Below are 57,671 nucleotides of genomic sequence, written 5' to 3' on the forward strand. Positions count from 1 at the left end.
GCAACTAATTTACTTACATATATAGATGCAGTTTACACTAAGGTTAATTATGAAGAACTCTATGAAGGTTGTGCTTTGGCAGAAAAAATTGATGAGTTTTTAGCAGATAATGGTTTTGGTAAAATAGCGGAGGCAACACCTTTTCACCCTTCTTGGGGAGATGCTTTTTATGTGAGAAAACAAGTAATTAGTATGTCTACTCTTGGCAAAAATGGTGGATTTGGTAATCAAATTTTTCAGTATAGTTTCTTGAAAATATATGCTCAAGAAAATTCCTTATTAGTAGAGACTCCAAAATGGATAGGGCAAGAATTATTTGGGCATCAAGACCTAGAGATTTCTGAAGATTTACCTGAAGTTTCAGAGAATAATAATGAATTTATTCTCGGTAATACAGAAATTTTGAAAAATGTAGATATTCATGGAGAATTTTTATATCACACTCGCTATTATGCGCCCTTTAAAGAATATTTTTGTTCTTTGTTTCAACCTGCACTAGAGATAGAGGAAAAAGTAAAAGTTGCTTGGGAAAAATTACACTCTCGTGGCAAAACTATTATTGGTTTACATTTACAATCACATTCAGAGGAAAATAGTAATTTTGCTGTTGCTCCGAGTGAGTGGTATAAAATTTGGTTAGATGGTTTATGGGAAACTTTAGAGGAACCAGTTTTATTTATTGCCAGCGATAATATAGAGGAATTACCTCTGGTTTATTTTGCTGAATATCATCCTATAACTGCTCAAGACTTGGAGATTGAAGTTAATCGAGAATATCTGAATTTCTTTTTATTGAGTAAGTGTGATTTTGTTGCTATTTCTAATACTCCCTTTGCTTTTGCTGCTTGTCTATTAAATGAAATAGGAAAATATTTCTTTCGACCTCATTTTTCCACCTCAAAACTTATACCTTTTGAACCTTGGAATAGTAAGCCAGTTTTTCGAGATGTGGATATTTCAGAAATAGCGAGTAGTGTTTCATTGGAGATGAAATTTCAGGAAAATCAAGCCGAGTTAGAAAATATTCAGTCTCAGAAAGATGAACTTTCCGCCAAATTAGTATCTACCCAGTCTCAACTTCAACAAAATCGTGAAGAATTAGAAAATATCCAATCTCAAAAAGACCAAATATTAGAGGAATTAGGAAAATCTCAGTCTCAACTTCAGCAAGAACAAGAAAAAGCTGAAAATACCGCAGCACAACTACAGCAAATTCACACAGAATTAGAAAATACTAAATCTCAGCGAGATGAATTTTCCGCCAAATTAGTATCTGCTCAGTCTCAACTTCAGCAAAATCAAGAAAAAGCTGAAAATGCCGAAGCACAGCTACAACAAATTCACACAGAATTAGAAAATATCCAATCTCAAAGAGACCAAATATTAGAGGAGTTAGAACAATCTCATTCTCAACTTCAGCAAAATCAAGAAAAAGCTGAAAATACCGAAGCACAATTACAGCAAATTCACACAGAATTAGAAAATACCAAATTTCAGCGAGATGAATTTTCTGCAAAATTAGTATCTGCTCAGTCTCAACTTCAGCAAAACCAAGAAAAAACTGAAAATACCGAAGCACAGCTACAACAAATTCACACAGAATTAGAAAATACCAAATCTCAGCGAGATGAATTTTCTGCAAAATTAGTATCTGCTCAGTCTCAACTTCAGCAAAATCAAGAAAAAGCTCAAAATACCGAAGCAAAACTACAGCAAATTCAAACAGAATTAGAAAATACCAAATCTCAGCGAGATGAATTTTCTGCAAAATTAGTATCTGCTCAGTCTCAACTTCAGCAAAACCAAGAAAAAACTGAAAATACCGAAGCACAGCTACAACAAATTCACACAGAATTAGAAAATACCAAATCTCAGCGAGATGAATTTTCCGCCAAATTAGTATCTGCTCAGTCTCAACTTCAGCAAAGCCAAGAAAAAGCCAAAAATACCGAAGCACAACTACAACAAATTCAAACAGAATTAGATAAATATTGCTCAGAACTACATGATGCGCGAGAAGAATTAGAAATTACCCAATTCCAACTCGATGAAGTACAAGCAGAATTAGAACAATCTCAATCTAACTATTTCAAGTATCAAGAAGAATTGAATATCAGTAAATCTCAACTTCAAGAAACTCAAACAGAACTGGAAAAAACCAAACTAAAACTAGAAAATCAGGAAAAAATACCAGTCGATCAAAATCAAAAAAACTATGCAGCACATCTCAAAAATCTAGCAAAAATTCTAGCAGAAACAATTCCAGATTGATATTTAAACAATTAATAATTAATAATTAATAATTAATAATTACCTCTCCTTGAAAACGGATAGGATTGACTAAAAGGAAAATTTTTTCTTCTCTTGGTCGATATAATTGAAGTGTTGTCTAAGTTAAGCATTCTTTTTTCAAAATGGTATTATAGAATAATGGTAAGCATTTCCTGCGGAATTCTGCGCAAACAGCCGTCAGCTATTAGCTAGCCTCCTATGGTCGGAACTGCGGACTTCAGCTATTAATTTTGGGGAAGGTAAAAGCAACCTTTGAAATTGAAAAAGAGTAAAAAGTTACTGCCAAAGTCCTTGGAAAAAACCTGAGAAGTAATTATTCATTACTAATTGCTGATAGCTGAATACTTATGAATAATGAGGTATTTAACCCAATTAAGTAAGGATAGAATCAGGAAAAGTGAAAAAATTATTATTAATTATTACTCCTGACTTATTACCTGAAAAAGGCAATAAAGTCAGCATTTTAATATAGGGTATCGTGAAAAAAGTAGATGAGGAAAGGCAAGACTTTATTGAAGTTTAACAGTAGAAAAATTTTCACTGCTTCAGTTCAAAAAAATGTCTTATTTTTGACAGATAGTTCGACTTATTTGTTTTTATTGTGCTATATAGCATTTCCCAACCTAGTGAGGTAAAGTTATCTTTTTTCTTCGTATTTCCCTGTTGCCTGTTGCCTCAAACCCAGAATTTTGTACCTCACGCTTCTTGGGAAATGCTACATGAATATCTCAATAACCCTTAAAATTTTGATTAATTAAAATTTCAGACTTATTCAGCAAATCCTAAATATTTATCTATTTTTCTACTTCCTTAAAAATTATGAAAACAGCATTAATTTCCGGAATTTCTGGTCAAGACGGCTCCTACTTAGCCAAACTATTACTAGAAAAAGGTTACAATGTTTGTGGCACTTCCAGAGATGCCCAAATGTCTACTTTTAATAACTTACATCGTTTAGATATTCGTGACAAAGTAAAATTAGACTCTATGTCTTTAAATGACTTTAGAAGTGTCTTACAAATATTAACAAAATATCAACCAGATGAAGTTTATAATCTAGCAGGTCAAAGTTCAGTAGGTCTATCTTTTCAACAACCTGTAGAAACATTAGAAAGTATCGCTACTGGCACATTAAATTTATTAGAAGCAATTAGATTTACCGGAGCAAAAATTAAATTATATAATGCTAGCTCCAGCGAATGTTTTGGCGATACAGGCGGTCAACCTGCTACAGAAATTACTCCTTTTCGCCCAAGAAGTCCTTATGCTGTTGCTAAATCTACAGCTTTTTGGGAAGTAGCAAATTATCGAGAAGCTTACAATTTATTTGCTTGTTCTGGCATACTATTTAATCACGAATCTCCCCTCAGACCTCAACGTTTTGTAACTCAAAAAATTATTTCAGTTGTTTGCAAAATTGCTAATGGAAGTAATGAAAAATTACATTTAGGAAATATTTCAGTGCAGAGAGATTGGGGTTGGGCCCCCGAATATGTAGAAGCAATGTATTTGATGTTGCAGCAAGAAGAACCAGATGATTATGTAATTGCTACTGGAGAAACTTATCCTTTGCAAGATTTTGTCATAGAAGCTTTTGCTGCTGTAGGATTAAATTGGCAAAATTATGTAGAGGTAGACCGAAGTTTATATCGTCCTACAGATATTTCTTTAGGTAGGGCAAATCCAATTAAAGCTAAAGAAAAATTAGGATGGAAAGCACAGTATAAAATGCCAGATGTTGTGCGAATGATGGTTAAGGATAGAATGGCTAATTTTTAAAGAATAAGGAAATTAAACAATTAATAATTAATAATTAATAATTAATAATTAGAATTTGGTGAAAAAGTCTTTTAGTAGGGGTAGGACGTAGGATACAGGAGAAATGGGAATGAGCTAGGAGGTAAGAGTCAGGATTGTGCCTTAATTTTTATTCCCAACCTATGCGCCTAAAATACTAACTTTTTGAGTGTTTTAGACTGAAATAGGCGCACTGCAATTCGACCCCAAAAAGGCACTTTATCTTTATATGTCAATGCTTTTAGATTAGATCGATCACGCCCTAATTAATAATTACCTCTCCTTGAAAACGGATAGGATTGACTAATCATGAAAATTTTTTCTTGTTTCTCCTTTCTCCTTTAAAGGAGAGGCTTTAAACCTTAATTATTCGGTAAATAAATCTATAGATTAATACAGTTCAATTAAGGATTTTTTTTGCAGTTATGTAATCTGAATATCTACTCTAATTCTTCCATACCTTATGAGTTTTAGTATTCTCTATTTGCGCAGCATTCTGTAGGAAACAGTGTTGCGTTATTAATAACAAAATAAATAAAAGTAATCTACCAAATTTTAGAAATTTTATAATCTTTTTTCGGTAATTTTTATTTCTCGTTAAAACTATGAACAAAACTACAATAATACCTTTAGAAAGTGGCGATACGGCTGACGCCACGCTCTGCGAACGCTTAACTAGAGATGAGTTTGAAAAGCGCTACTTTTCCATGCCAAAACATAAAAAAGCTGAACTTATTGAAGGAATTGTTTATATAGCTTCACCATTAAGATTTTCTGCCCATGGAGAACCTCATCTTCAAATTAATACTTGGTTAGGAGTGTATACTGCTGCTACTCCTGGAGTTAGGAGTGCTGATAATGCTACTACCCGTTTAGATAAAAATAATTAACCTCAACCAGATGCCATATTATTTATTGAACCAAATTTAGGAGGACAAGCAAAAATTAGTGAGGATGATTATATAGAAAGTGCGCCAGAATTAATTGTTGAAGTTGCTGCTAGTAGTGCTGCTTATTATTTACATGATAAATTAAAAGTCTATCAACGTAATGGAGTCAAAAAATATTTAGTTTGGCGAGTTTATGAACAATAATTAAGCTATTTTTTGTTGTCTGAAGGTGAGTATATTTCTGCGAAAATAGATGAAAATGGAGTTATAAAAAGTAAAGTTTTTCCTGGATTATGGTTAGCAGTTAAATCCTTAATAGAAGGAAATTTAGCTGAAGTTTTAAATGTACTTCAACAAGGATTATCTAGTTCCGAACATCAAGATTTTGTCAATCAACTTCACAGTTAATTAGCATTTTTAGTTAAAGCTGATTTATAGAGTAAATATTTAAGAGGCTGAATTTATTACAGAACAAAGGTTTTGCCGATTGTAGACCAGTAAGCCATAAATTTATTTATGAGACCTATATAAAATAAGAGTTTTCCTGCGGAATGCTGCGCAAACAGCTCAGTTTATAAATTAGCTCTTAGAGTGAGTATCTTTCTGTTGCCATGGATAAAACGGAGTTATAAAAAGTAGAATTTTTCCTGGATTATAGTTAGCAGTTAAATCCCGAATAGAAATAAATTTCCCTGAAGTATTAAATCTACTTCACCAGGAATTATCTAGTTCCGAACACCAAGAATCTATTAGTCAACTTCACAGTTAATTAGCATTTTTAACTATAGTGAATATATTTCTATTGCCATCAATAAACACCCAGGGATAAAAAGTCAAAAATCTCTGAATTATAGTTAGCAGTTAAATCCTGAATAGAAATAAATTTCCCTGAAGTATTAAATCTACTTCACCAGGAATTATCTAGTTCCGAACACCAAGAATTTATTAGTCAACTTCACAGTTAATTAGCATTTTTAACTATAGTGAATATATTTCTATTGCCATCAATAAACACCCAGGGATAAAAAGTCAAAAATCTCTGAATTATAGTTAGCAGTTAAATCCTGAATAGAAATAAATTTCCCTGAAGTATTAAATCTACTTCACCAGGAATTATCTAGTTCCGAACACCAAGAATTTATTAGTCAACTTCACAGTTAATTAGCATTTTTAACTATAGTGAATATATTTCTATTGCCATCAATAAACACCCAGGGATAAAAAGTCAAAAAATCTCTGAATTATAGTTAGCAGTTAAATCCTGAATAGAAATAAATTTCCCTGAAGTATTAAATCTACTTCACCAGGAATTATCTAGTTCCGAACACCAAGAATTTATTAGTCAACTTCACAGTTAATTAGCATTTTTAACTATAGTGAATATATTTCTATTGCCATCAATAAACACCCAGGGATAAAAAGTCAAAAAATCTCTGAATTATAGTTAGCAGTTAAATCCTGAATAGAAATAAATTTCCCTGAAGTATTAAATCTACTTCACCAGGAATTATCTAGTTCCGAACACCAAGAATTTATTAGTCAACTTCACAGTTAATTAGCATTTTTAACTATAGTGAATATATTTCTATTGCCATCAATAAAAACCCAGGGATAAAAAGTCAAAATTTCCCTGAATTATAGTTAGCAGTTAAATCCCGAATAGAAATAAATTTCCCTGAATTATAGTTAGCAGTTAAATCCCGAATAGAAATAAATTTCCCTGAAGTATTAAATCTACTTCACCAGGAATTATCTAGTTCCGAACACCAAGAATTTCTTAGTCAACTTCACAGTTAATTAGCATTTTTAACTATAGTGAATATATTTCTATTGCCATCAATAAACACCCAGGGATAAAAAGTCAAAATTTCCCTGAATTATAGTTAGCAGTTAAATCCTGAATAGACAGAAATTTCCCTGAAGTATTAAATCTACTTCACCAGGAATTATCTAGTTCCGAACACCAAGAATTTCTTAGTCAACTTCACAGTTAATTAGCATTTTTAACTATAGTGAATATATTTCTATTGCCATCAATAAACACCCAGGGATAAAAAGTCAAAATTTCCCTGGATTATAGTTAGCAGTTAAATCCCGAATAGAAGGAAATTTGCCTGAAGTATTAAATCTACTCCCGCAGGAATTATCTAGTTCCGAACACCAAGAATTTATTAGTCAACTTCACAGTTAATTAGCATTTTTAACTATAGTGAATATATTTCTATTGCCATCAATAAACACCCAGGGATAAAAAGTCAAAATTTCCCTGAATTATAGTGAGCAGTTAAATCCTGAATAGAAATAAATTTCCCTGAAGTATTAAATCTACTTCACCAGGAATTATCTAGTTCCGAACACCAAGAATCTATTAATCAACTTCACAGTTAATTAGCATTTTTAACTATAGTGAATATATTTCTATTGCCATCAATAAACACCCAGGGATAAAAAGTCAAAATTTCCCTGAATTATAGTTAGCAGTTAAATCCCGAATAGACAGAAATTTCCCTGAAGTATTAAATCTACTTCACCAGGAATTATCTAGTTCCGAACACCAAGAATCTATTAATCAACTTCACAGTTAATTAGCATATTTATTCGCAAGGTACTTTAGCGATCGCCTCTGTAATAACCCTAGACTCTTCCATTCTAAATCAACCTAAATTTTGCCAAAATTTCTATTATGATAAATATGTAACTTTACAAAACTTTATAAAATGAACCCCGTTATAGCACCACCAGCAAATCAACTAGACCTACATACCTGGACTTGGAAAAACCACCAAATCCAATATACAGTCATGGGAACTGGACAACCCCTAGTATTAATTCATGGTTTTGGTGCATCCATAGGTCATTGGCGTAACAATATCCCTACCCTCGCTGCTGGAGGCCATCAAGTATTTGCCCTCGACTTACTAGGATTTGGTGCATCTTCTAAGCCTTCCCTAGATTACTCATTAGAACTTTGGCAAGAACTACTATACGACTTCTGGAACCAACATATTCAAAAACCCACCGTCTTTATAGGCAACTCCATTGGTGGATTACTTAGCCTAATGATACTAGCAGACTACCCAGAAATCTGCACAGGAGGAATTCTCATTAACTGTGCAGGAGGCTTAAACCATCGACCTCAAGAATTAAATCCTCCTCTAAGATTCATTATGGGAATGTTTAGCAAATTAGTTAGTTCCCCAGCTCTAGGACCATTTATTTTCAATCAAGTCCGTCAAAAATATCGTATTCGTGGCACTCTCAAACAAGTTTATAGTAATCAAGAAGCCATTACAGATGAGTTAATCGAACTACTTCATCGTCCTTCTTGCGACCCTGGAGCGCAGAAAGTTTTTGCTTCAATTCTCACAGCACCTGCTGGACCTCATCCCTCAGAATTGTTACCAAAAATCAAAGCACCATTGTTAGTAATTTGGGGAGAAAACGACCCTTGGACACCAATTTCAGGTGGAAAAATTTATCAAGACTTAGCAGAGAAAGGTACATCTATCCAATTTGTTCCCATACCCAACACTGGTCATTGCCCCCACGATGAAAGGCCAACAATAGTTAACTCTTTGATTTTAGATTGGTTATCTCAAAGCTGAAGCTCTTGATAGATAGTGCTTTCAAGATTTATCAAAAAAATTACTGAAATATAGTGACAAAATTAGCTTAATAAGTTAGACTATGTACGGTGTGAGGAGCGAATCAGCAAGAGCATCGAGACGAAACACGGCCAGTCGTCGATGCTCTTTCTCAAAAAATTCTGCTTATGTTAAGGCACAACATTTGTGCTAACTACTTTTTGAATTTATTTTAAGTGGTGTTGAGGATTAATAAAAGGCGGTCACTAAAAATGACCGCCTTTTCAAATTAATTTGATATACAGCAGATTCGGCGATTAATGCGATCCCCCTGGTGGGGTAAATTTTTTTTTGATTTTTTGCTTTCCCTATCCTCTGACCCATCTTCCCTATTCTGTAGGGATGTTGCATACAACGTCCCTACTCAAACCATCAATAATATATACTTAATCAAGTAGGAAACTGCTGTATCTACTTGTTATTATACGTTTCTAACTCTATTCTTCTGTTGGCATCCAGTCAGTAGTAACATATATATGACCTAACTCTTGACCCTGATAAGTTCTTTTAGCAAAGCGCCAACCAGGTTCAAGAATAATTTTAGTAAATCCGTCAGCTAAACCATAAGTTCTACCGATAAGTAGTCGTGGTGCATTAGAATCATAACGAGAAATACCCATTAGTCGTATATCCCCTCCGCTCATTTGCAAAGAGAGAGCATATTCAAGAGCCAGATCAGTATTTGCTATTCGGATAGAATAACCATTACTGTCAGTGGCACGTCCACAAATACCTGTAAAGTCAAAATTTAGTAATAGAGGATCGACCAAGACTGGGCGATCGCCACTTTCATCCCAACATTGTCTGGTATCGGTTTTTTGCTCTAAAATCAGCAATTGTGGCCCAAAAGCACGAGGAACTGCAATTGCAATGTATCTAGACTGCTCGACTTCTTTTTGGTCAAAGAAATTTGCCCTAACTGGTACTGGACGAAAAGAAAAGAAAGTTAATAGTCCTAAAGTTGTCAGTGCAGCTATAGACTGCTTAAAAAAAGTTTTCATGCCTCTTGTTTCACCTAATTTATATGTATATAGCTTGAGAATATAGATTTTAGGAAATTTTAGGACTTATTTTCGTACTTATGCTGGTATTTGTCAAATTATGATTGATTAAAAACAGAAAAATCAGATTATGTTATTGAATTTATGATTTTCGGGGGTTAACCATTATCCCGTAAGTTCATCGTATAGCGTTTTTATCTGGGATGTATATACAAAATGCCATAAAAAATAGAATAGGGAATAGTCATTTCAGTTATCAGTTATCAGTTATCAGTTATCAGTTATCAGTTATCAGTACCTCTGCAATAAGGAGGCTTGAAATACGGAATATGCTCTTTTTTTTATCCCCTTAAAAGGGGAGCCTTTAGACCAGAATTTTTCGGGAAAGGAGATAAAATATAATGAAATAGTAGCATAAACAAGTATAACGGGGAATAGAACAGCACACATTTTTTATAATAAAAAACCTCAATCTATAATTTACATATCAAAGACAAACAAGATATTTCCTATAGATAAAAAATACGGTAATTAAATTTATTATTGCTTTTAATTCCCTATTGATTTTTTCTATTTTTATACTAATTTACCGAAAAATTGTGGTTGACAGCCTCCTCTTTTAAGGGGATAAAAGCGGTCGATATTCGGAGCTTCCCGTAGGGTGTAATAGCCAGGAAACCCGCTCTTGCAGAGCCGCTCCGCTAACGCCATATCCAATGAACCAAGAGAAGAAAGACTTTCCTTTGAGTCAATCCTATCCGTTTTAAAGGAGAGGTAATAATTAATAATTAATTATTAATTATTAATTGTTGAAGGGCGTGAATACCCATACTTATAACAAAAATAGTATGAACTATCTCTGCTTGACCACAAACACTGAGCAATTTGCATCAACAACAACCTCACTACTAATAGACCTCTTCAAAATCCTATTCATACCTTTTAATCCCCGACTACCAATTACAATTAAATCTGCATTATAAATATTAGATAAGCGAACAATTTCTTCAGTTGGATCTCCGGTCGTAACCTCTACCTCAGTAGTACAAGGAAGTTTTTCTCGGTAAACTTTGAGTTGCTTTTCAAACTCCCCGACAGAAATGTTTTTCCCTTCAGGTTGAGGTCGATCAGCTTTCAGATCCAAATCTGATTTTTCCGTAGCAACCACATGAGATAAAATTACTCTCGTTTCTGATGTTAAGTGAAATTCTGTCAATGCTTGAATTACTAAATCTAGATCTGAGTTTGAATTGCTGAGAGCTACAATAATTGTTTTGAAGGCCATAGACAAGAGTATTAGTAGAGATAAGAAATAGGTAGTCCTGTACTGAAAATATATCTCTGGTACATTACTAGCTGGAAGCCTACCATAATCAGCCCCATCTAGGTTAAACAGACTTTCTACCGTAGAAGCTAATAGCCAAATTCTGGGAAATTAAGAATTACTTTTAAATTCCCATGCTTGACAGTATTACAAACTCTATAGCTCCTGAAGGAAGGAAAGGGCGCGGACCAAAAGCTGAAAACTCAGACAACACAATATTTTTCCTTATTCCTTCTTCCTTCTGCTATACATTTGAAAGTTTTTATATTAACTTGTATGTTCTCCCGCGATCTAAAGATTCGGCGTTGCATATTTGAGAGATGAATTGTAGTTTCGGAGAAAGGGGAAGTATTAAAGATGGGATTTACCTTTCCCTCAAAAGACATATCCAAGAATAAAAAATCAAATCAATTATCCGACTCTTATTTATCAATTCTTTCCCCCTACTCCCTACTCCCTACTCCCTACTCCCTCTTTTGGTCGAGATGTCTAAAGATTCATCCCTTGATTGAGCAATGCCAAGATTCTAACGGGAGTCATCTGGTATTACTTATAAATTTTTACCATCATTTTCCTGATTAATTGTTTCTTTTTTCACCCATTCTTGTTGCTCCTGCTCCTGAGTTTTTGTCCTAACTCGTACCGAGTTAGCATGAGAGGGCAACCCCTCAGCCGTGGCCAATAGATCGATTGTTGTAGCCACCTTATGCAAAGCAGTAGAAGAATATTGAACCAAGCTAGAATGCTTCATAAATGTTTCTACTCCCAATGCTGAAGCATAACGAGCAGCACCAGAAGTCGGCAAAGTATGATTTGGCCCTGCCAAATAATCTCCCACAGCTTCTGGAGTGGAATAACCAAGGAAAATAGCACCAGCATGACGAATATTTTCCACTAAAGCCCAAGGATCTGAAACTTCCAACTCCAAGTGTTCTGGAGCAAATAGATTAGAAAGTTCAGCAGCAGCTTCGAGAGACTCAACAACAACAACTAAACCGTAATGGGCGATCGCCTTTTCTGTCATTGTGCGACGTGGATGATCCTCAAGTTGTCGCTCTACCTCAGTTACCACCTGACGTGCTATTGCTGAATCTGTAGTTAACAAGATAGCTGCCGCCAATGAATCATGTTCTGCTTGAGCCAACATATCTGCGGCTAAATGAACTGGGTTAGCTTCAGAATCTGCAATAATCATCACCTCTGAAGGCCCGGCCAGAGAATCAATACCTACCGTACCATAAACAATTTTCTTTGCCAAAGTTACATAGATATTACCCGGCCCAGAGATGACATCCACTTTTGGTATAGTTTTTGTCCCATAAGCGAGAGCGGCTATTGCCTGGGCCCCTCCGATCCGATAAATTTCTTGAATGCCTGCCTCCTGGGCAGCCACAAGTACAGCAGGATTAATTTTGTTACCCTGACCAGGTGGTGTAACCATGACAATTTTCGGTACTTTGGCCACTTGAGCAGGTATAGCATTCATCAGAACTGTACTAGGATAAGCTGCCTTACCCCCAGGAACATATAGACCAGCTCGATCTACTGGTGTGTAGCGTTTGCCCAAAACCACATCATCATCACCGAACTGAACCCAAGATTTAGGAACTCGCTGTCGGTGAAAAGCTTCTATCTGTTTAGCAGCAAAACGAATTGAATTTAATAAGTCCTTATTTACTTGTTGATAGGCCGCATCTAACTCTGAACCAGTTACTTTTAACTCTTCAGGAGTTAAGGTAATATGGTCAAACTCAGATGTATAGTGTAATAGAGCCTCATCGCCTTTTTCTTTAACGGAGCGCAAGATTTCTCGCACCGTTGTTTCTTTATGAATAGCCGTATCATCATGGGTACGTTCTGTGATACGTTTTAATTCAGCTTGTGCCTCAAGCCACTGAGTAATTATTCGCAGCATGGAGATTAGGAATGCCAACTAATAAAGTTCGCTAGTAGAGGGTACTTTCAGAACTCAGAGAGTTGGAGCAACATTAAAACTATGTAGAATGCTCAACACTTGACAATCAAGAAATAAAAATTCTTATTGGTCGCCAACTGTCTTGATAACTTAACCCTGATTTAACTTAGGGATAAAAGTAAAACCATTCTCTAAGTTTCCGAATCACCCATTACTCTTTGTTATAGCGTGAAGTACCAACACTGGCATCTTTAATACTGTACTCAGTTTTCTGCATTATCTGCCAATACCTCTAGTAGCATAACTTTAGCAGAAGGAAGAAGGAAGAAGGAAGAAGGAAGAAGGAAGAAGGAAGAAGGAAGAAGGAAAAATTTTGTGTTATCAAAAATTAAAAATTAAATTCATAGATTTTACTAAGGCCAGTTAACGAAGTCAGAAGTCAGAAGTCAGAAGCGAGTGTGTAATTCTGAGGGGACCTCAGAATGCAAGACACACATCTGACAGTCAGAAGTTGTTTTTGTAGCGGGGATTTCAGCCCCCAAAACATTTCGCCTTAAAAGGCGGGGTTGCGCGACCTAGTTATTTTGATAATTTGAGATTTGAGAAAGTCCTTATAGCACAAGGAAGAAGGAAGAAGGAAAAATCGGGCGTTGTCTGAGTTTTAAGCTTTCGAGCTGTCCTCGCCCTTTGCCTCGACTCCTATACCAAACCTTCAATTGCAATATTTTTCAACAAATATTAGTATTTTCTGAGAATTAATGCTATATTTATATATCTGGTACTTTATATTTTTATATATTTTAGCTGCTGGGCTAGCAGTGTCAGTCTGTGGAGTGACTGTAAGGCCGGAAAGAGGGAAAAGCCTCGGAGGCAGGTGCTATGTTAGCGCAGCTCCTCTGTCAAGAGGAAGCAGAAACAAAAGTCGTGAGTCTTAAGAATTCCGCAGTGTCTCTTAAAGGAACCGTCGGGATAAAATAAATTTCTACAATTGCTGGATCTTAAAGAAAAGTTAACTATGGCCAATATTAAGTCTGCTATCAAGCGAATCCAGATTGCTGAACGCAATCGTTTGCGCAATAAAAGCTACAAATCAGCAGTAAGAACTCTGATGAAAAAATACTTCATTGCTGTGGAAAACTACGCGGCTAATCCTACAGAGGAATTGAAGCAAGAAGTTAATCTGCGAATGTCAAAAGCTTACAGTAAAATTGATAAAGCTGTAAAATGTGGTGTTTTACACAAAAATAATGGTTCTCGCAAAAAGTCCAGGTTAGTGAGATTTTATAAAAGACACCTACAGATCGACAATAAACAGCCAGAGTCCTCAGAAACTAATGATTCTCTAGCTTCTTAAAAAAGACCGGATTGCTTAGTCTTATTGCGGAGCTAGGTGCGCAGTTTTTCGCTCTACAAAAAGGGCGGAGGGGCATCCAGTCCTTAAAGCTCATGGAGTCCGATGCAATGGCAGGACTGCGAAGTGAGAAGCCCACACTATACCGAATAGTTAGTGTGGGAGTATGTCACAAGTCGGTATAGTTGCTATAATTAGTTGAAATTTAGTACCCGACTTCATTTTTTTAAATACCTGCCTTAATTGACATACTCTCCGGCCTAAAGGCGCGGAGATTCTCCTGAAACCAGGATTCTTGGTTTGCTGACGCAAGGCTACGCCAACAATGAGTCCACTTAAAGTAAACACCTTGCGGCATCTAGTCCAGAGATGGTTCTCTCCCCAAGCGTTTGCTCTATTGCCTCTTTCAGAGGAGCTTCGCTATCAAGAGCCCGTTCCCGTATGCCCTACGGTACAGTTCAAACCTTAAAAAAAACTTTGGTTCTCTGATACTTGTTGCTTAGAGTTTTTCTATGTACAAGCATTACTGTACAAAACTCCATAACTCTACTTTTCAAGGTGCAAACGCTACAGTTAAGTAGCTATAGGTTTTTAGAGCGGTTGAATACCTTTCCGCTGTTTCCACTATAACACAAAGTCCCCTTCCAGGGGAGGCTTTCAACCCAATTTTCCGGTAAAAAAGTTTAAAATAGTTAAAGTGATATACTAACTACTTTGTGTATTGTGGCCAATATACCTATATCAACTTACAATATAGCACTACAAATCGACTAAGAGAATATTCGCCAAGGTCAAGCCTCCTGATTGCAGGAGGTACTGATAACCGATAAGTGATAACTGGAAAACCCGGAGAGCCACAAATGCAGCTAATTGATACTCACGTTCATATAAACTTTGACGTATTCAATTCTGACCTGGAAGACATACGCCAACGTTGGCAACAAGCAGGAGTTGTCCACCTTGTCCACTCTTGTGTTGAACCACAGGAATTCAATGCTATTAAATCAATAGCAGATCGTTTTCCAGAACTGTCTTATGCAGTTGGCCTACACCCTTTAGATGCTCATAAGTGGACATCTACGACGGCTACTCAAATTGAAGAGTTAGCTGCATCGGACTATCAAGTAGTGGCCATCGGTGAAACAGGATTAGATTTTTACAAAGCAGATAATAAAGAACAACAAGAATTTGTTTTTAGACAACAGTTAAACATCGCCAAAAAACTCAACAAACCATTAATTATCCATTGTCGTGATGCTGCTGCTGCAATGGCCGAGATTATTGATGATTTCCAAAAAAATCAAGGACTTGTCAGAGGAGTAATGCATTGTTGGGGAGGTAATCCAGAAGAAACTAAGATGTTTATAGACTTAGGATTTTATATTAGCTTTAGTGGAACTGTCACCTTTAAAAGGCTACCCAAATTCAAGAATCAGCTAAAATAGTTGATGATGATCGACTTTTAGTAGAAACAGATTGTCCATTCCTAGCACCAGTTCCAAAGCGGGGCAAACGAAACGAACCTGCTTATGTTAAATACGTTGCTGAAAAAGTAGCTGAACTTAGAGGTGTGACGCTAGAAAGTTTAGCATTACAAACTAGCGAAAATGCTTGTCGGCTATTTGGATTGTCTATTGACACCAAAAATATCTAAAGACTATTATATCTAGATTTCATCATTAAAAGTCAAACAAGTAAATTAATAGTTCGCTCTTTAATGGCCTAAAGTAATGCTGAAAGTAAGTTTGAGATTGACTACTCCTCGGATTCAAGTCACGGGGATTCTAAGTAGATACTACGCAACAGGATAAATCCTTGTTGCTTCGTCTATTCGAGCGCTGACCAAAGATATATTCTTTGGGGAAAAGTCAAAGTGCCCCTACACAGTCTGCTTAGGGCAATGCCTAACATTCTGCTTACTTTTTATTGATAAAACTAGCACAGGACAACTAAAGTTGTCTAGTCTCAACGACAGAAATAGCGTATATTGAGTTGGGAGACGGCCGGAATAAAAAAACTTATTAGAGTATAATTGTCTGGCAACTGCACCCAATAATTATGATATCTTCAATAAAATTATCGTGTAACTTGCTTTTCTTGAAAAATTAATATGTATTTTTATTAGATTACTAATTACTAAAAACCAACTTTTTGTATTAGGCTTTCTGCTCTAAATGTACAACTATACTTATACTACTTAGGCGAAACTTCATCATCCTAACCAAATTATAAAAATGATATTATCTACAGCTTTGTTGTTTTATTCAAAAATAGTAGTTAGTGAGTAAACTTAACAGCAAAAAATTAAAATAACACTCAATAAAAATCATGAAATTTACTTATGAAACAAATAATTTACCACATAAGCTTTGCTTTACTAATGTATATAAACTGTCAAGATATTACACTAACTAATTTACAAGTGTATTACAAAATCAAGTTTTAAATAAAATTTGTGGGAGATAAAATCACCCATAAAAACTATAAATAAACAACCAGGATACTCAAGAATGATTCATCAAAAATTAAATATCAACACCCAAAGCAACCTGCCAATTTTCAATATGCCCGATCTGATTGAAATTCAGAGGGCAAGCTTTCGATGGTTTCTAGAATATGGCCTAATAGAAGAACTAGAAAGCTATTCTCCAATTACAGATTATACAGGAAAACTAGAACTTCACTTTATTGCCAAAAACTACAAACTAAAACAACCAAAATACGTTGTAGAAGAAGCAAAACGTAGAGACAGCACCTACGCAGTGCAAATGTATGTTCCCACCCGCTTAATCAACAAAGAAACTGGAGAAATTAAAGAACAAGAAGTATTTATTGGCGATTTGCCTCTAATGACAGACAGAGGCACATTTATCATCAACGGAGCTGAAAGGGTAATCGTTAATCAGATAGTTCGTTCTCCTGGAGTTTATTACAAATCAGAAACAGATAAAAGTGGACGACGCACATATAATGCCAGTTTAATTCCTAACCGAGGTGCATGGCTGAAATTTGAAACAGATAAAAATGACTTAGTTTGGGTCAGAATAGATAAAACCCGGAAACTTTCAGCTCAAGTATTACTAAAAGCTTTAGGGTTAGGGGACAGTGAAATTTTTGACTCTTTGAGACACCCTGATTATTTCCAAAAAACAATCGAAAAAGAAGGACAATTTGGAGAAGAAGAGGCACTACTAGAACTGTATCGGAAATTACGCCCTGGAGAACCACCAACTATTGCAGGTGGGGAACAACTACTCCATAGTCGATTCTTTGACCAAAAAAGGTATGACCTAGGAAAGGTAGGAAGATATAAACTCAATAAAAAGCTCAGGTTAAACTTACCAGACACAGTACGAGTATTAACCAAAGAAGACATATTAGCTGTAGTTGACTATCTAATTAATTTAGAATATGACATTGGTCAAACAGATGATATTGACCATTTAGGAAACCGACGGGTGAGAAGTGTAGGGGAACTCCTACAAAACCAAGTAAGAGTAGGTTTAAACCGTTTAGAGCGAATTATCCGAGAGCGGATGACCGTATCCGAGGCAGACTCATTAACACCAGCATCACTGGTTAACCCAAAACCATTGGTAGCAGCTATCAAAGAATTCTTCGGCTCCTCTCAGTTGTCCCAATTTATGGACCAAACAAACCCATTGGCAGAGCTGACTCACAAACGACGAATATCAGCTTTAGGACCAGGAGGACTAACTAGAGAAAGAGCAGGATTTGCAGTACGAGATATCCATCCTTCCCATTATGGGCGAATTTGTCCGATTGAGACACCAGAAGGCCCAAATGCTGGTTTAATTGGTTCCCTCGCAAACCATGCTAAAGTCAATGGCTACGGATTCATCGAAACACCATATTATCCTGTAGAAAATGGTCGAGTATTGCGCGAGGGCAAGCCAATATACATGACAGCAGACGCAGAAGATGATTCCCGGGTAGCACCAGGGGACATTATGACCGATGCAGAAGGTAATATTTTGGGGGAAGTTGTACCAGTACGTTATCGACAAGACTTTACTACTACCACTCCCCAACAAGTAGACTATGTAGCAGTTTCCCCGGTACAAGTAGTTTCAGTTGCTACGTCATTAATTCCATTTTTGGAACATGATGATGCTAACCGGGCATTGATGGGTTCCAATATGCAACGACAAGCAGTTCCATTGTTGCGTCCAGAAAGACCTTTAGTTGGAACAGGTTTAGAAGCCCAAGCGGCCAGGGACTCTGGTATGGTAGTTATTACCCGCACAGATGGAGAAGTTAGCTTTATAGACTCAACTAAAATATCTGTGGTCGATCCACAAGGTAATGAAATAGATTACCCATTGTGTAAATATCAAAGATCGAACCAAGATACTTGCTTAAATCAAAGACCTTTGGTGTATGAGGGAGACCAAGTAGTAGCTGGTCAAGTATTAGCTGATGGTTCCTCTACTGAAGGTGCTGAGTTGGCTTTAGGGCAGAATATTTTGGTAGCTTATATGCCTTGGGAAGGTTATAACTACGAAGATGCAATTCTGATTAGCCAACGTTTAGTATATGACGATGTTTATACATCTATTCATATTGAAAAGTTTGAGATTGAGGCCCGACAGACAAAATTAGGACCTGAAGAAATTACTAGGGAAATTCCTAATGTAGGGGAAGATGGTCTGCGGAACTTAGACGAACAAGGAATAATTCGAGTTGGTGCCTGGGTAGAATCTGGAGATATTCTTGTAGGTAAAGTAACGCCCAAGGGAGAGTCTGACCAACCACCTGAAGAAAAGTTGTTGCGGGCAATTTTTGGAGAAAAAGCACGGGATGTACGAGATAATTCTCTCCGAGTACCGAATGGTGAAAAAGGTCGTATTGTTGATGTGCGAGTATTTACTAGGGAAAAAGGAGATGAATTGCCACCTGGAGCAAATATGGTGGTCAGGGTTTATGTGGCCCAAAAGCGGAAGATTCAGGTAGGAGATAAAGTAGCAGGGCGACATGGAAATAAAGGTATTGTTTCACGAATTTTACCGATCGAAGATATGCCTTATTTGCCCGATGGTACTCCGATAGATGTAGTGTTAAATCCTTTGGGTGTACCTTCGAGGATGAATGTGGGACAGATTTTTGAGTGCTTGCTAGGGTGGGCAGGTGAAGTTTTGAGTGTGCGATTTAAGTGTGTACCATTTGATGAGATGCACGGTCCGGAAAAATCACGAGAAACAGTACATCGAATGTTGGAATTGGCCAGGGAGCGTTCTGGTAAAGATTGGGTATTTAATGAAAATTATGCCGGGAAAATTCCTGTTTATGATGGACGAACTGGAGAAAAGTTTGACCGTCCGGTGACTGTAGGAATTGCTTATATGTTGAAACTGGTTCACTTAGTTGATGATAAGATTCATGCTCGTTCCACAGGACCTTATTCTCTGGTGACCCAGCAGCCTTTGGGTGGTAAGGCACAACAAGGTGGTCAGCGTTTTGGAGAAATGGAAGTATGGGCCTTGGAAGCTTTTGGTGCTGCTTATACTTTACAAGAGTTGCTGACTGTGAAATCTGATGATATGCAAGGTCGGAATGAGGCTTTGAATGCAATTGTTAAAGGAAAAGCTATTCCACGACCTGGTACTCCTGAGTCTTTCAAGGTATTGATGCGAGAGTTACAGTCTCTATGTTTAGATATTGCAGCTCACAAGGTAGAAACTATGGATGATGGTACTACTCAGGATGTGGAAGTTGATTTGATGGCAGATGTATTAGGAAAGCGAGCACCTTCTCGTCCAGTATATGAGTCGTTGTCTCATGAGGAAAACCCGCAGTAAGTGTAGCAGAAGGCAGAGGGCATCCTGCCTGCCTGGGCTATCCCCTTGTGGGGAGCAGGGGAGCAGGGGAGTAGGGGAGTAGGGAGTAGGGGAGTAGGGGAGTAGGGAGCAGGGGAGAAGGGAGAAAGAGTATAGATAGGTAAGCGATCGCTACTTAAGTTCTCAAAAAAATGTATTTTTCAATGCACTTTTTCTCCGCAAAAAGCCTCTCAAATGCCAATACATAACTTGTCTGTTTTGTCAAGTTTTATGTGAAGAAAGATGTTTATAAAAAACAGCTTTGAAAGGGGGGAGGTAGAGAGAGGGTAGAAGAGAAAATCTTACCTGTTCTCAGTTTGAGATTCTTGAGCTGTCCGCGCCCTTTGCTTCAACTGCGATAAATTAGGTGATAGGTGGTAGGTTAATTGTGATGATATTTGTTCTCTTGAAGAAGGCAGAAGGGAAAATTGCTTATGGATAGTCTTCGACCGGCCACTCCGTGTCTTATAACCCCAAGCAATTTTAAGCACCACCCGTTGACGGTGGGGTATTAAACCCGCAAAAGAAAAGATAACCTGACACCTACTGCAATTTACGGCGTTGCTGATTCTGGGTATGATGCAGAGCTAGCCGAGCAAGCCAAAATTGGGGGGAATAAAACTCTAAAAGTCCCCCTGTATGATCCCCCTCCCGTCCCCCTGTATGATCCCCTCCCGTCCCCCTGTATGATCCCCCTCCCGTCCCCCTTAGAAAGGGGGAAGCCAGATGTTGCTGTGCTTTGTGTTGAATGGGGGAAGCCAGATGTTGCTGCGCTTTGTGTTGAATGGGGGAAGCCAGATGTTGCTGCGCTTTGTGTTGAATGGGGAAGCCAGATGTTGCTGCGCTTTGTGTTGAATGGGGGAAGCCATATGTTGCTTCGCTTTTTGTTGAATGGGGGACCAGCGGGGGCTTTACCAGAACCAAACAATCGCACATTCATACTTCAATTCAGCAACGCCCAATTTACTAACCTTAGTTAAGATGATACTGCCCAAAATGGGTTGGGAGTGTGACTCAAAAAAACCGAATTTCATCATTACTGGACTGACACAGCTAATTTTATGCAGAGCGATTATTGGTGCGGGGGCGGGTTTACCAGGTCCTGGGTAAAACCGGGGCGGGTTCACCAGGTCCTGGGTAAAACCATTCAGTTAACGCGGAACCCGCCCCTACCGCGGAACCCGCCCCTACCCGATGCACCATTTTAGATGTGCCACTCCACTACTAACAATTCCTCAATTCCCTCATCCAAAATAATTCGCTTAATGTGCAATGCCTCTTAATTTTGTAGTCTTAACTCTATTATTGTAAAAATGCCAAAACTTGAACAAAGATTTGATTATGTCAAAATTGGTCTAGCTTCTCCAGAAAGAATTCGTGCCTGGGGAGAGAGAACTTTACCAAATGGTACAGTAGTAGGAGAAGTTACTAAACCAGAAACTATTAATTACCGGACTCTAAAACCAGAGATGGATGGTTTGTTTTGCGAACGCATCTTTGGTCCAGCAAAAGATTGGGAATGTCATTGTGGAAAGTATAAGCGAGTCCGACATCGAGGTATTGTTTGTGAAAGATGTGGAGTAGAAGTAACTGAGTCACGGGTGCGCCGTCACCGTATGGGATATATCAAATTAGCAGCACCAGTTACTCATGTTTGGTATCTCAAGGGTATTCCGAGTTATATGGCAATTTTGTTAGATATGCCATTGCGAGATGTAGAACAAATTGTTTACTTCAATGCTTATGTGGTATTAGATCCAGGTAACCACGAAAGTTTAAGTTATCAGCAACTGTTAACAGAGGATGTTTGGCTAGAAATTGAAGATCAAATTTATAGCGAAGATTCAACAATAGTTGGGGTTGAAGTTGGCATTGGTGCTGAAGCTCTACAAGTCTTATTACAAAATCTTAATCTAGAAGAGGTAGCAGAAAAACTAAGGGAAGAAATTGCTAATTCTAAAGGGCAAAAACGCGCCAAATTAATTAAACGTTTGCGAGTAATTGATAATTTTGTCGCTACGGGTTCAAGACCGGAATGGATGGTTTTAGATGCAATTCCAGTCATTCCACCAGACCTACGTCCAATGGTACAGTTGGATGGTGGTCGCTTTGCAACTAGCGATTTGAATGACTTATATCGACGAGTGATTAACCGAAATAATCGCTTGGCAAGACTGCAAGAAATCTTAGCACCAGAGATTATTATCCGTAATGAAAAACGAATGTTGCAAGAAGCAGTTGATGCTTTGATTGATAATGGTCGTCGTGGTCGTACTGTGGTAGGTGCAAACAACAGACCTCTGAAATCTTTGAGTGATATTATTGAAGGAAAACAAGGTCGTTTCCGGCAAAACTTGTTAGGTAAACGGGTTGATTATTCAGGACGTTCGGTAATTGTTGTCGGACCAAAATTGGCAATTAATCAGTGTGGTTTACCACGAGAAATGGCAATAGAATTGTTTCAACCATTTGTCATTCATCGGTTAATTCGTCAGGGGTTAGTTAATAATATTAAGGCTGCTAAAAAACTGATTCAAAGAGGAGACCCTAATGTTTGGGATGTGTTGGAGGAAGTAATAGAAGGTCATCCAGTGATGTTGAACCGGGCACCAACTTTACACAGATTAGGTATTCAAGCTTTTGAACCTATTTTAGTAGATGGTCGTGCAATTCAGTTACATCCTTTAGTTTGTCCGGCATTTAATGCTGACTTTGATGGCGACCAAATGGCGGTTCATGTGCCACTTTCTTTAGAGTCGCAAGCAGAGGCAAGGTTATTGATGTTGGCATCGAATAATATTTTGTCTCCTGCAACTGGTCGCCCAATTATTACACCTTCTCAAGATATGGTATTAGGTTGTTATTATCTGACAGCAGAAAACCATAGGGAGCAAGGTGGAAAAGAACTATATTTTGCTAACTTTAATGATGTAATTTTAGCTTATGAACAGTCTAAGCTAGGGTTACATACTTATGTGTATTTGAGGTTGCCTGGTGATGTGGCAGTAGAAACAGATAAACCAGAAGAAATGCCTCCCGATATCCAACAGATATCAGAAGAAGTTGCGGTTAAAAGTTATTGGATGCCATTGGATAGCAAGATATTACCCGATAATTTGGGAGAGCTGAAGTCAGAGAAAACTCTAGAAAATGGAGATGTAGTTAGGGGTTATCACTTGTATCGGGTTCATTACACTCCACAGGGAAAAATTAAACAGGTTCATATTAAATCTCGCCAGGTGCGGGAGATAAATGGAGAAGCAGCGACACAGTTTGTGGTGACAACGCCTGGTCGCATAATTCTCAATCAGACAATTGAAAGTGTTTTGTAAGGAGTCAGGAGTCAACCCACCCCTAACCCCTCCCAGGAGGGGAAAGACCGAGTCAGGAGGGAAGAAAGAAAAAGAAACAGGAGTAGAAGGAGAAAGTCTTTTGCTTGCCTTCTTATCCGGAAAGATATCGTACCTCAAATCAGCAACGCCATAGTTGGCAACTGATGATGTGAAAGAATAAGCTGAAATTAGTGTATAACCATTACTTTCAGTCTATAAACTTTCACTTTTGACTTCTGAATTTTGACTTGTGACTTCCGTGAAACGGTATGAGTTGCTCCACTCAGGGAGACCTGAAAGACCGCACTAACTCACCACGTCAGCGACAGAGGTGGAAAGTGCCACAAACCAGGTCGCAAATTAGCAAACTGAGCTGACACCGCTGTTGATCGCTAACAGAAGGAAAAGTTCATTAATTGATAATGGATAATTGATAATTGATAATTACCTCGGGTTTTAACCGTTACGGAATTGAATATAAGTAAATATTATTTCTTTTCTCTTGGTCTCATGGATATGGTTAGGAAACCCATCCATCCCACCCAACGGGTGCGCTGCGCTTTTTCCGTTTGTCATGCTGCGCAAACATGTCGGCGACAGCCGTTAACGTAGTTATGCGAAGCAAAACGACCGCTTTTTCCCCTTAAAAGGGTCGGCTTTAAACCAGAATTATTTAATTATTAATTATTAATTATTAATTATTTTGTACCTCATCAACTCGAAAACTGCTGTAAATAGAATTAGTAAACTAACAAACAAAGGTAGAGAATAACATGATTTTTCGGAATAGAGTTATTAATAAGGGTCAACTGAAAAAGCTAATTTCTTGGTCTTTTAATAATTATGGTACAGCCAGAACTGCAGATATGGCAGATAAGCTGAAAGATTTAGGATTTCGTTATGCGACAAAGGCAGGAGTTTCTATTAGTGTTGATGACTTACGAATACCTGCTTCTAAACGACAACTTTTAGATGCCGCAGAGGAAGAAATTCGCGATACAACTGACCGCTATACTAAAGGAAAAATTACTGAAGTAGAACGCTTTCAAAAAGTAATTGATACCTGGAATGTTACCAGTGAAAATCTTAAAGATGAGGTGGTCCGTAACTTTAAGGCAAGTGACCCTCTAAATTCAGTTTATATGATGGCATTTTCTGGAGCGCGGGGTAATATTTCTCAGGTGCGTCAGTTAGTGGGAATGCGTGGTCTGATGGCAGATCCACAAGGGGAAATTATTGACTTGCCAATTAAAACTAATTTCCGGGAAGGTTTAACTGTAACGGAGTATATTATCTCCTCCTATGGTGCGCGGAAAGGCTTGGTTGATACAGCATTGAGGACTGCTGACTCCGGTTATTTGACTCGTCGTTTAGTTGATGTTTCTCAGGATGTAATAGTTCGGGAAGCAGACTGTGGCACAAAGCGGGGAGTAACAGTGACAAGCATGAAAGATGGCGAACGCGTGTTAATTCCCGTACAAGACAGGTTATTGGGTAGAGTAGCAGGAGAAGATGTTAAACATCCAGAAACAGGAGAAATTATTAGTAGTGGTGGCGTTCAAGCAGTCAGAAATCAAGTATTTACAGAAGACTTAGCTAAAGCAATAGGTAAAGCAGGTGTAGAAAAAGTATTTGTGCGATCGCCGTTGACTTGCGAGTCACCCCGGTCTGTCTGTCAACAGTGCTATGGGTGGAGTTTAGCTCATGGTGAGATAGTAGATATGGGAGAAGCTATTGGGATTATTGCTGCTCAGTCTATCGGTGAACCAGGTACTCAATTAACAATGCGGACATTCCATACTGGTGGTGTATTTACAGGGGAAGTAGCACGTCAGTTCACATCTCCTTTTGCAGGTGTAGTCAAGTATCCATCAAATGTGCGTACCAGGTCATTCCGGACTCGTCATGGGGACGAAGCAATGATTGCAGAAAATAATTTTGACCTGACAATAGTAGGAGCTGGTGGTAGTAAAGAAAGTATATTCATTGCTCAAGGTTCTATTTTGATGGTGGAAAATGACCAACAAGTGTTAGCAGGAGAAATTTTAGCAGAAGTACCAAAGGCAGGCCAGGTAAGAAAAACAACTGAGAAAGTTACAAAAGAAGTAGCCTCAGATTTAGCAGGGGAAGTTCTATTTGCTAAGTTGGTGCAGGAAGAAAAAGTAGATAGACAAGGAACAACGACGCGCATTGCTCAAAGAGGAGGTCTCATCTGGATCTTATCAGGAGAAGTTTATAATCTGCCACCAGGTGCAGAAGCAGTAGTCAAAAATGCTACCCAAATTAGTCTGAATAGTGTAATTGCTGAGACTAAGTTGGTAACAGAGCATGGCGGTGTGGTACGAATTCCTTCTACGGAAAAAAATCAAAATATCTTGAGTGCAGGAACTCCACAGCAAACAACAGATGAGTCTGAAGATTCAATGACTATGGCTAACGTTCCTACCCAACTACCAGTGCATACGAAAGCACAAAGTCATCTACCTCGTGAGATTGAAGTTATTACTGCAAGTGTGCGACTAGACCAGGCAAAAGTTAGGATGGAAACCATTGCTAACCGAGACCAGTATATCATTGAAGCCCAAAATCATCAACGATTTGCTTTGAAAGTTTCTCCTGGCAGTAAGGTTGGTAACCACGAAGTTATTGCTGAACTTTTAGAAGAGAATTATAAAACTACTACAGGTGGCATCATTAAATATGCTGGAGTAGAGGTTCTCAAACGTGGTAAAGCTAAACAAGGCTACGAAGTGACAAAAGGTGGTACATTGCTATGGATTCCTGAAGAATGCCACGAAATCAATAAAGATATATCTTTGTTATTGGTAGAAGATGGTCAATATGTAGAAGCAGGCACAGAAATAGTTAAGGATATTTTCTGTCTGTCTAATGGAGTTGTAGAAGTACACCAAAAAAATGACATTCTCAGGGAAGTGGTAATTAAACCAGGTGAACTGCATAGTGGAGATTATGAAGCAGAATTAGGGGATTTAAGTCTAATCAATGGTCAGATTGCCATGCCAGGAAAGGAAGTGGTACCAGGATTAGCAGTCTCTGAGTTAAAGTATATTGAATATGTAGAAACTCCAGAAAACCCTGGATTATTATTACGGCCTGTGACGGAATTTCATGTGCCTGACGATCCTGGTGTTCCTTCTCAGAAATCAATTAATTCTTCTATTGAGTTAAGGGCAGTCCAACGTATTCCTTTTAAGGATGGAGAACGAGTTAAATCTGTAGAAGGTGTGGAATTACTACGAACCCAGTTAGTATTAGAGATTGGAGAAGAAGCTCCTCAATTAGCTGCTGATATTGAGTTATCACCAGATCCAAAGGAAGAGGGAGTAATGCGTTTGCAGTTGGTGATTCTAGAATCTTTGGTAATTCGTCGCGATGTAACGGCAGATACAACTCATGGTAGTACAAGTACCGAACTTTTGGTGAAAGACCGGGATGTAATAGAAGCTGGTGCAGTGGTTGCTCGCACGGAAATTTTATCCAAAGAAGCTGGCGAGGTACGCGGTATTAAAGAAGGTTCGGAAGCTATTCGTCGTATTTTGATAGTCAGAGATGCTGACTTAATTAAAATACCAGTTAATACTTTGCCATCTGTAGCTCAAGGGGATTTATTAGTTGCTGGTGCGGAAATTGCCCCTGGAGTAACTCTCCAACAGTCAGGTATGGTTTCTAAGATTCAGAAAATAGTTGCTGATAATGGTGAAGAAAGTTATCAAGTTATGTTACGTCAAGGCCGACCTTATCGTGTTTCAGCAGGAGCGATACTGCTGACCATGGATGGGGACTTGGTACAACGAGGGGATAATTTAGTACTGTTGGTATTTGAGCGTGCTAAGACTGGGGATATTATTCAGGGTTTACCTCGAATTGAAGAATTGTTGGAGGCGCGTAAACCAAAAGAGTCTTGTCTTTTAGTGAAGTATCCTGGTCAAGCTCAGGTTAAGGTTAATGAGGATAATGTAGAGGCTAGCGTGGTTTCGCCTGACGGAACAATTACAGATTATCCCATAGGTCCTGGGCAGAATGTGATTGTTTCTGATGGACAAAATGTAAATGTGGGCGAATCACTCACAGATGGGCCTCAAAACCCCCATGAAATTCTGGAGATTTTCTTCAACTATTACCGCGACCATGAGAGTATTTATGAGGCTTGTTTGAGGAGTTTTGAGGCTTGTCAGCAGTTTTTGGTAGACCAGGTGCAGGCGGTTTATCAATCTCAGGGTATAGATATTTCTGATAAACATATTGAGGTAATTGTGCGTCAGATGACTGCTAAGGTCAAGATTGATGATGGTGGTGATACTACTATGTTGCCTGGAGAGTTGATAGAGTTACGACAAGTGGAACAGGTGAATGAGGCTATGTCTATTACTGGTGGAGCAACAGCTCAGTATACGCCAGTTTTGTTGGGGATTACAAAAGCTTCCTTGAATACAGATAGCTTTATTTCTGCAGCTAGTTTCCAAGAGACTACAAGGGTATTAACGGAGGCGGCAATTGAAGGTAAGTCAGATTGGTTAAGGGGATTGAAGGAAAATGTGATTATTGGGCGTTTGATTCCTGCTGGTACTGGTTTTAATGCTTATGAAGATGCCTTGAGTGCAGAGATTAGTCGTTTGGAACAAAATTGGGATGAGGATATGGATATTATTGAGGAGGAGAATTTACAAGGTGTGGTCTTAGACGATCAAACAGCACGGTCGTTAGAATTGGAAAGTAATCTGAATTTATCACCTATGAATTCACCTATGAATAATAATTTTGAAGATTCTCAAGGCATATCTCAAGAGCAAAATCAATTGATAGATGATACTATGCCTGATTTTCCTGCGATTCTAAGTAATAGTGAATCAGTTTTAGATGACTCTGATTTTGTGCCAGATCCTTTTGATTCCGATTTTCCTAGCGACCTAGAAGATGACTTAATTGATGATGATGATGATGGTGATGATGGTTTTGATGATTTTGATGAGAATACGCCAGATTTAATTTAGAATTTAGAATTTAGAATTTAGAATTTAGGAGGGAAGAAAGAAGAAGTATGATTTTGCCCCCCTAGCCCCCCAATTTTGGGGGGAATAAGACTCTAAAAGTCCCTCAATTTTTGGGAGGAATAAAACTCTAAAAGTCCCCCAGAATTGGGGGATTTAGGGGGCTTTACCAGAAGCAAACAATCGCGCATTCATGCTTCAATTCAGCAATGCCTCCTTCTGCCCCCCTAGCCCCCCAATTTTGGGGGGAATAAGACTCTAAAAGCCCTTCAAAATTGGAGGGAATAAAACTCTAAAAGTCCCCCAGAATTGGAGGATTTAGGGGGCTTTACCAGAAGCAAACAATCGCGCATTCATGCTTCAATTCAGCAATGCCTCCTTCTGCCCCCCTAGCCCCCCAATTTTGGGGGGAATAAGACTCTAAAAGTCCCTCAATTTTTGGGAGGAATAAAACTCTAAAAGTCCCCCAGAATTGGAGGATTTAGGGGGCTTAAGCATAACCAAACAATATATGATATTATTTCTCCTATGTATAAGTAATTTTATTCCTGAAAACTAACAATTAAATATTATGTCATTAGAAAATATTCAACTAACAATTACTCTATCTGACTCAAAATTAGAAGAGGATAAACTTGAAGAAGATACCCGGTATATTTTGTCGGAAATTGAAGGATTTGATGGCGTTCAAAAAGCAGATTTAATATCAATAGAAACTGCCGAACCTGGTGCTAAAAATATCGGCGGTTTTTTAGTAGGAATTCTCACTGCAGAAATTAATGCTAAAAATCTCAAAGCTTTGGTTGGATATTTGGGCGATCGCCTCTCTGGTAAGACTGTTAAAATTAAGGCTGAAGGTAATGGTCGAAAGATAGATATTGAAGTTGGTAATATGGAAGATTTGAAAAAAGCTTTGGCAGAAGTGGATGATTTTTTGAAGGCTTAAGGAGATTTTTTCATGGCCAAAATAGCTCTATTAATTGGAGTTAGTGAATACCTCCCAGAATTTCCTGCTTTGCCTAGTGCGGTTAAAGATGTTGAGGCAATGAAGGATGTTTTAGGTAATTCGGAAATGGGAGGTTTTGATGAGATTACAGTGTTGAAAAATTCTAATCGTCAACAGATAGAAGAGGCTATTTATGAATTGTTTGCTGACCGGAATAAGGATGATGTTTTACTTTTTTATTTTTCTGGTCATGGAGTTAAAAGTCGAGAGGGTAATTTATTTTTAGCTACTCCTAAAACTCGCAAAGGTCAACGGGGAATTGTTACGCCGACTGCTGTGGGTGCTAGTGTTTTACAAAGTCACATGAATGATAGTTTTTCCCAACGTCTGGTTGTGATTCTTGACTGTTGTTATAGTGGCGCGTTTACTAAGGGAATGACTGCTAAAGGAGATGAAAATATAGATATTCAAGCAGAATTAGGGGGTAAAGGTAGGGCGATTTTGATGTCTTCTAGTGCTGTTCAAAGTTCTTTTGAGTCGGAAGGTTCGGAATTATCTATTTATACAAAATATCTAGTTGAAGGGATTAAAACTGGAGCAGCAGATACGGATAATAATGGCAAAATTTCAGCGGATGAATTGCATCAATATGTGAGTGAAAAGGTACATGAAGAATCTCCGGCAATGACTCCTCAATTTGCACCTGTGAAGGAGGGTTATAGAATTTATTTAGCAAGTTCTCCTCAAGACGATCCGAAATTACAATATCGTCGTAAGGTACAGGAAATATTGCGTCAAAATAATGGCGAGATAGATTTTATAAATAGTTTTTTATTGGAGGAATTATGCAAGATATATGGAATATCTGATGAGGAAGCAAAGGTAATTGAAGCTGAGGAAATGGAACCTTATATTCAGTTTCAGAAAAAGTTAAAACATTATGAGGAAATCTTTAGTAAAGCAGTTAAAAATTCTTATCCTTTTACAGAAAAAGAACGTGAAACTTTGCAGGAAATTCAGTCACTTTTAGAATTGAGAGATGAGGATGTTGCACCTATTGAGGAAGGATGGTCAATAGAATTACTTTCTGACAAAAATATAAACTATACAAAACTCCGTGACTTCCTAGCAAATGGGGAGTGGAAAGAGGCAGATATGGAAACTGCTCGTTGTATGTTGAAAGTTTCGGGGCAAGAGGAGCAAGGATATCTAGACATAGAAGATGTAGAAAATTTTCCTTGTACAGACCTCCGCACAATTGACCAGCTTTGGGTAAAATATAGTAATGGTAAATTTGGATTTTCTGTGCAGAAGAAAATTTATCAGAGTTTGGGTGGAACAGGAGAGTATAATCGAGAGGTATGGGAAAAGTTTGGAGAGAAAGTTGGATGGAGAAAAGAAGACAGATGGTTGAGCTACAATGAGCTAACCTGGACACGAGATATATCGTCGCATTACACGGGGCACATACCAGCTGGGGAGTCGTGGGGGGGCACCGGTAGTACCCGCTGTGGGGCGTCGTGGGGTAGTTTTGTGGACTTGACTTCGGACTTGACTTCGACTTTGGGGGGATGGGGTGTTGGTGGAGTATACTCTTCTCTCGCGCAGAGACTTGTAGACTGTAACATATAAGCGTTCTGAGTCAGTTATCAGTTATCAGTCTAGTAGGTTGGGTTAAGCGGCAGCGCAACCCAACAAAAATCTACATCTAAATCAATAAATAAGTGCTGGGTTTCACCGCGTTCTACCCAACCTACGAAATGGTTATTTTTTATTATTAGGAATTATGCAACTCACTATCTTAATTTAACTCTTTCATATATTCTAAATAAGATTCTATGACATCCTTAATATTTTCTAATGCCTCAGCTTCAGTTTCTCCTTGAGACCAACATCCAGGTAAATAAGGACACCAAACAGCATATCCTTCATCAGTTTGTTTGAGTTTAACTGGGTATCGCATCTTTTTTCAGTTATCAGTTATCAGTTATCAGTTATCAGTAAAAAATTTAAAGTTTATTGTAATGCTTGAATTGTACTTAGAATCACGGGTTGCTCAAATTGTAGAACAGTCCAGTAGGGTGTGTTAGCGAAGCGTAACGCACCATTTTTTAGGAAAGCTTATTCCACCCCACAGATTACTTGATAAGTAATTCTTTGTGTAATTTTTTAACAGAACACATAGTGGTGCGTTACGGCTAACGCCTAACGCACCCTACTAGACTAGACTCCCCTACTCCCCTACTCCCTCACTCCCCTAATCTCCATCCGAGAGTATTTGTAGACGAATCATTTGGTCATTGACTTCACCTAGGCGTATTTCAATTACATTATTGGATAGTTTGTCTAAACACCCTAACAAATGTCGTAAATGAGGTGTACTAGCACCAGTATCAACAAATAACCGTTCTGATAGATTACCTACTCGTTTCCAGGTGCTGTAAAGTTTAGCAGTTGTTGCTTCTAGTTGACCAGATTGTTTTACTAGATCGGCGACTACATTCAGACATTCTAATCTCAAAGCTTCTTCTAGTACCATTTCCATGTCTAACGGTGATTCATTCAATGCTTGAACTTTTGCTGCTGCATCAAGATATTTAGAAAGGTTTTTGGCATCTGAGGTCAATTGCTTAACGGTATCTAACTCAGGATTTTCGACGATCTCCTCTTGAATTGCGCTCACATGAGATTCTGGTAATTTTTCCATTTCTCGCACTAGGGGAGCTAAATAATGTGGTGGCATAGAACCGGATGTGGCCTTTTCTTTAATTTCGTCGGGGAGTAAATCTGAACTAATGGCCATCCATTCATCTGCTAGTTGTTTGACTTCTCGTCTAGTGATGCGATCGCCTTTTTTAGCAGCATCTGTCACCATTTCTTGGACTTCTGGAACAGATTTTGCTGTTTCTACAAAAGCCCGTTTACTAAAATTATTAATGGAGTCTGGGTCTAAATGTCCTTCTGCAATTAAAGTATCAGCACTATTGGCCAATTCTATGAGGGCATAAGCTTGACTCTTGTTGATTTCTCTTTCCTTGAGCCAATTTAGAAATCCGCTACCTCGCCCATCGCCTCCTATTTTTTCTCGGTCTCTGATTATTCTTAAGATGCGTCCCCGCCAGATTTCTGTCTGGAGGTCGAAGCGATCGCAAACTTTCCATGCTGTGTCTACTACTTTTTGAAAGTCTGAGTCTGGAATATTTTCATCTTCTGGGTCTGGTAGGTCCAAATCTAGCTCTGGAAAGTTATTGAGTGCTTCAGCAAGAGCTTCAGGAAATTGGGGAATTTCAGGCATAACAGGACAGTATCATAGCTCATAGTGCCGAAATATTATTGCATCAAATAGTGGGTAATACCAGAGGTGATGGATGTTTGCTACAAATGCTAAAAGTAAGGAAGAGGGAAGAAGGAAGAAGGAAGAAGAAAGAAATATTGAGGAAAAAAAGGTAAAAGTAAGGAAGAGGGAAGAAGAAAGAAATAAAAAAGGTAAAAATAATAGATATAACCCACATTCCGCACCACAAAATGTAGTATAGAAATATAAGTCAAAAGTTAAAAGTCAGAAGTCAAAAGTAAATTATAGTGGTCAATAGGAGTCAAGGATTCAGTAAGTATTTATGCTGACATATTTAACTGAGAAGCTGAAAATTAATGGCTAACAACTAATAACCTATTCAGCCATTACCTATTAGCCATTAAGCAATTAACTGATTAACTGATTTTATCTAACTAGGGCTTGCTGATTAAATCTAAAAGCATTGACATATAAAGACAAGTGCCTTTTTGGAGTCGAATTGCAGTGCGCCTGTTTCAGTCTAAAACGCTCATGCGTGTTAGTATTTTAGGCGCATAGTTGGGCAGAAAAATTAAGGGACAATTTTTACTTCTACCTCCTCGCTCATTCCCATTTCTCCCCTCCTGGGAGGGGTTAGGGTGGGTTTTTCCCTCCTGGGAGGGGTTAGGGTGGGTTTTTCCTCCTGGGAGGGGTTAGGGGTGGGTTGTCTCCTACCCCAGCAAAAAGACTTTCCATACGCAAACCCTAACTATTCTGAAATCACAGAATATCAGAAATTTCCAATGTGTTTGCTTCTTCTAATTTGGCGCGAGAAGACATCACACAAATGTTACTGCGCTCCATTCCTGAAGTAAACACATCTAACAAAGTTTGCTTCACATCCGCTACCGTAGCATTGAGCGATCGCTGATAACGTTCCTCTCGTACTTCAGGAGTTTTCCCTATCAAATAACGCTCTAAAGCTAAACTTGTAGCCATCTCTGGGCGTAACACTGGAGAATCATCCTGAATGGTAGCAATAATAGCTCGGTCAACATCAGTCTGAGTCCAATCTAAATCTTTGATGTAATCTATCAAACCTGCAAACACCTCAAGAGTACGACTAACATGAGGGTCTCGGTAAGAATACAAAGAAATCACCTTTCCTAACCCACTGTAAGAGCATCCAGCACCGTAAGCATTACCCTTCAAGCGAATTTCACTGAATAGATAACCCAAACCCAACAAATGAGCGCCCAATCCTAACAATGGAGATTTGGGATGGCTGAAGTGAGGTGCAGGCATAGTCTGAACGCAATATGCAACCTGTACAGGACCTGCCAAACCTTCCCGTAGATTGTAAATAGGATCGAAGCGATTAGGAAAATTCTCTCCTGGTTGTTGCTGTTGCTGCTGACTCCACTCTGAGATGGTTTTCTTCACCAGCTCATAACCATTGTCGGAACCAGTGAAACTAGCAGTTAAAGGTTGATTCGCAACATAATCGCGGATAGTTTCAACTTTAGTCATCAAATTTGCCCCATGCTCATCAAAGCGGTCGCATACTTTATTTAGCAACTCTAATTGAGGCAAACCGTTAATAATTTGGCTGATTTTAGCTTCTGCTGTCATGCCAGCGCCTGCACGCAACATGGCTGTATAGATACCATTGTAAACCAAATCCGAACTACTCTGAGCCAGAGACTGATTAACAACATCTCGTAGTCTAGCTGTGTCGCGAGGGTTGACTGCAAAAATCAAATCTCGCAATAAATCTAATGCCGGTTGTAGTTGTTCGTCAAGGGTTTTCAGAGTAACACGAAGTCCATATATAGGACGATAAGGGTCTTGAGCGTGAGTCCGCAACTGAGTTCTAAAATTAATTCCGCCTGTATAAGAAGCAATGCGTCGGGCAATATTTTCGTAATTCATATCTGCTGCACCCAACTTCCGCAAAGCATCTATATAAGTAGGTACATACAACCACAAATCTTCAGGCAACCCCCGCAGACTAAAATCTAGTTGTAAATAGTTTACTCCATTTGCCAACACATGGTTGCGTAATAGTGTCACTCCACCATCAATTTGTTCGACATCAGTAGGAATATCGTCTGGTTTGGGTGGTAAGTCGCTTACCTGTAGTTGAGGCAGTTTAGCTACTGCTTCTGGGTCGTTGGGAGTTCCTGACTCTACTTCTAGTGCCTCTGCTTCGTTAGCTATATGCTCTAGCTCTTCTGGAGTCAGTTGAGAACGTACCTGTTCCACTTGTGCTGCTACTTCTTGGTCATAAGTAGATTGCCATTCTTGGTCTGGCTTCAATACTAAAGTTAAACGGTGGGGGTTGTTGAGTAACTTTTCGTGGATGAGGTCGTTGAAATAATTAGGGTTTTCAAGATAACGTTGTTTGCATTCAAAGAGGCGATCGCCGATCTGCAAAAATGTTAATGGGTCGTTACCATAAATCCAAGTTTGCATCACCCGGAACAACATCCGCAAAGGATACATACTGGCAATTTCTTGATGTTGGTATGCTGCTTGTTGGAAAGCTGCTTCCACAAGATTAGGTTCAAATTCGGTTTCTGCAAGTTCTGTGAGAGTATTAATAATTAACTGACTGAACGCTTCACCACGGTCTGGTTCACTACCTTGAATACCAATATGAAAAGTAGTTTCCTTACCTACAGAGTCTACTCCAGACCTTAGTAAGTCTTGACCTATTTGAGACTCAACGATCGCCTTTTTCAATGGTGCCCCTTCATTTCCCAACAATATTCGGCTGAGAATATCCAAGGCCACCCATTCATCAGAGTTGGTGCTATCTCCCACCAACCATTTGAGCATAATATAAGTTTTCTCTTCTGCTGAGTCTGCGGCACTAATAGGATAAGAATTTTCTTGGAAACGGGGTTCGCTCCATTGAGACTGAGGAGTAATATTGATGTTGGGTTCGCGCCGTTCAAAAACATCTAACTTTCCAGCCAAAAATTGTAGATATTCTGGGGTGGCAATATTCCCATAGAAAACAAAGTAAGCATTACTAGGATGATAATAGTTAGCGTGAAACTCCCGGAAATCTTGGTAAGTGAGTTCGGGAATATTTTTTGGGTCGCCTCCGTATTCAAGGCCATAGATGTTATCAGGAAATAGACTTCGGTTGGCAATACTATCTAAGCGTTGTTCGGGGTCGGAAAAGGCACCACTCATCTCGTTGTAGACTACCCCAGTAAATTTTAGATCGCCTTGAGGGTTTTCTGGGTCGGCAGGAGCTAGATGGTGGCCTTCCCGTTTGAATGTGTTTTCAGTCAGCAGAGGATGAAATACTGCATCAAAGTATACTTCTGCCAGGTTGAATAAGTCTTGTTTGACTTTGCTGGAGACTGGATAATAAGTACAGTCCGGTCCGGTCATCGCATTAATGAAGGTTGCCGGACTCATTTTTAGCATTTCAAAAAATGGTTCCCGTACAGGGTATTTTTCTGAACCTGCTAAAACAGAATGTTCTAGGATGTGGGGTATTCCTGTGCTATTTGGCGGAGGAGTCGGAAAACTGATGGAAAACAAATTTTCAGCATCTTCTGAGTAGAGGTGTAGCAGTTTTGCACCAGTTTTCAGATGCTCTAGTTGATATGCCACTATCTGTTGTTGTTTGAGGGGGGTAATGGCTTTTACCTCAAAGCCTTCTAACTGTTGTCCAACTTCTAAGGTTCTTTCGCTTAATACTTGCATAGAAAATGAGTTGCGATTTTGTTTACTTTACTTAATTATCAGTGTAGGCTATTTCTCTAGTTCGGTTTATTCTCTGGCCAAGGGTGGTTTTCCAGGTAATATAATGTTTGGTTAAACAGTATATGTTTTAAGAATTTAGAATTTAGAATTTAGAATTTAGAATTTAGAATTATAGCGCTGTGCGCAGGCAACAGCTCATCTGGCAACAGGCAACAGGGGGAATAAAAAACCGATATTATAAGGCTTTTAGCTATTGGACATCTCTTGTAATTTGTAAATATGCCAGCGCACATTGCTATACCTCTTCTTATAAATTAAGAGGATTGGATAAAAGGATTTTTTTTCTTATTTAAGGGGAAAAAGCGGTGGAGGGATGGCTCCGAAACCTGCGCCATATCCATGAGACCAAGAGAAAAGAAATAATATTTCCTGATATTCAATTCCGTAACGGTTAAAACCCGAGGTAATTATCAATTATCCATTATCCATTATCAATTAATGAAGATCCGCTGTTCCCTATTCCCTAGCGCATAGCGCTATAGTATGAAATAATCAATAACAAATTAGCTACCATAGCAAACAAAGTTCTATGAAACGTTTTATTTCTCGTGTACTAGCTTTAGTTTTCGTTTGTGTAATAGGTTTGATGGGTTGTTCTAATAATCCCGCAACTTTAAGTGGGAATTATCAGCAAGACACGTTAGCTTTAATAAATACTTTAAAAACAGCTATTGAGTTACCTGAAAATACAGAAGATAAGGCGGAAGCTCAAGCACTAGCACGTCAAACAATTAATGATTATGCTTCTCGCTACCGACGTGATAATTCTGTATCGACTTTACCTTCTTTTACTACTATGAGAACTGCTCTTAATTCTTTAGCAGGGCATTATAGTTCTTATCCAAATCGTCCTGTGCCTGAAAAATTGAAGAAACGTTTAAATCAAGAATTTAGACAAGTAGAACTTGCTTTAAAACGGGGAGTGTAAGAATTTAGAATTTAGAATTTAGAATTTAGAATTACTTCTTCTTAATAAATTAAGAGGATTGGATAAAAGGATTTTTTTCTTCTCTTGGTCGAGGGATGGCGAGGCTTCTTCGCCATTTCTCGACCGCTTGTTTCTCCTTTAAAGGAGATGCTATAACGGGCAAGATGTCCGCACTCCAAATACTTTACCATTATTATGCATACCTAATTTACTTTCAATATGCTGTAATTTGTCCTATAAAGAATGTGAAAAAAATAAGTAACTCCTCAGTTTTTCGTAGCAACTATATAAATTCGGGTAACAATAATCCGAATTTTTTTTGTCAATTTGAAGATTTAAGAGTTATTGGACTACGCAAATAGGTGAAGACAATAAATTTGAGTCAAAAGAGGCATTGGTTAAGACATTTTTCAATCCTGTTAGTGGAGTGTTTCCGTAGGAAAAAATCTTGCTATTCCCAGAGCCACTATTCCCTAGCACATAGTGCTATACAATTTATTTTTCAACTATACTGAAAGACTAGCTATTGACCGAATAACTAATCAACAATTAGGTGTTATTCTATTTATTTATATGAGGAAATAAATTTAATTATTCTTATGAACAAAACTTATACTTCACAGAAAAAATTAAAGCAAAAAAACCTTATATAGTATATTAGGCACTTTATTTTGCCTAGTAGCAAACCCATTATTTTGGTATCAGCAACCAGCTCAAGCACAAACAGATAATTATTGTCGGTTGTCACCAGAAGCGATCGCTACAAAAGAAAATTTACGTCAAGCAGTCTTAGCTGGAAACAAAGAAGCAGAAAAGCAATATCAAGATATCTTGATTCAACACGGTAGAGAAGTAAATAACTGTCGCCTGAGAAACTGGCCAAGAACTCAAGGTATCTGGTTGCGACTATATCCTTGTGATGCTAGACCAGGAGAAATCGACAGAATACTCGACCATGTAGTTAATAAAGGCTACAATCAAGTTTACATAGAAGCTTTTTATGATGGACAAGTGCTTCTTCCCGCAGCAAATAATCCCACAGTTTGGCCGTCTGTACTGCGCGTCCCTGGTTATGAAAATGTCGATCTATTAGCTGAAAGTCTCAAAAAAACAGGCGTTCGTGGTTTGCGAGCTTATGCTTGGGTATTTACCATCAACTTTGGCTATACTTACTCTCAACTACCCAACCGTCAACAAGCTTTAGCTCGCAATGGTAAAGGTCAAACAACCCTTGATGTGATTCCAGACAATACAAGTTTGCACGACCAGTTAGGTGCAAGTCATGCTTTTCATACTTTTATTGACCCTTACAGTCCAGAAGCACGTCAAGATTATGCAGTTATGGTTAATGAGGTACTCAAACGTCAACCTCAAGGAGTTTTATTCGACTATGTTCGTTATTTGCGTGGAGTTGGGCCAGACTCTGTAGCGGATCAAGTAAAAGATTTATGGGTTTATGGTGAAGCTTCTAAGAAAGCTCTATTGCAACGTGCTCAAAATGAAGCAGGAAAGGAATTACTCACAAGATTTTTAGACAAAGGATATGTTACTTCTGGAGATATTTCTGCGGTTTCTGCTCGGGAAACTCCTAAGTGGCAAAATTTCTTTTCACCTGCTACTACTGCATCTGCTACTGGTAGACTACCGAAAGGAGGTTCGGGACGACAAGTTTGGGAATTGAGTGTTGCTCATGCAGCTCAAGGAATACTTGACTTTCTCAATGTGGCGACTCAACCAGTGAAACAAAAAGGTCTTTCTACTGGTGCTGTATTTTTTCCTGGTGGTAACAAAAGAGTACGCGATAATGGGTTTGACTCTCGACTCCAACCTTGGGATCAGTTTCCCGCTTCAATGGAATGGCATCCCATGTCTTATGGAACTTGTGGCGATCGCGACCCTAGTTGTATTGTTGCTCAAGTGGAGAGAGTTTTGAGCCTGGCACCTAGTGGGGTAGCAGTTATTCCGGCGATCGCTGGAATGTGGGGACAACCTTTTACTGGTCGCCCTTCCTTGGAGATCCAAATGCAAGCTATTAGAAGAGCAACTCCTCAGATTAATTCTATTAGTCATTTTTCTTATGGTTGGCAAAATGTGGAAGAAACCCGCGAACGTAAGTCTTGTCGATTATAAAGAAACGGTCAGCACTTTAGTAGTTAGAAGTATAGTAGTGGCGTGATACGCCTAAAATGTTGCAATAGTAGGGGCGGGTTCCGCGTATAGTAGGGGCGGGTTCCGCGTGAAGTTAATGGTTTCACCCACGACTGAGTAAACCCGCCCCCGCTAAAAATGTAGGGGTGGGTTCCGCGTATAGTAGGGGCGGGTTCCGCGTATAGTTAATGGTTTCACCCACGACTGAGTAAACCCGCCCCCGCCCCAATAGTCTAATGCACTACTGGACTAAGATGTAGTTTTCCCAGAATAATAAATGTAGGGGGGGTTCCGTATTAAATTAACAAGTCTTAACCATAAATCAGATGAACCCGCACCCAATTATATAGCGCACTATTTTAGATGTATCGGTCTACTATTGAAGTAGAAAGATCAAGAGATAATGAAAAAGAATAGTCAGTCCAGTAGGGTGCGTTAGAGAAGCGTAACGCACCGTTTTTCAAGGAAGGTTCAACAATGAATAATGAATAATGAATAATGAATAATTACCTCTCCTTGAAAAGAAGAGGATTGACAAATTCATGAAAATTTTTCTTTATTATCCCCTTAAAAGGGGAGGCGCATACCCACAATTTTTCGGTAAGCTACCCACAGATTGGTAATCAATTTCTTAAGATGATTTTTAATTAATAGTGGTGCGTTACGGCTAGATTATTGGTGCGGGGGCGGGTTCACCAGCTCCTGGGTAAAACCATTAACTTCACGCGGAACCCGCCCCTACCCGATGCAACATTTTAGGCGTGTCACGCTACTACTGGACTAGATAGGTTGTAATATTTTATTGTAGGGGTTGCTCTCCAAACCTAAGCACAAATTTTCACAAATCATTTAGGATTAGTATATCAGCGATCGAGATAATGAAAAAGAATAGAAAACAAAAATCAAGGAACAAAAAATTAGAGGAAAGAATAGAAAAGCTGAGACAACAAGGTTTTTATTTTCCTCCAAACATTCAATCTCCTAACAAAAAAACTCCTGAAAAAAAAACCAGATTAATCAGACGTATTGCAGATTGGTGGGAAACAACTCCTGTTGAGAAATTTTTAGAAGATATAGAATATCTGTTAAGAAATTCAGCAACTTTAGAAATTATTGGTTTGCTTGCTAATGCTGCTCTTATTGTTAGTTTGGTGAGCTGGTTAACAGGGTTTGAAAAACGAAAAGAAGAACAACTTTTTGCTACCTGGACTATTATTAATGAGGGTAAAGGCGATAAATCTGGGGTTGTGAAAACTGCAGTAGAACGATTACATAAAGATGGATTTGATTTATCTGGTCTACAACTTAATGAAACTAACCTCATTCAAGCTAACCTCAGTGAAGCTGACCTCAGTCAAGCTGACCTCAGTGAAGCTGACCTCATTTTCGCTAACCTCAGTGAAGCTGACCTCAGTCAAGCTGACCTCATTCAAGCTAACCTCAGTCAAGCTGACCTTAGTCAAGCTGACCTTAGTCAAGCTAACCTCAGTGAAGCTGACCTCAGTGTAGTTGACCTTAGTCAAGCTGACCTCAGTGTAGTTGACCTTAGTCAAGCTAACCTCTATGGAGCTGACCTCAGTGAAGCTGACCTCATTTTCGCTAACCTCAGTGTAGCTAACCTCAGTGTAGCTAACCTCAGTGAAGCTAACCTCTATGGAGCTTACCTTTTTGGTGCAGAAAACCTCAGTAATGCACAAATAAAATTAGCCTGCAATTGGAAAGAAGCAATTTATGTAAAGACTACAATAGCTGAAGGGAAATGGGTTCCTATAGATAAACAAGCTATAGACAAGCAAGCTAACCAAGAAAAAATAAAGGAAATTGAGCAAGATAAAGATTCCGAACCTGAAAATCCTCCCGATTGTTATAAATGGGACTAAAGACTAACAAAACCTTATTAAAAACTAAAAATTATGTATATATCTAAATATCTTATTTTACTCTTAATATCTTTACTTTCAGCCTGTACTTTTGAAACATCAAAAATCTCATCAGAAACAGAAACTTCCGACAAAAATTCTACATCTATAGTTACTCAAAATAGTGATTCTCAGTTAGTCAAAAATCTGGTAGAAAATTATCTGACAAAAACTCCTGTTGACACTGCAGCAACTCTAACTATTCCTCAAGCAAAACAAATTCAAAAGCAATTTATAGCAGAAATTAGTAAAAACTTAGGTCAAGTAGTTGGCTACAAAGCAGCATTAACTAATCCAAATGCTCAACAACGTTTTAATGTTTCTCAGCCTTTGCGAGGTGCTTTACTCGAAAAAATGTTCCTCGAAAGTGGTGCTGTAATTCCAGCTAAATTTGGCAGTCGTCCAATAGGCGAAGGTGATTTAATTGTTAGAGTTGGAAGTGCAGAAATTAATAATGCTAAAACTCCTAGAGAAACTTTAAAATATCTTGATGCAGTAATACCATTTATTGAATTAGCAGATTTAGTTTATAGTCAAGATTTAAAATTAGATGTACCTGCTCTTTTAGCTATTAATGTTGGGGCAAGAACAGGAATTTTAGGTAATCCTATTCCTTTAGCTGATACTGATGAATGGGAAAGTCGTTTAAAGAATCTAAACCTAGAAATATTAGATGAAACTGGTAAAGTATTAGTATCAGGAAATAGTAGTTCTTTATTAGGTAATCCGCTGAATGTTGTTCTCTGGATTAAAAATTCTTTACAAGCAGAAGGTAAACAGTTAAAAAAAGGGGATTTACTTTCTTTGGGGAGTATTACAAATTTTTTTACAGTTAAATCAAATACTACTATCCGCGCTCAATATAGAGGTTTAAATCCAAATGAAACTGTAGAAATATTTGTGAAGTTTGAATAGTATAGTCATTTCAGTTATCAGTTATCAGTTATCAGTTATCAGTTGTAAATAACGTAATATTCTTCCTTCTTCCTTCTTACTTCTTCTTTATTCCTTCTTCCTTATTCCTTCTTACTTCTTCCTTATTCCTTCTTACTTCTTCCTTATTCCTTCTTCCTTCTTCCTTCTTACTTCTTACTTCTTCTTTATTCCTTCTTCCTTATTCCTTCTTCCTTCTTCCTTCTTCCTTCTTCCATGAATAATTTTCTCACCCAACATTTTAGCCTACATAAAATAGTAGTAAGTTGGGTGGAGGAAGGTAAGTGTGTTTAGTGAGTCTAAACTGTTTAAGTTCATTAACTAGCAATATATCAACATTTATCTATGAACTTTTCGTTTTGTTTTATTATGCCAATAAGCAGTCATAACTTTAGGTTCTGGAAAACCCTGGACACAGACAACTCTCAATCCTCGCAGCACATCTATAAACCTTTTATAAGGAGTTCTGCATAAATTCTTATCAGTCAAAGTATAAGTAACTGCCCCATAACTAAATTGTCTATTACCATAAATTATGGCAACTTTCATCATAGGCAAACTAATAGCACGTTGTTGTTGTCGGCGTTCCAAATGATTAGTATCCTTAGGATTATGTACAGCGCTAATACAACCTAATTGTTGAATATTTTTGTCATTTTGAAGCACTAGACTGAGTTGGTGATTCATGTTCATTGTCCTCATTGAGTAAAGTTACTAGGTAAATCACAAGCAAAAAATTAAGCATAGTTTAATTGAATTGATGTCTAGAAATAGACTAATAGTTCAGCACAAAAAAAGAGATATGGAACAGCTTGCTTACTAATGGATAATGAATAAAAGCTTTTGTGTCGCTATTCCAGGCAATGTTCTAGATTAACTTTCAGTGAATTGAGAAATAAATCCCGGTAAAAACCACAGAGAATAAATATACTGTTTTATCCTTGACTGCGCAGGAGGATTAATAGATTTTTCTTCCGAAGTAGATATACCCTTAAAACCAGCTTAACAAAGCCTACAAAATTAGCAAGTTATACTACATTCTGTATAGCACAAGGCAACAGCTCATCTGGCAACAGGCAACAGGGGGAATACAAAAGGGTTTTCCTACGGAATGCTGCGCAAACAGCTTCTATTTATGTCAAACACCTTAATGCGTAGCGCTATAATTGCTAAAAATAGGCCACTTGTTACTACCACTGGCACCAATATTTCATCACTTCATAAGGTTGAAACTAAGTAGTGTTCTCGGAGCTTGGCATTAGTCGCATTGGAGATGTCTTTTGGAGTTTTGGAGAATCCATCAAAGAAATATTAACTCATCTGCCTAATAGTTTGGTAATTTTAAATTTATTCTCCCATGTAGGTCCCAAATAAATAACGAACAACTTGTAGTTATGTTAACCAGGTCTCAAATATATCTCTAGCCTTAAATCATAAAAATTTTCTATCTCTGCTTAACCCCAACTCAAATTGCCCAACTCCCTTATTTAATATGGTTAATCAAATTAAAATTCGTAACCCACGCACTGGTATAAATGATTATTTTATTACCCAAGTAACTGTAGAACAAATTGCTACTAAATGCCTCAATTTACGTTCTGCTCAAATTGAATGGGAAAAGTGTGGAATAGAACAACGTATTCAGGCAATGCAACAATGGAAAGAAATTATATTTTCTCACCGGGAAAAACTCACACAGGCATTAATCAATGATACAGGTAGACTAATAGAATCAAAACTAGAAATTGACTCTGTAGCTAATAGTATAGATAGATGGTGTAAGTTAGCACCGCAACTCTTATCAACTGAGTCAGTCAAAACTACAAAAATTCCATTTATTCAACTACAAAATCAATTTTCACCTTATCCATTAATTGGTATTATTAGTCCCTGGAATTTTCCCTTATTACTTTCTTTAATTGATGCAATTCCAGCTTTAATTGCTGGTTGTGCTGTGGCAATTAAACCAAGTGAAATTACTCCGAGATTTATCCAACCGCTGTTAGAAACTATTGCTAATATTCCCTTGTTGTGTGATGTTTTTACTTATATTGAAGGAGCTGGAGAAACTGGTGCAGCTTTAATAGAATATGTAGATTTTATTTGTTTTACTGGTAGTGTTGCTACAGGGAAAAAAGTTGCCGAAGCAGCAGCAAAAAGATTTATTCCAGCTTGTTTAGAGTTGGGAGGTAAAGACCCAGCAATAGTGTTAGCTTCAGCAGATTTAGAGTTAGCAACATCGGCACTTTTATGGGCTTCAGTTGTTAATGCAGGGCAGTCATGTTTGTCAATAGAACGTATTTATGTTGCCGAATCAATTTTGACAGAATTTATTACTAAACTTATCGAAAAAGCTAAAGGTCTGAAATTAGCTTATCCCAATATTGAATCTGGAGAAATCGGACCAATTATTTCCACAAAACAAGCTGAGATTATTAGAGAACATTTACAAGATGCTGTGGCTAAAGGTGCGGTTATTCATTGTGGAGGAAATGTCGAAAATTTAGATGGTGGTTTCTGGTGTTTGCCCACAGTTTTAGATCGTGTAAATCATAGTATGAAAATCATGACTGAGGAAACTTTTGGACCAATAATACCTGTGATGTCTTTTACTACTGTTGAAGAAGGGGTAAAATTAGCAAATGATACAATTTATGGATTAAGTGCTGCTGTTTTTGCTGGTTCTGAAGCTGAAGCTTTAGCAGTTGCTAGTCAGATAAATGCTGGAGGTATTAGTATTAATGATGCGGGTTTAACAGCATTGATTAATGAAGGAGAAAAAAATTCTTTTAAGTTTTCCGGTTTAGGTGCTTCTCGCATGGGAGTTGATGGTATGAAAAGATTTCTGCGGAAAAAAGCGATTTTAAATAAAGTAAATTCTATAATTAATCCTTGGTGGTTTAAAAGCTAATGAATGAATTATCTCTGAATAAAAAATTAATTGTTTTTTTGCTCAAAATATTACATATTTCTGTCTTGATTTTTACCTTGACTGGATGGCTCTTACCTCATAAATTGTTATTGATTTATTTAGTTTGGATACCACTAATGGTGATTCAATGGCAACTAAATCAAGGAACTTGTATATTGACAAATCTGGAAAATTATCTATTAGGTGAAACTAACAAACAAAAGTCAGAACAACAGGGTCAATTTGTGAAATCTTTGTTTTTAAATTTATGCGGTTTTGTACCAGCAGATAACTTTTTAAAATATTTGATTTATTGCACAATTTTTTCCTGTTGGAGTGTTGGATGTTATAAATTTTATCTGTATTATAGCGCTACGCGCTAGGGAACAGGGAACAGGGAACAGGGAACAGGGAACAGGGAACTGTAATACCATTTCTCAAAAACTTTTCTATATTTTCTTGAGTAGGGAAGTTAGGTAGGGACGTTGCATGCAACGTCCCTACAGGAAGATAACCCACCCCTAACCCCTCCCTGGAGGGGAAGTAAACCTAAAAAATAACGGGAGGAAGTACGCAGCGCCCGTTTTAACGGCTGGTTGAATAACGACACGCGGGTAATAAAGCGTAGTAAAAATCTGCTATACTTAGAGAAATAAGGAACAAGGTTTGTCGCCATGACATGACCGTGCTTTGCGGTGAGATTCCGGTGGACAGGAGACGGGGAATTGATTTCCTACGACGGCTGTTTGCGCAGCATTCCGCAGGAAAAGCAAGTAGGCAGCTAGAGCAGCGAGAAGATTGCTCCAACATTTTGAGTAAAACCACTCGTGAAAGCTATAAAAAAGTAAGCTCACAGCTAAATCTTTGATTTACGCCGAGGAGTTTAGAAGTCTGTTGACAGGCTTTAAGCAAATGTGGATTTATCCCATTTGCGGTGGACTAACCACAGAATCCAGGGTGTTTCAACCCCTGGAGATGTCAAATACGAATAATTAACATTAACTTATAAAGAAGGTGGTAGGTGGTAGTTGAAAAAACGATCTTCTTGCTTCAAAAATAAGGTGAGGTTCCATATTTTCTCTTCTTCCTTCTTCCTCCTTCCTTCTTCCTCCTTCCTCCTTCCTCCTTCCTCCTTCCTTCTTCCTTCTTCCCTCTTCCTTCTTCCTTACCTTATATAAGACCTTCTTTTCTCAACTTTTCAATAGTTGCACGTTGAGTTTCAATAAAATGTTTTCGTTCAACTACTCCACTATCCATAGTATTAGCAGGATAAGCATGAAACTGACGATAACTTTCTGCATAAATATCCCACCGTTGCCTTGCTAATAAATTTTTCATTCCTACTTGAGAGCGATAGTTGCGGAGAGCCATAATATCAATTTCAGTGTAGGTGGCCATGCTTTCCCCCGCACCCGTTTCCGCTAATATTAAACCTCGATAGTCGATAATTTTGGAACCCCCATCAACCGAAGCTTCAGGAATAGGAGTGTTGGCAATACCTGCAGTATTAGCAGATATCACATACATCATATTTTCCACAGCACGAGAAACTTTCGCTGCTTCTTTTGGCGATCGCGCTTGCCCATAAACTTCTGAAGTAGGATGCAGTAAAATTTCTGCCCCACGCATTGCCAAACATCGGGTAACCTCTGGAAATAAAATTTCATCGGAGGCAACAGCAGCAAAATTACCGATCGCTGTTTTGGCAACAGGAAATACTCCCTCTAAACCATAACAGTCCAGATATTTATCCCAAACATCGTGGGGAGTAGGAGCAAACATAGAATTGAGACGGCGATAGCGCAATACTATATTGCCACTGGGATCTATGAGAAAGCAGCTTTGAAAATATAATTCGGGAAAGTTGGGGTCAACTTCGTAAGCATTGCCCCCTAGAAAAATATCATTTTTTTGAGCAATCTCTCCCAGACGGTCGTAGATGGGGTCAGTCATTTCTAAACAAGCTTTATTTGCCCAACTTGTCAAAGACTCGGCCATCGGAAAACCTGTGAGAAAATATTCTGGCAGTAAAACTAATTTACAATTTAGGCCAATAAAGGCTTTGCTGGCAGCAATTTGTGCAGCTAGGTGGTTGATGGTTTGTTGAATCAGCGATCGCGCAGATTCCCGGTCGTTGGCCTGATTTACTGCTTTAGCCTTAACTTGAAGGGCCAAAGCCTGGAAAGGTTTCATTAGTTGATAATTGATAATGGATAATTGATAATTATCTCTGGTTAAAACTGTTACGGAATTGAATATAAGGAAATATTATTTCTTCTATTGGTCTCATGGATATGGCGAGGAGACCAGCTCTTGACAGAGGCGCTCCGAATGGCATCATCCCACCCTTCGGGAAGCTCCGAAGATCGACCGCTTTTTTCCCCTTAAAATGGGAGGTTTCAAGGCGCGAATTATTTAATCAGGACTTACGCAAAATAGCAAATCATATACCAGGTGTAGGGTCAAACGGCCGAAAGCTTGCGCAAAGCTCCGAATGGCGCCCCTACAGGAGTCAGGAGTCAACCCACCCCCAACCCCTCCCAGGAGGGGAGAATGAAGTTGAAAGAGGAGTAGAAGGATAAAGTTTTTCGGGGAGCGTAAAGGTCATGGACTTCTATCGCGCTCTTATCCGGACACGATATCATACCTCAAATTACCAACGCCAAAAAATCAAATCAATTATCCCAAAGAAATTATCAATTCTTTCCCCCTACTTTGTAGGGACGTTCCATGGAACGTCCCTACTGCCTACTATCTACTCCCTCTTTTCCGGAGATTTCTAATTATTAGTGAGAGGAGAATGGGGTTGATGAGAATTCTTACCCCACAAACTCCATTGACATCGCGGGTGAAGGTGAGATATAAAACCCATCATAGAAAAGATAAACAGTAACAAGAAAAAAGAAGAATAAATAATCTATATTATATCAATGATCCCTGTTCCCTGTTTTCTATTACCTTACAATCCAAATTGATTGTCAAACACCAAAAAAATAAGTGCTGTAGCATTAAATGAAAAATGATATTACTTGCCTAATTCCAATATTCTCAAATTGACATCCTCCCGACGCTGCACTTGCGTGACAGCGCGGGATTCCTAACCATCGCGCTATTAGGTCTTTCTGCTTCAATGCACCAGCCTCCAAGGTCGAGCCTCTTTTCGGTCTAAAGGCGCGCTCCACAGACTGACACTGCTAGCCCAGCAGCCAAATTTTAAGTCTAACACACTATTGAAAAAACCTCAAAATTGATTGGTTTTTCCTGCGGAATGCTGCGCAAACATCCCGACGCTCCCCTAATAGCTGCCGCTAGGCTCCGCCAACGGGAGAGCGCGGGTCTTCAACCAACGTTGAGATAAAAGGGGCAAAATTTTACGCCCCAGAAAAAATAACTGTAGTTAAAGTGTTAGGAGTAATGTACTCCCAGGCTCTCTTTGTGGACTATCGACTTTATAACATTAAGAAGGTTGGTCTTGATTCATCTGGCGTTCAATGGTTTGAATGGCCGCATTAAGTCCAGCTAATCTAGTTTCTAGATCGTCTCGCATCCACTTGAGGAATTTCAGTTTATTTTCCTGATGGACTTTTCGAGACTCTGGTTGAAAAAAGTCCCAGCCACAACAGGATTTAGCAAAGAATGGAAACATGGGTAATACTCTCAACTCATCTTTACTTAATATTTTGAAACAAAAATTCTAAAAATGGCAGATTCTATTCTAATTTATTTCTTAAGTATCAAAAATGAAGGCCATGCCAGTCATCAAAAATCTTTAGAAGTCCTTACTTCAAAAAGTAGAGAATTATATCTATATATACAGACTATATCATCTTCTTGGGTCTGTTTCTGTAAAATGCAAATAAGTATTCAATGGAACTTAATACCTCACCCTTAAGGACGGGGTTTAAATATAAGTAGTGTTCGCGATCGCATCCTTACTTAGTTTGATAGATTAATCACCGTTATTATTAACAGCGATCGCTCTCACTTTAATCTTTTTTTTTTCACATTAGATTGAGTTTATTAAACTCAAATTCATGCTAATTTTAGCACTTTCAAATATTGCTCAAAACTTGATTTCATGCTAAAATTTAGACTGTAATTTTTAGGCAAGAATTACAGTTATAATATAATCACTTATTAAATATAAAAAAACTCTAAATTTGCCTGAAAAATCTCAATAATATTTTGCATTTAATAAAGGAAATATGATTATGGTTGCTCAATCTCATATCTATTCATCACCTCTGCAACAAGCAATTGACCGTTATCCGCTAACTGTAACCCCTGAAACTCCCCTGGTAGACGTACTCAAACAAATGAGTATGTTACAAAGCAGTTGTGCAATGCCTGTAAATACACGGACAAATAGAAAAATAATTGATGAATCACCATTATCAAACCAAGAAAAAGCTACAAGTGTTTTAGTGGTAGAAAATAAATCAATAGAAAAAGAGCCAAAATTTTGTAATGTACAATCTTCTTTTTTATTAGGAATATTCACTGTCAGCGACCTTGTCAAACTAATTGCAACTGGTCAAGTTGGTAGTCTCAGCAATTTCTCAGAAAAAGTGAAGATAGCAGAAGTCATGTCATCTAATTTTGTGACTCTAAAAGAATCAGACGATCAAGATTTATTTACGGCTTTATCTTTGTTTCGCCAACATAAAATTAGTCATTTGCCAGTGCTAGATAGTATGGATAAAGTAGTTGGTGTTGTGACACCAGAAAGAATTCGTCAAGTACTGCAACCTTCTAATATTCTCAGGTTAAGAAGCGTAAATGAAGTCAAAAATGATTCTATTGCCGTCACAACTCCAGGAACGACATCGTTGTTGAAAGTTAGTCAATTGATGTCAGATAAACAAGTCAATAGTGTAATCGTAACACACAAGAAAAAAAGTAAAACACAAAGGACTGAAATTGAAAAACCTGTCGGTATAATTACAACAGATGATATTGCACAAGCCTATTTTATAAATCTTAGTTTGGCAACAACACCTGTAAAAAAAGTAATGAAAGAGCCAATTAATAGTTTGAAACAAACAGACTCTCTCTGGGATGCTCATAAAAAAATGTTGCAGGACCAGGTACAAATCTTAATAGTATGTGGTAAACAAGGAGAGTTTCTGGGAACAGTTAATCAGGCAAGCTTACTGCAAGTATTAGACCCGACAGTAATGTTTGGGTTAGTTAGAAAATTACGAAAAGATGTTAATCAACTGCAAGCAGAAAAATTTGAACTATTACGCACTAGAAATGCAGAATTAGAAAAAGAAGTGCAGGCACGAACGGCAGAAATACAAGCACAGCTAGAACGTGATCGCCTCCTAGCAAAAATAGCCCTTAGGATTCATCAATCTTTAGATATAGATGAAATTATTAATGCTGTAGTGACAGAAATTAAACAATTCCTCAAAACAGATAGAGTAGTGTTCTTTGAGATCGAAACAGCAAAAGCCGCTAAAGTAGTTGCTGAGTCAGTAGAAAAAAACTGCAATTCTTGGATAGGAGAAACAATTTCATCTGAATGCTTAACAAAGATGAAGCAAGATCAGATTCAGGCAGTTTCTGATATCACTCAAACAAATTTAAGTACAGAAAAAATTAGTGAGCTGGAAAAAAAACAGGTAAAAGCTTACTTAATAGTACCAATTTCCCAAGATGGACAACTATGGGGACTGATGTGTACCCAGGAATGTTCGGGAATTCGAGAGTGGCAACAATCTGAAATTGATTTGTTGAAGCAGCTAGCAACTCAGTTAGCGATCGCTATTCAACAGGCCCAACTTTATCAACAAGTACAAACTCTTAACACAGATTTAGAAAAACAAGTTCAAGACCGCACAGCAGAATTGGAACAAAAAGTGCGAGAACTACAGCAACTTAACATTCTCAAAGATGATTTTTTAAGTACCGTTTCCCATGAGTTAAGAACGCCTCTATCAAACATGAAAATGGCTATTCATATGTTGAACGTCTTTCCTATATCAGAACGCTGTAAACAATATTTAGATATTTTAGATACAGAGTGTAAAAGAGAAATTAACTTAATTACCGATCTGTTAGATTTACAGCGCTTAGAAGGTGGTATTGAACTTGCTTCTACAGATGTAATAGATTTAGCAAATTGGCTTCCCACTATTATAGATCCTTTTAAATCTAGAACTAAAGAACGCGAACAAACTCTAAAAGTTAAATGTCCTAAAAAACTCCCTCAGATCATGTCTAATAATAATAGTTTAAGCAGGATTTTAGCAGAACTTCTAAATAATGCCTGCAAGTATACTCAGAATGGTGGCGAAATCAAGTTTGTAGTTGAATGTAATCAGAAAAAAAGTAGCAAAAAAAGCCTTAAAGAAGTACCTCCTACAATCAAATTTTTGATTAGTAACCCGTCAGAAATTCCTGCCTCTGAGTTACCTAAAATATTTAATAAATTTTATCGAGTGCCTAATGCCGATCCTTGGAAACAAGGGGGTACAGGTTTAGGTTTAGCCCTAGTGAAAAAATTGGTAGAACAGCTCAATGGTAACCTATTAGTATCCAGTAGTAATGGTTGGACAACTTTTAAAGTGGAAATGCCCGTATGAAGTCAAAAGTTAAAAGTTAGAAGGTAGAAGTTAGAAGTTATATCAAATCCGTTTAATTGGACATAAAAAAATTCTTCAATCGCCATAACTACGCTCATCTTGTCTTATCTTTCTCCTCCTGAGGAGGTCCTCCTGAAGACTTAACCAATCTATAACTGTTTAACCGGATTTGATATTAGAAGTTAGAAGTTAAACTCGCAGCAATAATCAGAGCAGTAAACCTAATTTCTTGTTTGGGTGCGTAAGTCCTGATAAATTAATAACTGTAGTAAATAACTGCATTAACGGTGCATTCAGGGAAACAAAAACAACAACAAAATTCTAACTCTAGGGATTGGTCATGGCCCCTATGGCCTATTTTACCATTATACCCTTATGGACAAAGACGAACATTACGAAAGGAGATAGTCAAAGAGACCATCTGGGTTTTTGAACAACTTCAGGGTATCTTCTATGTTACTGTACCAATTCGGATGACAGTGGTAAGAATGATCGGAGGTGGTTTATTTGTTTATGCACCCATAGCACCAACACGAGAATGCATACGCCTTGTCAATGAATTGGTAGAAAAATATGGAGAAGTGCGCTACATTATTTTACCAACTATTTCAGGCTTAGAACATAAAGTATATGTGGGACCGTTTGCGAGAAAATTTCCCACGGCGGAAGTTTTTGTCACGCCCAACCAATGGAGTTTTCCTCTAAATTTACCCTTGAGTTGGTTGGGTTTGCCAAGGAACCGTACCTACCTACTCCCTGTGAACAGTGGAGATGCACCTTTTGCAGCAGAATTTGACTACGCAACTCTCGGGCCCCTTGATATTGGTTTTAAACCTTTTGCAGAAGTAGTATTTTGCCATAGTCCATCTCAAACTTTATTGGCGGTTGATACAGTTTTGTCTGTACCTACCGAACCCCCAGAAGTTTTGAATTTAGACTCCTATCCATTGTTGTTTCACGCCAAAGATGATGTGTCTGATGTAGTAGAAGATAATCCGATAAATAGATGTATAGGGTGGCAAAAAATATGTTTGTTTGCATTATATTTTCAGGTGGATGCTTTAGATGTAGTACCTACTGGGGAAATGTTGAAGAATGTGGTCAAAGCAAGCGATCGCTCGAAGCGTGCATATTTTGGTCTCTTACCGTGGCGTTGGAAGTCTGACTGGCAGCATTCTTTTACACAATTACGACAGGATGGGCGGTTGTTAGTTGCGCCTATATTGCAAACTCTGATTTTGAATCGCGATCCAAAACAGGTGATGGAGTGGGTTGAGAAAGTGGCAAGTTGGAATTTTCAGCAAATTATTCCTTGTCATTTTGATGCACCTATTCAGGCAAGTGGATATGAATTTAGGCAAGCGTTTAGTTTTTTAGAGGATAGTGGCGGGTATTTATCCGAGACAGATTTAAAGTTTTTGAGACAATTAGATGATAGGCTTAAAAAAATAGGGGCTTTACGTTAAAGCTGAAGAGCATTTTCTGATTTTCCCTATTAAGATAAATCAAAACTGATTTACAAACAATCCCACAAGTTTAACTTAAGCAAAAGGGTTAACTACTGAAGCCGAATAATTGGACACGCATTAGACAAATATTAATAAATGTTGAAAGTCTGCTTGTTGTCTGCTATCATGCGTTAATATAATCCTAAACCATGATCAAAGACTTTTTTCATGGCTTACCAGTTCAAATGCAATCAATCAAGACCAAACTCAAAGTTCAGCGTCAGCTAACATACAAGTGTGAGTGGTATGGCAGTGAGCTAATAATAGCAGATAGATTTTATCCAAGTTCTCAAATATGTTCTCACTGCGGACATCAACAGAAAATGTCGCTGAATGTAAGACTATATGAATGCAACAACTGCGGTTTCAAGGCAGACAGAGATTTTAATGCTGCTGTGAACCTAGAAAATTATGCACGTCAGTAGGTGGAGTTCTCACCGATTTCAAGCCTGTGGAGAAGATTAAGTTACAGACTGCGGTCAGTGGTCTTCTGAGAAACAGGAAGCTAGCTCTAAAGCTCATGCAATTCCCGCATGGGTAAGTTTGGGTAAGTTTAGTAGAACGGAATTACGATGAACATAATCAGAGTTGTTTTGATTGAAAAGCATGACTTAAGTCGTACTGGCTTAATGGCTGCGTTACAAATGTCTAAAGATATTCAAGTAGTTGGAGGTGCCGCTTCTGGGCAAGAAGGCTTAAAAATTGTGCAGGCAACTCAGCCGGATGTAGCAATAGTTGCTCTTAATCTACCTGATATGGATGGAGTTGAACTGACTCAGAAGTTGAAAGAAATATATGGAGACCGGGAAGATAAACAAACAAAAGTGTTAGTCTTAACAACAAAAGACAGCGAAGATACCGTAATAGCTGCTTTTAGTGCTGGTGCAGACTCATATAGTCTTAAGGATATCAATTTTAGTGATTTACTTAAGGCTATTGAGGTTACTAATGAAGGTAATAATTGGATCGACCCGGCGATCGCTAGTGTGGTAATTAACCAAGCTCAGGAAACTCCTGACGTTAATTCTCCAACTTCTCAACCACAACTCAAACTAAATGAGATGGACTGTGCGCCAGGAGGAGATGGAATAATTCAGATAGATCCTCTAACAGAAAGAGAATTAGAAGTATTACAGCTAATAGTTTCTGGATGTAGCAATGCTCAAATTGCTGAAAAGCTTTATATCACTATCGGAACTGTCAAAACCCATGTTCGTAGTATTTTAAATAAGCTGTGTGCTAACGATCGCACTCAAGCAGCAGTCCGTGCTTTGCGTTCTGGTTTAGTTAGTTAAGCTTGATCGATTTCCCATTAATAGTTATGCTTTCCATCTGCATTAGTCAAAGATGTCAGGGTGATTTAATAGTTTGAATAAAAATATTTTTTACTCAATCCTTTTCTATTTAAAATTCACCCCAACCAATTCTTGACTTATCCTATCTTGAAAAACACTTTATCCATTCAGGGAAAAGTATTTAATACCTTTTCCTTGAATTCTTTTTATAAAACAGTGGTTATACTAAAATGATTGAGAAACTTTGGTTAGCCTAGTCAATTGTTTTTTTAGCTTCATTTTTGGCATTTTCTACAATATGTTCTGCTTTAGCCTCATCTTGCTTAACTTGTCCTTCAGCCTTATCTTCTGGATTACCAGTAATTTCTCCAAGTATTTCTTGAGCTTTACCTTCAATATTTTTAACAGTTGCTTTTACTCTTTCTTCGGTAGCCATAGAAGTAATTTCTCCCATCTTTTCTTGAGTTTCACCTATAATTTCTTGAGCTTTATCTTCAACATTTTTAATAGTTGTACTCAATCTATTTTCGGTTTCACTATTCATAGGTATTAACCTCAAAAGTTTTTTATCTACATTTATATACTAATAATAATTTTTTAAACTTTCTTCTATCGAAAGGAATATCTTGATATATTTTGTGATTATGCAATTTGATAGATATGATTTTAGCTAAAATCATATTAGATTCGGTAATTCGGTAAGATCGGTATAATTTTTGATTTTGCCTCTATCAACAAAAAAGCCTAGCTAATAATGCTAGGCTAAAAATTTTTATGTCACTTCTGAATACTTGATGATATGTGCAGCTAAACTAACTATAATTGATAACTAAATTATACCTGTTCCTTTACCACGATTATCTTCAGACATAGTTAACTTTCCATCTTCATTAGTCTGATTTATTTCTTTCATAGTTTTAGCACGTTCTCGTCTTTGTTCTTCTTCTTGCTGCCTTAAGTCTCCTGGTTCATTGACATACATTTCAGGTTCAATGGCAAAATTATTTAACCTACCTTCTGTATCAACAGTATAACCTGATGCAGTATTATTTTCTTGTGCTTCAGCTTCAGGAGTTTTCATAAAGTTTTCTCCCTCTCTTTCCATCCGATCTGCTACATCTGTCGGAATGATATTAGCATCGTAGTTCGGACCTATGTTTGTTTGATTTGTCATTACTTAACTTCCAAATAAATTTTTATTAAACTTAAATAAAATGTTTGATCGATGGCTCGATTAAAGCGGATCTTATTCAGTCTCTTATTTTTTACGAATCAACTTTAGGAACAACATCAGGACGTTCTTTATTTTCCCAACCAGGGGGACGCTTAGAGTTGTACCAGGCAATAGAACCTATTGTTACTGCAGCAATAAACCCAATTACCAATACTGCCGTTGCAGCAAAAGGAAAATGAGATACTTTTGTAGTAACTTCTGTAGCAACTTCTAATAAATACATAATATTAGAATGCTCCTTTATTCAAAATTTAAACTTACTACATTCATAGTAAATTAAAAAATATAAAATCACATCTATCAAAAGGTTGAGGTGGTAGTAAAGCTTGGATAATTTTAGGGAGAGAAAGAAAGAATTAATTACAGTTGCAATCAAGATTGAGTTGCCATAATTCAAAATTCATATAGGAGAGATAAGAATTGAATATGAAAGAAAAATCAAGAGTTAGGGTAGATTTTTTATAGGCTCGATTTACCTAATAATTAAGGTTTAAAGCCTCTCCTCTCCTTTAAAAGAGAAAGAAGAAAAAAATTTCCTTTTATTCAATCCTCTTCCTTTTAGGGAGAGGTAATTATCAATTATCCATTATCAATTATTGAACCTATTTCCTGTCTCTTGTTTACGATATTTTGAACTGTGGATAGATAGAATGAATAATGAATATCCAATAAAAACAGCTTTTTTAATTTGCTTGGCTTCTATAGATTCTATATCTTGAGATAGATGATTTATTTCAGATTGATAAGTAAAATATATTCTATGTATATAATTTTTAGCTTAATTATTAAAGTTAAATAAAACCCCCTATTAAACTTTCATATAACTATTTGGCGGGGTATTAAGTTCCTCATTTTCCTGAAAATGGTGCTTGGCATGAATGGAATGGAAACTACGATATTGAATCGGGATATGACAATATTCAGAGCGATTTGCCGGAATATGAAGCCCAAATTTTTGTTTGGCAATAGTAACTAATATGAAATAGGTTAATGTTTGCTACCGATATATTAATAGGGAGATGGGGAAATTTATAACTAGCATCATTTTTCGTATTTCATATAAAGCATTGACAAACTTGCCTCACAAGTTGATAATATAGCAATTCTCATTTATGAGTGAGATATAAAGTCCTGGGATTTTAGAGAACTGAAAACAGAGAACAGAGGAAATAAAAGAAGGAAAACCAGAATTCCTCACAAAGAGTGAGAGAGATTACATACCACAGAACCATTTTATTAAGGAGATTAACATGGATATTGTTCGTTTAATTTGTGCGATTTTTTTACCACCACTTGGCGTATTTCTACAAGTAGGTTTTGGCGGTCAATTTTGGTTGAATATTCTTTTGACTTTACTGGGTTATATCCCAGGAATTGTTCATGCTGTTTGGATTATCGCTAAAAGATAAATAGTTATTATATTTAGGTGGTAATATCCAGGTATTTCTGCCCAAATTACCACCTAATATCTTACGTTCGATTTAACCTTAAACCTTCTTAAATAAATTAAATAGAGATTACTAAAATTGATGATTTTTACTTAGATATGAATGAAATAATCAATATAATTATTAATGGATTAAAAGATGTACTTGAAAGTACCATAAAAATTATACCAGCCATACTAATAGCATTAATTATTATTTTTTAACTCGCTATGCAGCACAATTACTTCGGAACTTCGCTCAACAGATAGGAAAGCGTGCAACTCGTAGTAAATCCTTACAAATTTTAATCACAAAAACTACCTATGTGGGTGCTTGGGTAATAGGAGTTATTATTGCTTGTGTTATTGCTTTCCCCGGTT

General features: G+C 37.7%; 32 protein-coding genes and 4 pseudogenes (1 of these 36 running past the window's edge). 24 read left to right on the forward strand and 12 right to left on the reverse strand.

Annotated elements, in window-relative coordinates:
* From SAGCYANO_RS34565 to SAGCYANO_RS34580, 4 genes and pseudogenes are all read left to right on the forward strand, one after another.
* A pseudogene (locus SAGCYANO_RS34565) lies at window positions 1-2,271 on the forward strand (hypothetical protein); the annotation flags it as partial.
* Window positions 2,272-3,111: 840 nt separating this feature from the next.
* Entirely contained in the window at window positions 3,112-4,071 is a 960-nt protein-coding gene (locus SAGCYANO_RS34570; RefSeq protein WP_202224188.1) for a GDP-mannose 4,6-dehydratase, read from the forward strand.
* Between the two features lie 623 nt (window positions 4,072-4,694).
* Window positions 4,695-5,387 (forward strand): annotated as a pseudogene (locus SAGCYANO_RS34575) (Uma2 family endonuclease).
* Between the two features lie 2,309 nt (window positions 5,388-7,696).
* The gene (locus SAGCYANO_RS34580; RefSeq protein WP_202224189.1) at window positions 7,697-8,584 is read left to right on the forward strand and encodes an alpha/beta fold hydrolase; all 888 of its coding nucleotides are present in this window, start codon (window positions 7,697-7,699) and stop codon (window positions 8,582-8,584) included.
* Between the two features lie 476 nt (window positions 8,585-9,060).
* Here SAGCYANO_RS34580 and SAGCYANO_RS34585 read toward each other — a convergent pair whose 3' ends face one another.
* The 3 genes from SAGCYANO_RS34585 to hisD all read right to left on the reverse strand — a co-directional run bounded on the left by SAGCYANO_RS34585 (window position 9,061) and on the right by hisD (window position 12,863).
* Complete coding sequence (locus tag SAGCYANO_RS34585; RefSeq protein ID WP_202224190.1) at window positions 9,061-9,624, reverse strand: DUF3747 domain-containing protein; 564 nt, start codon at window positions 9,622-9,624, stop codon at window positions 9,061-9,063.
* A gap of 853 nt (window positions 9,625-10,477) precedes the next feature.
* Complete coding sequence (locus SAGCYANO_RS34590; protein WP_202224191.1) at window positions 10,478-10,909, reverse strand: universal stress protein; 432 nt, start codon at window positions 10,907-10,909, stop codon at window positions 10,478-10,480.
* 589 nt (window positions 10,910-11,498) lie between these two features.
* A complete protein-coding gene (gene hisD / locus SAGCYANO_RS34595) occupies window positions 11,499-12,863 on the reverse strand; it encodes a histidinol dehydrogenase (RefSeq protein WP_202224219.1) in 1,365 nt (454 codons plus the stop codon).
* Window positions 12,864-13,878: 1,015 nt separating this feature from the next.
* On the opposite strand from hisD, the gene rpsT reads away from it, so the two are divergent.
* From rpsT to SAGCYANO_RS34630, 7 genes and pseudogenes are all read left to right on the forward strand, one after another.
* Complete coding sequence (gene rpsT / locus SAGCYANO_RS34600) at window positions 13,879-14,217, forward strand: 30S ribosomal protein S20 (protein WP_202224192.1); 339 nt, start codon at window positions 13,879-13,881, stop codon at window positions 14,215-14,217.
* An 857-nt stretch (window positions 14,218-15,074) separates the two neighbouring features.
* Window positions 15,075-15,868: pseudogene (locus SAGCYANO_RS34605) on the forward strand (TatD family hydrolase).
* An 856-nt stretch (window positions 15,869-16,724) separates the two neighbouring features.
* Window positions 16,725-20,033 carry a DNA-directed RNA polymerase subunit beta gene (gene rpoB / locus SAGCYANO_RS34610; protein WP_202224193.1) on the forward strand — a complete coding sequence of 1,103 codons (3,309 nt, stop codon included), beginning with the start codon at window positions 16,725-16,727 and terminating at the stop codon, window positions 20,031-20,033.
* Between the two features lie 1,331 nt (window positions 20,034-21,364).
* Window positions 21,365-23,383, forward strand: a complete 2,019-nt coding sequence (locus SAGCYANO_RS34615; protein WP_202224194.1) for a DNA-directed RNA polymerase subunit gamma — start codon at window positions 21,365-21,367, stop codon at window positions 23,381-23,383.
* 773 nt (window positions 23,384-24,156) lie between these two features.
* Window positions 24,157-28,395, forward strand: coding sequence for a DNA-directed RNA polymerase subunit beta' (locus SAGCYANO_RS34620; protein ID WP_202224195.1), 4,239 nt, complete (start codon window positions 24,157-24,159; stop codon window positions 28,393-28,395).
* A gap of 568 nt (window positions 28,396-28,963) precedes the next feature.
* Window positions 28,964-29,338, forward strand: coding sequence for a hypothetical protein (locus SAGCYANO_RS34625; protein WP_202224196.1), 375 nt, complete (start codon window positions 28,964-28,966; stop codon window positions 29,336-29,338).
* A gap of 12 nt (window positions 29,339-29,350) precedes the next feature.
* Window positions 29,351-30,970, forward strand: coding sequence for a GUN4 domain-containing protein (locus SAGCYANO_RS34630; RefSeq protein ID WP_202224197.1), 1,620 nt, complete (start codon window positions 29,351-29,353; stop codon window positions 30,968-30,970).
* Between the two features lie 169 nt (window positions 30,971-31,139).
* On the opposite strand, the gene SAGCYANO_RS34635 is transcribed toward SAGCYANO_RS34630, so the two are convergent.
* Window positions 31,140-31,301, reverse strand: coding sequence for a type II toxin-antitoxin system HicB family antitoxin (locus SAGCYANO_RS34635; RefSeq protein ID WP_202224198.1), 162 nt, complete (start codon window positions 31,299-31,301; stop codon window positions 31,140-31,142).
* Window positions 31,302-31,595: 294 nt separating this feature from the next.
* Window positions 31,596-32,633: a hypothetical protein gene (locus SAGCYANO_RS34640; protein WP_202224199.1), complete on the reverse strand. Its 1,038-nt coding sequence runs from the start codon at window positions 32,631-32,633 to the stop codon at window positions 31,596-31,598.
* A gap of 73 nt (window positions 32,634-32,706) precedes the next feature.
* Between SAGCYANO_RS34640 and SAGCYANO_RS34645 the strand changes: the two genes are divergently transcribed.
* The gene (locus SAGCYANO_RS34645; protein ID WP_202224200.1) at window positions 32,707-32,874 is read left to right on the forward strand and encodes a hypothetical protein; all 168 of its coding nucleotides are present in this window, start codon (window positions 32,707-32,709) and stop codon (window positions 32,872-32,874) included.
* Window positions 32,875-33,392: 518 nt separating this feature from the next.
* On the opposite strand, the gene SAGCYANO_RS34650 is transcribed toward SAGCYANO_RS34645, so the two are convergent.
* A complete protein-coding gene (locus SAGCYANO_RS34650; RefSeq protein WP_202224201.1) occupies window positions 33,393-36,338 on the reverse strand; it encodes an insulinase family protein in 2,946 nt (981 codons plus the stop codon).
* A 589-nt stretch (window positions 36,339-36,927) separates the two neighbouring features.
* Here SAGCYANO_RS34650 and psb27 point away from each other — a divergent pair.
* The 4 genes from psb27 (at window position 36,928) to SAGCYANO_RS34670 (ending at window position 42,308) form a co-directional block, all read left to right on the forward strand.
* Window positions 36,928-37,326 carry a photosystem II protein Psb27 gene (gene psb27 / locus SAGCYANO_RS34655; RefSeq protein WP_202224202.1) on the forward strand — a complete coding sequence of 133 codons (399 nt, stop codon included), beginning with the start codon at window positions 36,928-36,930 and terminating at the stop codon, window positions 37,324-37,326.
* A 741-nt stretch (window positions 37,327-38,067) separates the two neighbouring features.
* A complete protein-coding gene (locus tag SAGCYANO_RS34660) occupies window positions 38,068-39,456 on the forward strand; it encodes a hypothetical protein (RefSeq protein ID WP_237396983.1) in 1,389 nt (462 codons plus the stop codon).
* Window positions 39,457-40,352: 896 nt separating this feature from the next.
* Window positions 40,353-41,354, forward strand: a complete 1,002-nt coding sequence (locus tag SAGCYANO_RS34665; RefSeq protein ID WP_202224203.1) for a pentapeptide repeat-containing protein — start codon at window positions 40,353-40,355, stop codon at window positions 41,352-41,354.
* A 33-nt stretch (window positions 41,355-41,387) separates the two neighbouring features.
* The gene (locus tag SAGCYANO_RS34670; protein ID WP_237396984.1) at window positions 41,388-42,308 is read left to right on the forward strand and encodes a 2-keto-4-pentenoate hydratase; all 921 of its coding nucleotides are present in this window, start codon (window positions 41,388-41,390) and stop codon (window positions 42,306-42,308) included.
* A gap of 357 nt (window positions 42,309-42,665) precedes the next feature.
* Here the strand turns inward: SAGCYANO_RS34670 and SAGCYANO_RS34675 are convergent, their stop codons facing one another.
* Entirely contained in the window at window positions 42,666-43,013 is a 348-nt protein-coding gene (locus SAGCYANO_RS34675; RefSeq protein ID WP_237396985.1) for a hypothetical protein, read from the reverse strand.
* A gap of 805 nt (window positions 43,014-43,818) precedes the next feature.
* Here SAGCYANO_RS34675 and SAGCYANO_RS34680 point away from each other — a divergent pair.
* Together SAGCYANO_RS34680 and SAGCYANO_RS34685 are read left to right on the forward strand one after the other, a co-directional pair.
* Window positions 43,819-45,237, forward strand: coding sequence for an aldehyde dehydrogenase family protein (locus tag SAGCYANO_RS34680; RefSeq protein ID WP_202224205.1), 1,419 nt, complete (start codon window positions 43,819-43,821; stop codon window positions 45,235-45,237).
* Window positions 45,237-45,620 carry a DUF2784 family protein gene (locus SAGCYANO_RS34685; RefSeq protein ID WP_202224206.1) on the forward strand — a complete coding sequence of 128 codons (384 nt, stop codon included), beginning with the start codon at window positions 45,237-45,239 and terminating at the stop codon, window positions 45,618-45,620. Before SAGCYANO_RS34680 ends, SAGCYANO_RS34685 begins: the two co-directional genes overlap by 1 nt.
* Window positions 45,621-46,407: 787 nt before the next feature.
* Here SAGCYANO_RS34685 and SAGCYANO_RS34690 read toward each other — a convergent pair.
* The gene (locus SAGCYANO_RS34690) at window positions 46,408-47,430 is read right to left on the reverse strand and encodes a nitrilase-related carbon-nitrogen hydrolase (RefSeq protein ID WP_202224207.1); all 1,023 of its coding nucleotides are present in this window, start codon (window positions 47,428-47,430) and stop codon (window positions 46,408-46,410) included.
* A gap of 1,264 nt (window positions 47,431-48,694) precedes the next feature.
* The gene (locus SAGCYANO_RS34695; RefSeq protein ID WP_202224222.1) at window positions 48,695-48,883 is read right to left on the reverse strand and encodes a hypothetical protein; all 189 of its coding nucleotides are present in this window, start codon (window positions 48,881-48,883) and stop codon (window positions 48,695-48,697) included.
* A 565-nt stretch (window positions 48,884-49,448) separates the two neighbouring features.
* On the opposite strand from SAGCYANO_RS34695, the gene SAGCYANO_RS34700 reads away from it, so the two are divergent.
* The 4 genes and pseudogenes from SAGCYANO_RS34700 to SAGCYANO_RS34715 all read left to right on the forward strand — a co-directional run bounded on the left by SAGCYANO_RS34700 (window position 49,449) and on the right by SAGCYANO_RS34715 (window position 54,630).
* Window positions 49,449-51,827 carry a CBS domain-containing protein gene (locus SAGCYANO_RS34700; RefSeq protein ID WP_202224208.1) on the forward strand — a complete coding sequence of 793 codons (2,379 nt, stop codon included), beginning with the start codon at window positions 49,449-49,451 and terminating at the stop codon, window positions 51,825-51,827.
* 287 nt (window positions 51,828-52,114) lie between these two features.
* Window positions 52,115-53,293, forward strand: coding sequence for a DUF4336 domain-containing protein (locus tag SAGCYANO_RS34705; RefSeq protein WP_202224209.1), 1,179 nt, complete (start codon window positions 52,115-52,117; stop codon window positions 53,291-53,293).
* A gap of 257 nt (window positions 53,294-53,550) precedes the next feature.
* A pseudogene (locus SAGCYANO_RS34710) lies at window positions 53,551-53,760 on the forward strand (zinc ribbon domain-containing protein); the annotation flags it as partial.
* Between the two features lie 147 nt (window positions 53,761-53,907).
* Window positions 53,908-54,630, forward strand: a complete 723-nt coding sequence (locus SAGCYANO_RS34715; RefSeq protein ID WP_202224211.1) for a response regulator transcription factor — start codon at window positions 53,908-53,910, stop codon at window positions 54,628-54,630.
* A 253-nt stretch (window positions 54,631-54,883) separates the two neighbouring features.
* On the opposite strand, the gene SAGCYANO_RS49670 is transcribed toward SAGCYANO_RS34715, so the two are convergent.
* The 3 genes from SAGCYANO_RS49670 to psb35 all read right to left on the reverse strand — a co-directional run bounded on the left by SAGCYANO_RS49670 (window position 54,884) and on the right by psb35 (window position 56,087).
* Entirely contained in the window at window positions 54,884-55,174 is a 291-nt protein-coding gene (locus tag SAGCYANO_RS49670; RefSeq protein ID WP_307786265.1) for a CsbD family protein, read from the reverse strand.
* A 285-nt stretch (window positions 55,175-55,459) separates the two neighbouring features.
* Entirely contained in the window at window positions 55,460-55,804 is a 345-nt protein-coding gene (locus SAGCYANO_RS34725) for a hypothetical protein (protein WP_202224212.1), read from the reverse strand.
* Window positions 55,805-55,895: 91 nt separating this feature from the next.
* Entirely contained in the window at window positions 55,896-56,087 is a 192-nt protein-coding gene (gene psb35, locus SAGCYANO_RS34730) for a photosystem II assembly protein Psb35 (RefSeq protein ID WP_202224213.1), read from the reverse strand.
* Between the two features lie 1,027 nt (window positions 56,088-57,114).
* On the opposite strand from psb35, the gene SAGCYANO_RS34735 reads away from it, so the two are divergent.
* Both SAGCYANO_RS34735 and SAGCYANO_RS34740 read left to right on the forward strand, forming a co-directional pair.
* Window positions 57,115-57,273 (forward strand): YqaE/Pmp3 family membrane protein, encoded by a 159-nt coding sequence (locus tag SAGCYANO_RS34735; protein ID WP_202224214.1) that lies wholly within the window; start codon window positions 57,115-57,117, stop codon window positions 57,271-57,273.
* Window positions 57,274-57,616: 343 nt separating this feature from the next.
* Window positions 57,617-57,671: the 5' end (the start) of a mechanosensitive ion channel family protein gene (locus SAGCYANO_RS34740; protein WP_237396986.1), read on the forward strand. It continues 635 nt past the right edge of the window; only the first 55 of its 690 coding nucleotides appear in the window; the start codon lies at window positions 57,617-57,619; the stop codon falls past the right edge of the window.

Source organism: Okeania sp. KiyG1, from assembly GCF_014132355.1.
Taxonomy (GTDB): domain Bacteria; phylum Cyanobacteriota; class Cyanobacteriia; order Cyanobacteriales; family Microcoleaceae; genus Okeania.

Excerpts from the sequence above, each read along its gene's own strand:
- SAGCYANO_RS34570 (WP_202224188.1), top strand. The coding sequence starts at position 3,112 with ATGAAAACAGCATTAATTTCCGGAATTTCTGGTCAAGACGGCTCCTAC.
- SAGCYANO_RS34580 (WP_202224189.1), top strand. The coding sequence starts at position 7,697 with ATGAACCCCGTTATAGCACCACCAGCAAATCAACTAGACCTACATACC.
- SAGCYANO_RS34585 (WP_202224190.1), bottom strand. The coding sequence starts at position 9,624 with ATGAAAACTTTTTTTAAGCAGTCTATAGCTGCACTGACAACTTTAGGA.
- SAGCYANO_RS34590 (WP_202224191.1), bottom strand. The coding sequence starts at position 10,909 with ATGGCCTTCAAAACAATTATTGTAGCTCTCAGCAATTCAAACTCAGAT.
- hisD (WP_202224219.1), bottom strand. The coding sequence starts at position 12,863 with ATGCTGCGAATAATTACTCAGTGGCTTGAGGCACAAGCTGAATTAAAA.
- rpsT (WP_202224192.1), top strand. The coding sequence starts at position 13,879 with ATGGCCAATATTAAGTCTGCTATCAAGCGAATCCAGATTGCTGAACGC.
- rpoB (WP_202224193.1), top strand. The coding sequence starts at position 16,725 with ATGATTCATCAAAAATTAAATATCAACACCCAAAGCAACCTGCCAATT.
- SAGCYANO_RS34615 (WP_202224194.1), top strand. The coding sequence starts at position 21,365 with ATGCCAAAACTTGAACAAAGATTTGATTATGTCAAAATTGGTCTAGCT.
- SAGCYANO_RS34620 (WP_202224195.1), top strand. The coding sequence starts at position 24,157 with ATGATTTTTCGGAATAGAGTTATTAATAAGGGTCAACTGAAAAAGCTA.
- SAGCYANO_RS34625 (WP_202224196.1), top strand. The coding sequence starts at position 28,964 with ATGTCATTAGAAAATATTCAACTAACAATTACTCTATCTGACTCAAAA.
- SAGCYANO_RS34630 (WP_202224197.1), top strand. The coding sequence starts at position 29,351 with ATGGCCAAAATAGCTCTATTAATTGGAGTTAGTGAATACCTCCCAGAA.
- SAGCYANO_RS34635 (WP_202224198.1), bottom strand. The coding sequence starts at position 31,301 with ATGCGATACCCAGTTAAACTCAAACAAACTGATGAAGGATATGCTGTT.
- SAGCYANO_RS34640 (WP_202224199.1), bottom strand. The coding sequence starts at position 32,633 with ATGCCTGAAATTCCCCAATTTCCTGAAGCTCTTGCTGAAGCACTCAAT.
- SAGCYANO_RS34645 (WP_202224200.1), top strand. The coding sequence starts at position 32,707 with ATGTTTGCTACAAATGCTAAAAGTAAGGAAGAGGGAAGAAGGAAGAAG.
- SAGCYANO_RS34650 (WP_202224201.1), bottom strand. The coding sequence starts at position 36,338 with ATGCAAGTATTAAGCGAAAGAACCTTAGAAGTTGGACAACAGTTAGAA.
- psb27 (WP_202224202.1), top strand. The coding sequence starts at position 36,928 with ATGAAACGTTTTATTTCTCGTGTACTAGCTTTAGTTTTCGTTTGTGTA.
- SAGCYANO_RS34665 (WP_202224203.1), top strand. The coding sequence starts at position 40,353 with ATGAAAAAGAATAGAAAACAAAAATCAAGGAACAAAAAATTAGAGGAA.
- SAGCYANO_RS34670 (WP_237396984.1), top strand. The coding sequence starts at position 41,388 with ATGTATATATCTAAATATCTTATTTTACTCTTAATATCTTTACTTTCA.
- SAGCYANO_RS34675 (WP_237396985.1), bottom strand. The coding sequence starts at position 43,013 with ATGAATCACCAACTCAGTCTAGTGCTTCAAAATGACAAAAATATTCAA.
- SAGCYANO_RS34680 (WP_202224205.1), top strand. The coding sequence starts at position 43,819 with ATGGTTAATCAAATTAAAATTCGTAACCCACGCACTGGTATAAATGAT.
- SAGCYANO_RS34685 (WP_202224206.1), top strand. The coding sequence starts at position 45,237 with ATGAATGAATTATCTCTGAATAAAAAATTAATTGTTTTTTTGCTCAAA.
- SAGCYANO_RS34690 (WP_202224207.1), bottom strand. The coding sequence starts at position 47,430 with ATGAAACCTTTCCAGGCTTTGGCCCTTCAAGTTAAGGCTAAAGCAGTA.
- SAGCYANO_RS34695 (WP_202224222.1), bottom strand. The coding sequence starts at position 48,883 with ATGTTTCCATTCTTTGCTAAATCCTGTTGTGGCTGGGACTTTTTTCAA.
- SAGCYANO_RS34700 (WP_202224208.1), top strand. The coding sequence starts at position 49,449 with ATGGTTGCTCAATCTCATATCTATTCATCACCTCTGCAACAAGCAATT.
- SAGCYANO_RS34715 (WP_202224211.1), top strand. The coding sequence starts at position 53,908 with ATGAACATAATCAGAGTTGTTTTGATTGAAAAGCATGACTTAAGTCGT.
- SAGCYANO_RS49670 (WP_307786265.1), bottom strand. The coding sequence starts at position 55,174 with ATGAATAGTGAAACCGAAAATAGATTGAGTACAACTATTAAAAATGTT.
- SAGCYANO_RS34725 (WP_202224212.1), bottom strand. The coding sequence starts at position 55,804 with ATGACAAATCAAACAAACATAGGTCCGAACTACGATGCTAATATCATT.
- psb35 (WP_202224213.1), bottom strand. The coding sequence starts at position 56,087 with ATGTATTTATTAGAAGTTGCTACAGAAGTTACTACAAAAGTATCTCAT.
- SAGCYANO_RS34735 (WP_202224214.1), top strand. The coding sequence starts at position 57,115 with ATGGATATTGTTCGTTTAATTTGTGCGATTTTTTTACCACCACTTGGC.